The 57,671-nt window shown below is 35.8% G+C and carries 55 protein-coding genes and 1 pseudogene; 37 read left to right on the top strand and 19 right to left on the bottom strand.

Annotated elements, in window-relative coordinates; genetic code table 11:
* Positions 1-166: 166 nt before the first annotated feature.
* The gene (locus CKV71_RS11085) at positions 167-997 is read right to left on the bottom strand and encodes a nuclease-related domain-containing protein (protein ID WP_231917616.1); all 831 of its coding nucleotides are present in this window, start codon (positions 995-997) and stop codon (positions 167-169) included.
* A 307-nt stretch (positions 998-1,304) separates the two neighbouring features.
* Positions 1,305-1,538, bottom strand: a complete 234-nt coding sequence (locus CKV71_RS11080) for a hypothetical protein (protein ID WP_095106774.1) — start codon at positions 1,536-1,538, stop codon at positions 1,305-1,307.
* A 263-nt stretch (positions 1,539-1,801) separates the two neighbouring features.
* Here CKV71_RS11080 and CKV71_RS11075 point away from each other — a divergent pair, with 263 nt between their 5' ends.
* From CKV71_RS11075 to CKV71_RS11055, 4 genes are all read left to right on the top strand, one after another.
* A complete protein-coding gene (locus CKV71_RS11075) occupies positions 1,802-2,368 on the top strand; it encodes a flavodoxin family protein (RefSeq protein WP_095106772.1) in 567 nt (188 codons plus the stop codon).
* Positions 2,369-2,764: 396 nt separating this feature from the next.
* A complete protein-coding gene (locus CKV71_RS11065) occupies positions 2,765-3,241 on the top strand; it encodes a GNAT family N-acetyltransferase (protein WP_095106768.1) in 477 nt (158 codons plus the stop codon).
* Positions 3,242-3,284: 43 nt separating this feature from the next.
* Positions 3,285-4,583 (top strand): HD domain-containing protein, encoded by a 1,299-nt coding sequence (locus CKV71_RS11060; RefSeq protein ID WP_095106766.1) that lies wholly within the window; start codon positions 3,285-3,287, stop codon positions 4,581-4,583.
* Positions 4,584-4,638: 55 nt separating this feature from the next.
* Complete coding sequence (locus CKV71_RS11055; protein ID WP_167376373.1) at positions 4,639-5,166, top strand: YwhD family protein; 528 nt, start codon at positions 4,639-4,641, stop codon at positions 5,164-5,166.
* A gap of 139 nt (positions 5,167-5,305) precedes the next feature.
* On the opposite strand, the gene CKV71_RS11050 is transcribed toward CKV71_RS11055, so the two are convergent.
* Positions 5,306-5,923, bottom strand: coding sequence for a LysE/ArgO family amino acid transporter (locus CKV71_RS11050; protein WP_095106762.1), 618 nt, complete (start codon positions 5,921-5,923; stop codon positions 5,306-5,308).
* Between the two features lie 159 nt (positions 5,924-6,082).
* Positions 6,083-6,343 (bottom strand): annotated as a pseudogene (locus tag CKV71_RS12800) (fatty acid desaturase family protein); the annotation flags it as partial.
* Positions 6,344-6,443: 100 nt separating this feature from the next.
* On the opposite strand from CKV71_RS12800, the gene CKV71_RS11040 reads away from it, so the two are divergent.
* The 10 genes from CKV71_RS11040 to CKV71_RS10995 all read left to right on the top strand — a co-directional run bounded on the left by CKV71_RS11040 (position 6,444) and on the right by CKV71_RS10995 (position 16,773).
* Positions 6,444-7,856 (top strand): aminotransferase-like domain-containing protein, encoded by a 1,413-nt coding sequence (locus CKV71_RS11040; protein WP_095106760.1) that lies wholly within the window; start codon positions 6,444-6,446, stop codon positions 7,854-7,856.
* Between the two features lie 270 nt (positions 7,857-8,126).
* Complete coding sequence (locus CKV71_RS11035; RefSeq protein ID WP_095106758.1) at positions 8,127-9,320, top strand: amidohydrolase; 1,194 nt, start codon at positions 8,127-8,129, stop codon at positions 9,318-9,320.
* 146 nt (positions 9,321-9,466) lie between these two features.
* Positions 9,467-9,880: a YwiB family protein gene (locus CKV71_RS11030; protein WP_095106757.1), complete on the top strand. Its 414-nt coding sequence runs from the start codon at positions 9,467-9,469 to the stop codon at positions 9,878-9,880.
* 3 nt (positions 9,881-9,883) lie between these two features.
* On the top strand, positions 9,884-11,548 hold the full coding sequence (gene argS / locus CKV71_RS11025) for an arginine--tRNA ligase (RefSeq protein WP_095106756.1): 1,665 nt from the start codon (positions 9,884-9,886) through the stop codon (positions 11,546-11,548).
* A gap of 243 nt (positions 11,549-11,791) precedes the next feature.
* Positions 11,792-12,694 carry an ABC transporter substrate-binding protein gene (locus tag CKV71_RS11020; protein ID WP_095106754.1) on the top strand — a complete coding sequence of 301 codons (903 nt, stop codon included), beginning with the start codon at positions 11,792-11,794 and terminating at the stop codon, positions 12,692-12,694.
* Positions 12,695-12,699: 5 nt separating this feature from the next.
* The gene (locus CKV71_RS11015; protein ID WP_095106753.1) at positions 12,700-13,638 is read left to right on the top strand and encodes a FecCD family ABC transporter permease; all 939 of its coding nucleotides are present in this window, start codon (positions 12,700-12,702) and stop codon (positions 13,636-13,638) included.
* A 78-nt stretch (positions 13,639-13,716) separates the two neighbouring features.
* Positions 13,717-14,460, top strand: a complete 744-nt coding sequence (locus CKV71_RS11010; RefSeq protein WP_095106752.1) for an HAD family hydrolase — start codon at positions 13,717-13,719, stop codon at positions 14,458-14,460.
* Complete coding sequence (locus CKV71_RS11005) at positions 14,435-15,265, top strand: alpha/beta fold hydrolase (protein ID WP_095106751.1); 831 nt, start codon at positions 14,435-14,437, stop codon at positions 15,263-15,265. The genes CKV71_RS11010 and CKV71_RS11005 overlap by 26 nt, the downstream gene beginning before the upstream one ends.
* Positions 15,266-15,430: 165 nt before the next feature.
* Positions 15,431-15,937: an SA0570 family protein gene (locus tag CKV71_RS11000; RefSeq protein WP_095106749.1), complete on the top strand. Its 507-nt coding sequence runs from the start codon at positions 15,431-15,433 to the stop codon at positions 15,935-15,937.
* A 122-nt stretch (positions 15,938-16,059) separates the two neighbouring features.
* The gene (locus tag CKV71_RS10995; protein ID WP_095106748.1) at positions 16,060-16,773 is read left to right on the top strand and encodes a hypothetical protein; all 714 of its coding nucleotides are present in this window, start codon (positions 16,060-16,062) and stop codon (positions 16,771-16,773) included.
* A 123-nt stretch (positions 16,774-16,896) separates the two neighbouring features.
* Here CKV71_RS10995 and sarA read toward each other — a convergent pair whose 3' ends face one another.
* The 3 genes from sarA to CKV71_RS10980 all read right to left on the bottom strand — a co-directional run bounded on the left by sarA (position 16,897) and on the right by CKV71_RS10980 (position 19,579).
* Positions 16,897-17,271, bottom strand: a complete 375-nt coding sequence (gene sarA / locus CKV71_RS10990) for a global transcriptional regulator SarA (RefSeq protein ID WP_095106746.1) — start codon at positions 17,269-17,271, stop codon at positions 16,897-16,899.
* A gap of 326 nt (positions 17,272-17,597) precedes the next feature.
* A complete protein-coding gene (locus CKV71_RS10985) occupies positions 17,598-18,395 on the bottom strand; it encodes an efflux RND transporter periplasmic adaptor subunit (protein WP_157738601.1) in 798 nt (265 codons plus the stop codon).
* Positions 18,396-18,646: 251 nt separating this feature from the next.
* Entirely contained in the window at positions 18,647-19,579 is a 933-nt protein-coding gene (locus CKV71_RS10980; protein ID WP_095106743.1) for a DMT family transporter, read from the bottom strand.
* A 247-nt stretch (positions 19,580-19,826) separates the two neighbouring features.
* Here CKV71_RS10980 and CKV71_RS10975 point away from each other — a divergent pair, with 247 nt between their 5' ends.
* A complete protein-coding gene (locus CKV71_RS10975; protein WP_095106741.1) occupies positions 19,827-20,060 on the top strand; it encodes a hypothetical protein in 234 nt (77 codons plus the stop codon).
* Positions 20,061-20,102: 42 nt separating this feature from the next.
* On the opposite strand, the gene CKV71_RS10970 is transcribed toward CKV71_RS10975, so the two are convergent.
* Together CKV71_RS10970 and CKV71_RS10965 are read right to left on the bottom strand one after the other, a co-directional pair.
* A complete protein-coding gene (locus tag CKV71_RS10970) occupies positions 20,103-20,315 on the bottom strand; it encodes a DUF2922 domain-containing protein (RefSeq protein ID WP_095106739.1) in 213 nt (70 codons plus the stop codon).
* Between the two features lie 13 nt (positions 20,316-20,328).
* Positions 20,329-20,532 (bottom strand): DUF1659 domain-containing protein, encoded by a 204-nt coding sequence (locus tag CKV71_RS10965; RefSeq protein WP_095106738.1) that lies wholly within the window; start codon positions 20,530-20,532, stop codon positions 20,329-20,331.
* 373 nt (positions 20,533-20,905) lie between these two features.
* Between CKV71_RS10965 and CKV71_RS10960 the strand changes: the two genes are divergently transcribed.
* Positions 20,906-22,942, top strand: a complete 2,037-nt coding sequence (locus tag CKV71_RS10960; protein ID WP_095106736.1) for a cation:proton antiporter — start codon at positions 20,906-20,908, stop codon at positions 22,940-22,942.
* Positions 22,943-23,195: 253 nt separating this feature from the next.
* Here CKV71_RS10960 and mntC read toward each other — a convergent pair whose 3' ends face one another.
* From mntC to CKV71_RS10945, 3 genes are read right to left on the bottom strand one after another with little or no spacing between them, the layout of a single operon-like run.
* Positions 23,196-24,125: a manganese ABC transporter substrate-binding lipoprotein MntC gene (gene mntC / locus CKV71_RS10955; protein ID WP_095106735.1), complete on the bottom strand. Its 930-nt coding sequence runs from the start codon at positions 24,123-24,125 to the stop codon at positions 23,196-23,198.
* Positions 24,122-24,958, bottom strand: a complete 837-nt coding sequence (locus CKV71_RS10950) for a metal ABC transporter permease (RefSeq protein WP_095106733.1) — start codon at positions 24,956-24,958, stop codon at positions 24,122-24,124. The genes mntC and CKV71_RS10950 overlap by 4 nt, the downstream gene beginning before the upstream one ends.
* Complete coding sequence (locus CKV71_RS10945; protein WP_095106732.1) at positions 24,951-25,706, bottom strand: metal ABC transporter ATP-binding protein; 756 nt, start codon at positions 25,704-25,706, stop codon at positions 24,951-24,953. Before CKV71_RS10945 ends, CKV71_RS10950 begins: the two co-directional genes overlap by 8 nt.
* A gap of 127 nt (positions 25,707-25,833) precedes the next feature.
* Between CKV71_RS10945 and CKV71_RS10940 the strand changes: the two genes are divergently transcribed.
* Positions 25,834-26,490 carry a metal-dependent transcriptional regulator gene (locus CKV71_RS10940; RefSeq protein WP_095106730.1) on the top strand — a complete coding sequence of 219 codons (657 nt, stop codon included), beginning with the start codon at positions 25,834-25,836 and terminating at the stop codon, positions 26,488-26,490.
* Positions 26,491-26,558: 68 nt separating this feature from the next.
* Here CKV71_RS10940 and CKV71_RS10935 read toward each other — a convergent pair whose 3' ends face one another.
* The 3 genes from CKV71_RS10935 to CKV71_RS10925 form a co-directional block, all read right to left on the bottom strand.
* Positions 26,559-27,050 carry a GNAT family N-acetyltransferase gene (locus tag CKV71_RS10935; protein ID WP_095106728.1) on the bottom strand — a complete coding sequence of 164 codons (492 nt, stop codon included), beginning with the start codon at positions 27,048-27,050 and terminating at the stop codon, positions 26,559-26,561.
* A 12-nt stretch (positions 27,051-27,062) separates the two neighbouring features.
* Positions 27,063-27,815, bottom strand: a complete 753-nt coding sequence (locus tag CKV71_RS10930; RefSeq protein ID WP_095106726.1) for a M50 family metallopeptidase — start codon at positions 27,813-27,815, stop codon at positions 27,063-27,065.
* Positions 27,816-27,899: 84 nt separating this feature from the next.
* Positions 27,900-28,457 (bottom strand): sugar O-acetyltransferase, encoded by a 558-nt coding sequence (locus CKV71_RS10925; protein ID WP_095106725.1) that lies wholly within the window; start codon positions 28,455-28,457, stop codon positions 27,900-27,902.
* Positions 28,458-28,599: 142 nt separating this feature from the next.
* On the opposite strand from CKV71_RS10925, the gene tarA reads away from it, so the two are divergent.
* The 5 genes from tarA to CKV71_RS10900 all read left to right on the top strand — a co-directional run bounded on the left by tarA (position 28,600) and on the right by CKV71_RS10900 (position 35,973).
* Positions 28,600-29,352 (top strand): N-acetylglucosaminyldiphosphoundecaprenol N-acetyl-beta-D-mannosaminyltransferase TarA, encoded by a 753-nt coding sequence (gene tarA / locus CKV71_RS10920; RefSeq protein ID WP_095106724.1) that lies wholly within the window; start codon positions 28,600-28,602, stop codon positions 29,350-29,352.
* A 697-nt stretch (positions 29,353-30,049) separates the two neighbouring features.
* Positions 30,050-31,159 (top strand): RNA-guided endonuclease InsQ/TnpB family protein, encoded by a 1,110-nt coding sequence (locus CKV71_RS10915; protein WP_095106722.1) that lies wholly within the window; start codon positions 30,050-30,052, stop codon positions 31,157-31,159.
* 198 nt (positions 31,160-31,357) lie between these two features.
* Positions 31,358-33,265, top strand: coding sequence for a threonine--tRNA ligase (gene thrS / locus CKV71_RS10910; RefSeq protein ID WP_095106721.1), 1,908 nt, complete (start codon positions 31,358-31,360; stop codon positions 33,263-33,265).
* A 263-nt stretch (positions 33,266-33,528) separates the two neighbouring features.
* On the top strand, positions 33,529-34,866 hold the full coding sequence (locus tag CKV71_RS10905) for an aspartate aminotransferase family protein (protein ID WP_095106720.1): 1,338 nt from the start codon (positions 33,529-33,531) through the stop codon (positions 34,864-34,866).
* A gap of 15 nt (positions 34,867-34,881) precedes the next feature.
* Entirely contained in the window at positions 34,882-35,973 is a 1,092-nt protein-coding gene (locus tag CKV71_RS10900) for a YkvI family membrane protein (protein ID WP_095106718.1), read from the top strand.
* Between the two features lie 966 nt (positions 35,974-36,939).
* On the opposite strand, the gene CKV71_RS10890 is transcribed toward CKV71_RS10900, so the two are convergent.
* Together CKV71_RS10890 and tagH are read right to left on the bottom strand one after the other, a co-directional pair.
* Positions 36,940-37,344, bottom strand: coding sequence for a Na-translocating system protein MpsC family protein (locus tag CKV71_RS10890; RefSeq protein ID WP_095106714.1), 405 nt, complete (start codon positions 37,342-37,344; stop codon positions 36,940-36,942).
* Between the two features lie 347 nt (positions 37,345-37,691).
* Complete coding sequence (tagH, locus tag CKV71_RS10885) at positions 37,692-38,489, bottom strand: teichoic acids export ABC transporter ATP-binding subunit TagH (protein WP_095106712.1); 798 nt, start codon at positions 38,487-38,489, stop codon at positions 37,692-37,694.
* A 309-nt stretch (positions 38,490-38,798) separates the two neighbouring features.
* On the opposite strand from tagH, the gene CKV71_RS10880 reads away from it, so the two are divergent.
* The 4 genes from CKV71_RS10880 (at position 38,799) to tagD (ending at position 42,350) form a co-directional block, all read left to right on the top strand.
* The gene (locus CKV71_RS10880; protein ID WP_095106710.1) at positions 38,799-39,602 is read left to right on the top strand and encodes an ABC transporter permease; all 804 of its coding nucleotides are present in this window, start codon (positions 38,799-38,801) and stop codon (positions 39,600-39,602) included.
* Between the two features lie 83 nt (positions 39,603-39,685).
* Positions 39,686-40,780 carry a teichoic acid glycerol-phosphate primase TarB gene (tarB, locus tag CKV71_RS10875; protein ID WP_095106708.1) on the top strand — a complete coding sequence of 365 codons (1,095 nt, stop codon included), beginning with the start codon at positions 39,686-39,688 and terminating at the stop codon, positions 40,778-40,780.
* Positions 40,780-41,838 (top strand): glycosyltransferase family 2 protein, encoded by a 1,059-nt coding sequence (locus CKV71_RS10870; RefSeq protein WP_095106706.1) that lies wholly within the window; start codon positions 40,780-40,782, stop codon positions 41,836-41,838. Before tarB ends, CKV71_RS10870 begins: the two co-directional genes overlap by 1 nt.
* A gap of 113 nt (positions 41,839-41,951) precedes the next feature.
* Positions 41,952-42,350 (top strand): glycerol-3-phosphate cytidylyltransferase, encoded by a 399-nt coding sequence (tagD, locus tag CKV71_RS10865; protein WP_095106704.1) that lies wholly within the window; start codon positions 41,952-41,954, stop codon positions 42,348-42,350.
* Between the two features lie 90 nt (positions 42,351-42,440).
* On the opposite strand, the gene pbp4 is transcribed toward tagD, so the two are convergent.
* Entirely contained in the window at positions 42,441-43,733 is a 1,293-nt protein-coding gene (pbp4, locus tag CKV71_RS10860; RefSeq protein ID WP_095106702.1) for a penicillin-binding protein PBP4, read from the bottom strand.
* Between the two features lie 229 nt (positions 43,734-43,962).
* On the opposite strand from pbp4, the gene CKV71_RS10855 reads away from it, so the two are divergent.
* The 9 genes from CKV71_RS10855 to CKV71_RS10815 all read left to right on the top strand — a co-directional run bounded on the left by CKV71_RS10855 (position 43,963) and on the right by CKV71_RS10815 (position 54,947).
* Positions 43,963-45,693 (top strand): ABC transporter ATP-binding protein, encoded by a 1,731-nt coding sequence (locus CKV71_RS10855; protein ID WP_095106700.1) that lies wholly within the window; start codon positions 43,963-43,965, stop codon positions 45,691-45,693.
* 293 nt (positions 45,694-45,986) lie between these two features.
* Positions 45,987-47,216, top strand: coding sequence for a NupC/NupG family nucleoside CNT transporter (locus CKV71_RS10850; protein ID WP_095106696.1), 1,230 nt, complete (start codon positions 45,987-45,989; stop codon positions 47,214-47,216).
* A 424-nt stretch (positions 47,217-47,640) separates the two neighbouring features.
* Complete coding sequence (locus CKV71_RS10845; RefSeq protein ID WP_095106692.1) at positions 47,641-48,477, top strand: YitT family protein; 837 nt, start codon at positions 47,641-47,643, stop codon at positions 48,475-48,477.
* A 350-nt stretch (positions 48,478-48,827) separates the two neighbouring features.
* Complete coding sequence (locus tag CKV71_RS10840; RefSeq protein WP_095106689.1) at positions 48,828-49,631, top strand: ABC transporter ATP-binding protein; 804 nt, start codon at positions 48,828-48,830, stop codon at positions 49,629-49,631.
* A 10-nt stretch (positions 49,632-49,641) separates the two neighbouring features.
* Complete coding sequence (locus CKV71_RS10835; RefSeq protein ID WP_095106687.1) at positions 49,642-50,649, top strand: FecCD family ABC transporter permease; 1,008 nt, start codon at positions 49,642-49,644, stop codon at positions 50,647-50,649.
* Positions 50,646-51,662: a FecCD family ABC transporter permease gene (locus CKV71_RS10830; protein WP_095106685.1), complete on the top strand. Its 1,017-nt coding sequence runs from the start codon at positions 50,646-50,648 to the stop codon at positions 51,660-51,662. Before CKV71_RS10835 ends, CKV71_RS10830 begins: the two co-directional genes overlap by 4 nt.
* A 117-nt stretch (positions 51,663-51,779) precedes the next feature.
* A complete protein-coding gene (locus tag CKV71_RS10825; RefSeq protein ID WP_095106683.1) occupies positions 51,780-52,280 on the top strand; it encodes a hypothetical protein in 501 nt (166 codons plus the stop codon).
* 353 nt (positions 52,281-52,633) lie between these two features.
* Complete coding sequence (locus CKV71_RS10820) at positions 52,634-53,701, top strand: YkvI family membrane protein (RefSeq protein WP_095106681.1); 1,068 nt, start codon at positions 52,634-52,636, stop codon at positions 53,699-53,701.
* 223 nt (positions 53,702-53,924) lie between these two features.
* Entirely contained in the window at positions 53,925-54,947 is a 1,023-nt protein-coding gene (locus CKV71_RS10815; RefSeq protein ID WP_095106679.1) for an alpha/beta hydrolase, read from the top strand.
* Positions 54,948-55,205: 258 nt separating this feature from the next.
* Here CKV71_RS10815 and CKV71_RS10810 read toward each other — a convergent pair whose 3' ends face one another.
* Positions 55,206-55,712, bottom strand: a complete 507-nt coding sequence (locus CKV71_RS10810; protein WP_095106677.1) for a GNAT family N-acetyltransferase — start codon at positions 55,710-55,712, stop codon at positions 55,206-55,208.
* Between the two features lie 209 nt (positions 55,713-55,921).
* Here CKV71_RS10810 and CKV71_RS10805 point away from each other — a divergent pair, with 209 nt between their 5' ends.
* Positions 55,922-56,602: a response regulator transcription factor gene (locus CKV71_RS10805; protein ID WP_095106675.1), complete on the top strand. Its 681-nt coding sequence runs from the start codon at positions 55,922-55,924 to the stop codon at positions 56,600-56,602.
* Positions 56,589-57,626, top strand: a complete 1,038-nt coding sequence (locus CKV71_RS10800; protein WP_095106673.1) for a sensor histidine kinase — start codon at positions 56,589-56,591, stop codon at positions 57,624-57,626. The genes CKV71_RS10805 and CKV71_RS10800 overlap by 14 nt, the downstream gene beginning before the upstream one ends.
* Positions 57,627-57,671: the final 45 nt, after the last annotated feature.

The raw sequence follows: 57,671 nt of genomic DNA, 5'->3' as shown, positions 1-57,671 counted from the left end.
TGGACACAAGATTTGGAGAAGTGTCTAGAAAAGGGTGTAATCTAGACACAAGATTTGGAGAAGTGTCTAGAAAAGCATGTAATCTAGACACAAGAATTCGAGAAGTGTCTAGAAAACCTCAACCCCCGCCCCCACCTTCCGCATATACTGCCAGCCCATCCCGCAATTACCACAACTCCATTTCTAGATAATAGCGTCTATCCTTTGTGATGCCGACATGTTTAAATGTAGTCATCAAGATTCTATAAAGCATCTTATGTTGATTATTATTTCCCTTTTCACAATTGCACCATTTCATAGCTTCACTCAATGAAAATGGCTCACCTTTACATATAAACAATTCTACTAAATTACATTGAATCAAATCGACTTGCTTTAACTCATGTTCACAGTGAGGGCAACGCCATAAACGCTTTCGTGCAAGTGGGGGTTCGAACGTGAGTTTCTGACATTTAGGACAACGTAATCCGGATTTCATAGTATCGAACGGCAGACGTTCTACTTTGATATATTTATTTTTACATGGAGAAGATTTTTTCACCAGTTCATTCATAATATGAATGTTACGCTTAAAGCAACCGGCTTTCACTGTCTGTTTCAATTGGTTGAGTTCAGAACGAAGAAGAACTGTGCCTTGTTTTTTCAAAGCGAGTGGGTTGAGAAGTGTAAATTCGGGATGTGTAAAAATTAGCGCACTTATTACGGGAAGCTTCACGCCTATTTCTTGCAACATTGATTGCAAAAGAAGTTGGGCCCGATTCAATTGGTTGAAAGGATTCTTATGAATAATTTTCTTATTATGTTGATGCACTAAACTTCCTTCTTCCAAAAGATAAGGACCACGATAATGTTTCACTTCAAAAATGCAAAGTGCTTCGCAAGTAAAGACAATAAAGTCAAACTCTACAAAAGAAAATTCTCCAAATTCAATGCGCTTTAAATACTGGCAACTAGGAAGTGATTGTAAAAAGTTATCAAAAAACCTTTCACCTTCAATGCCACTTCTTGCTGCTAAATAAGCATTTTGATTAACTGAATACTGTGGGGAACGTAATTGTGTGGCTTCATAATAGGGGATAATATTAATATTGAGGTACCTCCGAGGTGAATAAACTTTAACAATATTTTAAGCACAAACCTTAATTCAAGCAACAAAAAAGAGACAGAATCTGTAATTTCGCATTCACTCATTTAAAAGCGACTCATTTCAGATTCTGTCTCGAATGTTTATAAATAAAATAGTGCATAGTCCTTTCTATATCGACAAAATTCATAAGTGAAAAATAAGCATTTTTAATAGCTGCTTAGTATACTTTCACATATGACCGACAAGCGTTCAGAACATCTTTAGTATAGAAATGACGTAGATTATCCTTCGTATAAGAAGGGATGAGTTGTTTTTTGTTGACCCACATGTCAATAACTGAAGACGGAATCCCATCGACTTCCATTTCAGATTCGTCTGTTACTAAAGTGTCCCAATCTAATGTCACAGGTTGGGAGTCAATATAAATGTTACCAAAGCTCGTATCATCCATATTATAATCACCTTTTTTAGTTTTTTAGTACCAGCACCTAATTTATGTGTGATACTTGGGAAATACTTACAAAATTTAAATACCCATCCTAAACGAAAATATTCATTATTTTTACAAAAAATTAATGTAAGATTCATCAAAATGGTATATTTAGATAAAGTGCCTTATAATAATAAAGTAATGTAAACGTTCACAACTAAATATTATTAAAGGATACATAAAAATGTCTTTAAAAGCGTTGAAATAAAGAGAGGAAGCGTCTTATGATTACAGTTTTATTTGGAGGTAGCAGACCAGCAGGAAACTCGGCAGAATTAGCAAAAATGACTTTACAAGATTTAGATTATAATTGGATTGATTTAACTCAATATCGTTTCAATCCAGTCAGAGATGTTAGACACGACGAGCAAATCATCTCTAGTTACAATGATGACTATAAAATTATTATAGACCAGGTACTAAAAAGCGACACTGTTTTATTAGTGTCACCTGTTTATTGGTATAGCGTCTCAGCTTCTATGAAAGCATTTATCGATCATTGGTCTGAAACTTTAAGAGATCCGGATTATCCAGATTTTAAAGAAAAAATGGCACAGATAGATTTTCGTTTGATTTTAGTCGGTGGTGATTGTCCTAAAATTAAAGCGAGACCTTGCATGCATCAAATAGAATATAGTCTTGAGTTTTTAGGAGCAGCTCTTAAAGATTATTTAATCGGCAATGCAAATGCCCCAGGAGAGATTGTGAAAGATACGTATGCAGTAAGGATTGCTGAAAAATGGAACTCAGAATTTAAACGTAAAAGTAAAACACTGCAAGAAACGAAGTAGAATACAAGTCGTTGCAGATGTTCATTAACGGAGGCAGGGCAGAAAAGTTGTCTTGCCTCGTTTTATTTTGAAAAAATTTTAAGTATCACTTTAATTCGCAATCCAAACTGAATGGGGGCATCACAATGAACAAAACGCTTAAAATCGTACAATATACCTTAGTGGTATTAACGCTAATCAGTTTTTTAATCCGTTTGATCAATTCAAACGAACAAGTCAAATTTTGGACAAATATCACGATTTTCGTGTTGATTATTTGTCTATTCATTATCACTTTAATAATAGGGAAAATAAAAGGTAAAGAACATAGGTAATATAGCGTTCCACTCCCGTCTAAACTGGGACCTATGCTATAATAAAAATACTATTTTCGAAATTTATAAGGAGAGATTTGCCATGCGAAAAGTAAGAGAAGCAACACCAGCAGATGTCGTGAGCATTAGAGATGTCGCAACAAAAGCTTGGTACAATACTTATTTGAATATTTATGCTGCGAGAACAGTCAACGAATTGTTAGCAGCTGCATATAATGAACAACATTTAACTAAAAGATTGAAAGACCAGCTATTTTTAGTAGCCGAAGAAGACGGAGAGATTGTAGGGTTTGCCAACTTTATTAATGGCAGCGAGTTATTCTTATCCGCCCACTATGTACGCCCAGAATCTCAACGTAAAGGGTACGGAACTGATTTATTAGAAGCCGGCTTGAAACATTTTAATGGCCAATACGATGCAGTTTATCTAGAAGTAGATAATCAAAATACAGAAGGTGTTGAATATTATAAACAGCACGGCTTTGAACTAGTACGCGCCTACCATCATGAAATGTATGGCGAGGTGATGGACTTAGCTTTAATGAAAAAAGAACTCTGAGTGAATCAATTGCAGAAATATCATCTACAAGGAGGGGAATCGGATGTCAGAGACAGATTACGGCACTAAAAAATTATTTGAAGAGAAAGTATTCAAAGATCCGATTCATCGTTACATTCATGTAAAAGATCAAGTTATTTGGGACTTGATTAAAACAAAAGAATTTCAACGATTGCGCAGAATTAAACAACTTGGAACGCTTTATTTGTCATTTCACACAGCAGAACATAGTCGCTTTGGCCATTCTCTCGGCGTCTATGAAATCGTACGCCGGATTATAGACGAATCTTTCAGAGGAAGAGAAGCTTGGAATGATGCAGACCGTCCGCTTGCCTTATGTGCAGCACTTTTACACGATTTAGGACATGGTCCTTTTTCTCACAGCTTTGAAAAAATCTTTGATACCGACCATGAAGCATTCACTCAAGCCATTATTACTGGCGATACAGAAGTGAACGAAGTACTCAGTCGTGTTTCACCGACGTTTCCGCAAGAAGTGGCAGAGGTGATTAATAAAACACATGAAAATAAACTCGTCATTTCGATGATATCTTCCCAAATCGATGCAGACCGAATGGATTATCTGCAACGTGATGCCTACTTTACAGGTGTGTCTTACGGTAAATTCGATATGGAACGGATTCTGCGTTTAATGCGTCCGACGAAAGATGAAGTGCTGATTAAAGAAAGCGGCATGCATGCAGTGGAGAACTTTATAATGAGCCGTTATCAAATGTATTGGCAGATTTATTTCCATCCTGTCAGCCGTGGCGGAGAAGTATTATTGAATAATACATTGAAACGGGCTAAAGAGTTATACCAAGACGGATATGAATTCGAACGTTTTCCAACTGACTTCATTCCATTTTTTGAAGGCACAATGACGATTGAACAATATGTAGATTTGGATGAAGCGGTAGTCCTTTATTATTTAAAAGAGTGGATTAAAGAACGCGATCCAATTTTAAGTGATTTAGCGCGCCGTTTCATCAACCGTGACCTATTCAAATTCTTGCCATTCGACGGCTCGATTATTACTATGAATGAGTTGCGCGAACTCTTTGAAGAAGCTGGAATCAACCCGAATTACTATTTTGTCAGCGAGTCATTCTCCGACTTGCCTTATGATTATGACCGCCCGGGGTCTAACCGCCAGCCGATTCACTTGCTGCAACGTAATGGAAAGATACGCGAAATCAGCAGCCAATCTATGGTAATACAGAGCATTACGGGCATCAATCGCCAAGATTATAAATTATATTTCCCTAAAGAATTGATTTATAATATTGAAGATGACGCAATACGCGAACGTATTATCAGCATTTTAAACGAACTTAATTGATTAAATTGTGTTAGAAATGCTTCAGATGATACAGTAAAATAGCATTGAAAAACTATTGGAGGTGAGACTTTTGTCAGAGAATAAAGGTTTTAAATTCAACATTATTAAAAATGATCCGCTTGATGGACACAAAGGAACCAATATAGGGTCTATCAGTTTAGATAACGTTGCACCCGTGTTTATAGACTTGCAATCTAAAGAAGCATTTATCGATATCGGTGCGATGCACGCACGTGCTGATGTAGAAAAAGGCGTGAAATGGATTACCGATAAAGAAACGGTAGAAGGCCCGCAAGCTAAAGAATATTGGTTGTGCTGGGTCACTACAGAACGTGGCGAACATGGTGCTTATTACGCAGGTTTGACTGCATGCTATTTAATGGTGAATAAGAAAATTCGCCGCGGTTATAAGAGCATGCCGGAACACGTGAATATGATGGATAAATCAATGAAACATAAAGTAGTTATTAATCATATCGGTGATGAAAATATTGATATTATCCGTGAATTCTTAAAAAATCATGACATTGACATGTGGAATAATTCTAGCGATGAATTAAAGGAAGCATTGCACGATAAATAAAGTGTTAAAGTTAATGATTCCATAAAATTATACTGCACCCCTAAAGTTGGACTCGAAAAAATTCAACTTTAGGGGTGCTTATTGTATTAGAAAAAGTCAATTAACACTCGGCCAACATTAGTGCAAATAAATGGTTATATCAAAAGATTAAACGTAAGATATTTTTCACAATAATTAAACTAACTATAATAACTATAATACTAGATAGTTTATTTAACATTATTATATATTTACCAGTTTTATCTATAGAACCTAGCATTTTACCTAATACAGCTAATAAAATAAACCAGATCCATGAAACCATAATAGTAGAAATACTGAACAATAATTTTTCTGTACCTGAATAAACAGAAGCGCTTGTCCCAATAACACCTATTGTATCCATAATTGCATGAGGATTTAATAGTGATACTGATAAAGCAAAGCCAATTTGCTTTTTAGCACTCATAGAGTCGTAGCTTTCTAAATTATTTGGCTTTTCATTCCATAAGGACCAAGCCATATATAATAAAAATATAAGTCCTATAATATATATAACTAACTGTAAAATAGGTAAAGACATTAAAATCAATGAAACACCTAAAACTGCAATTGTTATTAAAAATGTATCACACAGTCCAGCTGTTATTACGACTGGTAAAGCTTTTACAAATTTCTTTTGATTAGCTCCCTGATTAAATACAAAAACATTTTGTGCTCCTAATGGCAGGATTAGACCTAGTGCTAATAGAATTCCATGTACAATTGGTTGTAGCATAACATTAACTCTCTTTCATTTTACTATTGGGTGTACAAATATCATTTACTACGCTATAAAACCTGGCAGCGTCTTGAAAAAACTGTACAATGATGTGTTCCCCTATACTTCTTATCTCGCATCAAAATAGTGTATGCCTTCTTTAAATTAAAATGAAGGATAGCTGGGAGTAAATAATGAGTGATGACATGCTTCGTGCATTAAATTGTCAAAAGCTCGCATCCGACTCCCAATTAAAATAATACTGAGTAGATAAATAAATATACTTTCCGTATATATACTTAAATAAGCACTTCCAAAAATCACCAACCAATCAAGAGTCAAAGCAAAAATATTATGATAGTTATCCTTTTTCATTAAAGGCTTCAATTCTCCTTTTATTTCCCTAGAAAAAACTGCTTTTTCTAATTTTTGCGCCATTATAAACTTCCCCCTTTGATTTATATGATATAATAGTCTGAAATTTTAAAAACCTACCAGATTAAAAATAAAATTCCAACCAGATTTAAGGAGGGCGGTTATGAATAAATTTCAATATAAAATGATAATGGATGATGTGATTAATAAAATTGATAATGGTGAGTTATCACCTGGAGATAAATTACCTTCTCAAAGAGAAATTTCAAAATATTATAATGTGAACAGGTCTACAGTTGTACAGGCAATAGATATTTTGAAAAGTTATGGCATTTTAGAATCAATCGAAAAAAAGGGAGTTTACGTATCTCGATATAAATGGAATGTCCATATTACAAGTAATATTCAGTGGCAAAATTATATAGAGAACAGTATGTCTAAAAACAACCAATATTATATCCAAAGAATCAATGAACTAGAATTCAACCCTGATATTATACGTCTGGGTACGGGAGAGTTATCTCCAAAATTAATTCCTAATCATTTATTCAAAGAAATAATATCAAACAGTATTGAAGATTCTATACAAACAAACTACGAGGAACCAAAAGGAAAAATAGAGCTCAGATTAGAAATAGTAGAGTATATGAAAAAAAGAGGAGTCACGTGTGACATTGATAATATATGTATCACTTCAGGTGCTATTCAAGGATTAAAACTAATTGCTGATGGGTTATTAATTCCCCAATCTAAAATTATTATTGAAACACCTTCTTATATTAACTCTATACATACGTGGCATAATATCAGATCTCAAATTACACCTTTATCAATTAACTATATAAAGCGAAATATTAATAATATATTCAAAATAAGTAGCGACTATAAAAACAGTATATTTTATTGTATACCAACTCTGCATAATCCTACTCAAAATACTTATACGAAAGAGCAAAAGCAAAAAATTATAAATCAATGTCAAAAAAATGGAATACCTATTGTTGAAGATAGTGTATATTCTGATTTGTGGTTCAATACGAACAAACAGATGCCTATGAAGTCTTTGAAAAATAGTGACAATGTTTTATATTTAGGCAGTTTATCTAAAACAGTAAGTTCTGGTCTTCGTATTGGATGGATAGTAGCAAATAAAAATGTAATTCGTCACTTATCTGATTTGAAGATGCAAAATGACTATGGAGCTAGTTCTATATCACAGCATATTGCTGCAAAATGGCTAAATACTTACCATGAAAAACATATAGATGAATTGAGACTAAAATTAGAAATACGTAAACGTATATTTATAGAAGCTTTAAAAGAACATCTATCTATGTATGGCAGTTGGGATGATCCTAGGGGTTCATTTTACATTTGGTTTAAATTCTCCATATCAATAAATGTGAAAACTTTGTTTAATGAAGCTGTAAAAGAAAATATACTCATACAACCTGGAGAGATATATGACTCGAATTGCAAAAACTACATTCGCTTTTCATATTCATATATTGACGAAAGAGACATTAATCGAAGTTTAAAAAAATTAAGCGGCATTATCAATAGAATTCGTAATTAATTTACACCGAACTTCTTTATTTTATGTTTCTTTATGGACTAATATAAAAAGAGCTTTGCACATTCTATGCACCAATAAGCGTTATCTCGCACCCCTAAAGTTGGACTCGAAAATCCAACTTTAGGGGGCTATATACAATCCGTTCTTTTCATTTTCCCCATATTTCGTCCGAATATGTTACAGTAAGAGTATTAATTATCAGAATAATTTTAATTATTAAACTTTTAAGCAGCCAGAATAGTATTTATTTTTTCTAAAGGAGTGGGTAAGATGAGTTCAGAATTAATTCGCAGACTCAAAGAGAAAGAAGAGAAAATGGTGGAGATGCGCAGATATTTACATGCGCATCCTGAATTATCTTTCAAAGAGGTAGAAACACCGAAATATATTGCGGATTTCTATAAAGGAAAGGATTGTAAGGTAGAAACGAATGTTGGCGATAATGGGGTTAAAGTCACTATCGACAGCGGTAAGCCAGGGAAAACCATCGCGATTCGTGCTGATTTTGATGCATTGCCGATTGAAGAAGCTACCGGATTGCCATTTGCGTCTGAGAATCCAGGCGTCATGCATGCGTGCGGCCACGATGCACATACAGCTTATATGCTGACTTTAGCAGATACATTAATCGATATGAAAGATCAATTTAAAGGAAAAGTAGTAGTAATTCATCAGCCGGCTGAAGAAATGCCTCCAGGCGGTGCACTCGGAATGATTCGTGACGGTGTCTTAGAAGGTGTAGACCATGTCTTAGGCGTTCACGTGATGAGTAATGGCGAACGTGGCACGATTTACTATCGAGAAGGCTACGTACAAACAGGGCGCGCCATTTTCAAATTGACGATTCACGGTCAAGGAGGACACGGCTCTTCACCCCATGCAGCTAATGACGCTATAGTAGCAGGTGCTAATTTTGTAACGACTGTTCAAACTGTGGTTTCTCGTCGTTTAAGTCCCTTCGAAACAGGCGTAGTCTCAATCGGTTCATTTGATGCCAAAGGACAATTCAATGTCATCAAAGACAAAGTAGAAATTGAAGGGGACGTCCGCGGACTCAATGATGAAACTAAACACAAAATCGCTGCTGAATTGGAACGCATTGTAGATGGCCTTGAACATACCTTCGGCGTGACATGCGATTACGAATTTATAGACGACTATCCAGCGCTTTATAACGACCCAGACTTCACAGAATACGTGGCAGATACATTGAAACATGCTGAACACGACGCCATTCAAAAGGTAGAACGTTGTGCACCATGGCCGCCATCCGAAGACTTCGCTTATTATGCTAAAGAACTGCCAAGCGCTTTTATTTTTGCTGGGGCAGAGCCAGAAGAAGGAGAAGCCTACCCGCATCATCATCCGAAATTCAACATCAGCGAAACGTCCATGATGAGTGCTGCCGAAGCGGTCGGAACGGTAGTTTTAGATTACTTGAATCAAGATACTGAGGGAAAATAAAATCTGGGAGAGCAGCTAGTTGAAAGAGAGTGCCTCCCCACTTAATAACAAGGCATGCAGTGTGAATTTCATCACTGTATGCCTTGTATTTGTATGATATAATGATGTGTATTAATTCAAAATGAAGAATAGGGTGAGTGCATCAATTGGACCAGAATATCCAGATCCAAACATTGCAATTAATCAAACGTGATGGAGAAACCGATGAGTTTGAATACGAAACAAATGGCACTTGGCAAGAAAAGCGTCAAGTTGAATACATTCGTTACGATGAACAAATTGAAGATATTTCGATTCATGTCACATTGAAAATACAAGATAGCGAAGTTAAATTGATGCGTAGTGGAGAGATTAAACAAAATCTGCATTTTGTGGAAGGCAAAGATACCGTTTCTTTGTATGAAATACCCGCAGGCAAAATTCCATTAACCGTGCGTACTTTAAGTATCAATCATTTTATACAGCCAGAAGCATCAAAGCTTAAAATTCGTTATGAACTTTTTCAAGAAGAAGAAAAAATGGGCACCTACCTTTATCAAATTACCTATAAGGAGCTGTAATGAGTGAATATTATAGATCAAGTCAAACAAACATTAATTGAAGAAATCACAGCAAGTGTTAAAGCCGCTGAACTTGCAGAAGAAGTTCCTGAAGTCAAAGTGGAAATTCCGAAAGACCCTAAGAATGGGGATTACTCAACTAACATTGCGATGGTACTTACTAAAATTGCAAAACGCAACCCACGCGAAATTGCACAAGCTATCGTAGACCATTTAGATAAATCTAAAGCAAATGTAGAGAAAATTGAAATTGCAGGCCCTGGCTTCATCAATTTCTATCTTAATAATCAATATTTAACTGCGATTATTCCTGAAGCTTTAGAAAAAGATAAAGATTTCGGACGCAATGAAGATCCAAAACATCAAAAAGTATTAGTGGAATATGTTTCAGCCAACCCAACTGGCGACTTGCATATTGGTCATGCGCGTAATGCAGCTGTCGGTGATACATTAAGCAATATTTTAGATGCTGCAGGTTATGATGTGACACGTGAGTATTACATTAATGATGCAGGTAATCAAATCACAAATTTAGCACATTCAATTGAAGCACGTTACGACCAAGCAATGGGTAAAGAGGCAGAACTTCCAGCTGACGGTTACCACGGTAAAGACATTGTGAATATCGGTAAAGACTTAGCTGAAAAACGTCCTGAATTGAAAGACTTACCTGAAGATGAACGTTTGAAAGTCTTCCGTCAACTAGGTGTCGATTACGAAATGGAAAAATTGAAAAAAGACCTTGCTGATTTCAATACGCACTTTGACGGCTGGTTCAGTGAAACTACTTTATACGATAAAGGTGAAATTAAAAAAGTCTTAAAATTGATGGAAGAAAACGGCTACACTTATGAAGCAGACGGTGCCACTTGGTTGCGTACATCTGACTTTAATGATGACAAAGACCGTGTCATTATTAAAAAAGACGGTTCATACACATACTTCTTGCCAGATGTGGCTTATCATTATGACAAATTCCATCGTGACGGCGGACAAGATATCTTAATCAACTTATTTGGTGCGGATCATCATGGATATATCAATCGTTTGAAAGCATCTGTTGAAACTTACGGTATTGATGCAGACCGTTTAGAAATTCAAATTATGCAAATGGTTCGTTTAATGCAAGATGGCGAAGAAGTGAAAATGAGTAAACGTACAGGTAACGCCATTACTTTACGTGAAATCATGGATGAAGTCGGCATTGATGCAGCACGTTACTTCTTAACAATGCGCAGTCCAGATACACACTTTGATTTCGATATGGAATTAGCTAAAGAAAATTCAGCTGAAAACCCAGTGTATTATGCACAATATGCACATGCGCGTATTTCTTCAATTTTAAAACAAGCAGGCGAACGTGGTATTACACCATCTGAAAATGCAGATTTCAGTGTAATTACAAATGATAAAGCTATTGATTTATTGAAAAAAGTAGCTGAGTTCGAACCGATGATTGAAAGCGCGGCAGAACATCGTGCACCGCATCGTGTGACAAACTATATTCAAGAATTAGCTGCTGCCTTCCATAAATTCTATAATGCTGACAAAGTATTAACAGATGACGATAAGAAAACACAAGCGTATGTTTCTATGGTTGCAGCTGTACAAATTACTTTACGCAACGCATTAGCTTTAGTCGGAGTATCTGCGCCGCATACAATGTAAGATAATTTTAAACAATATACTAAGATTAGCTATGAGGGAATCTATGATGATAGATTTCTTTGTAGCTTTTTTTATTTTTCGGTTGAATAGCAGTTGTTTGAATTAATGTTGGATAAGAGGAGGAGCAGAACATTAATTTGCCTTCCACTCTCCAAGGTTTTCTTTTCCCAAAGTTCCTATTTCAACTTCCTCCAAATATGCTAAAATGAGATTTACAAAACAATTAAATAGTAGGAGAAATCAATGAAACAAAAATTATGGGTTTTCTTAATCGTCATTATCTTAATTGCTGCAGGATGTTCCTCGCCAACGAAAACGGATAAGAAGGACAATCAAGACAAAGCTGAGAATGCTCAAAAGTCTAAGGCTAAGTATCATCGTATTATCTCACTGATGCCGAGTAATACAGAAATTTTGTATCAGCTTGGGCTCGGAGATGATATTGTGGGTGTTTCTACGGTGGATGATTATCCGAAAGATGTGAAGCATAAGCAGAAGTTTGACGCGATGAAATTGAATAAAGAACAACTTTTGAAAGCGAAACCGGATTTGATTGTCGCACATGAATCGCAAAAGGGTATGGATGGAAAAGTGCTGCAATCTTTGAAAGATAAAGGTGTAAAAGTCATCTATGTCAAAGATGCTAAGAATTTAAATGAAATTTATGATACCTTTAAGCAGATTGGAAAGGTGACAGGACGCGAATCTCAAGCGGACACATTAGTTTATGATACGAAACATCGTGTAGAAGCTGTGTTGAAAGAAGTACCGAAGCATGAGAAGAAACCATCTGTCTTTTTAGAAGTCTCTCATGAACCGGAAATTTATACAGCAGGTAAAAATACGTTCTTCAACTATATGTTAGAGGAATTGCATGCTGAAAATAGTTTCAAAGATGTAGAGGGATGGAAGAAGGTCAGCAAAGAAAGTATTATTAAACATCATCCGGATATCTTGGTTACTACAGAGGGGATTTCACGTTCAGATTATTTGAAAGTTATTCGTAAACGCGGTGGTTTTGAAAATTTAGAGGCAGTGAAGAAAGGAAGAATTGAAGCGGTAGATGGTGATAAAATTTCTCGTCCTGGTCCGCGTATTGATCAAGGACTAGCAGAGTTGCGAGATGCGATTTACCGTAATGAATAAATGATATGAAACAGACAAAAATCATTGTAAGTTGGTCTATTGTACTAATTGCGAGTATCGCGCTAAGTCTATTCTGGCATCTTGGCAGTTGGTCGAACCCTTTAAATAATAGTATTTTATTTGAAGTGCGGATGCCTAGAATGTCAGAAGCTTTATTGGCAGGCATCGGGCTTTCGATTGCAGGACAAATGTTTCAGACCGTATTGAATAATCCGCTTGCAGACAGCTTAACGCTTGGCCTTGCGAGCGGTTCTGTCTTAGGTGCGGGGGTAGCTGTATTTATAGGATTATCTAGTCTATTCATTCCGCTTGCTTCTATGGTAGCAAGTATTGTCACTTTAGTAATTGTGTTGGTATTGACTTCCGTCATGTCTAAAGGTTATCCGATGCGTGCATTGATTTTATCAGGAATTATGATTGGGGCGCTTTTCAATGCTTTTCTTTATTTATTAATCTTATTAGACGAACGGCGATTAAAGAATATCGTAATGTATATGTTCGGAGGATTTTCTGCGGCGGAAATGCGTGAAGTCGCAGTCATTACTCCTGTACTGGCAGTCTGTCTTGTTTTGCTGATACTTTTGCTGCCTCAAATTAAATTATTGCAAGTGGGAACTTTAAAAGCACAATCGCTAAGTATTAATGTTCCAGTATTAATGTATAGTGTGTTAGCGATTGCTTCCATCATGACAGCAGTCATCATCTCTTATACGGGAATCATAGGATTTATAGGAATGATTGTACCGCAATTAATACGGCGGACATATGCGGTGAAACTTGGTGGTCAGATGTTGTTAAATGGTATGATTGGAGGCACAGTAATGGTGCTGGCGGATAGTTTAGGAGCGCAACTCATTGCACCGACTGAAATCCCTGCCAGTATTATTCTCGCATTGTTAGGCATACCTGTATTAGGGTATTTAATAGCGACACAACCGCGTTAGACGGTTTAATCTTTTGAAAAAGAGAGAAATGAAAAGATTAAAGCATGCTCATGCACGCATTTATAGGAGAGAGAAGCTATGAGTTTAGAAGGAATAAAAGCAGTTGTATTTGATTTAGAAGGTACCTTGCTAGATCGTAAAAAGTCGAGAGATAAATTTATTGAAGAACAATATGAGCGTTTTCATGATTATCTTGTGCATGTTCAAGCGCAAGATTATAAGAAACAATTTATTGAACTGGATGATGATGAAGATCATGATAAACCTGAACTATATAAAGCAATTATTAAACGTTTCCATATCGATCGTTTAACTTGGAAAGACTTATTTGCGGATTTTGAAATGCATTTTTATCGCTATGTATTTCCGTATCATGACACGCAGTATACACTTGAACGGTTAGTGAAGCGGGGCTACTTGATCGGCGTGATTGCGAACGGCAAATCACGTATTAAACAATATCGTTTAGACAGCCTAGGCATCTTGTCCTATATTAACTTTTTATCTACATCAGAGATGGTGGGTTTCAGAAAGCCGCATCCGAAAATATTTGAAGATATTATTGATCAATTGGGTGTGAAAGCTGAAGAAGTCATGTATGTCGGTGATGATGCTTTGAATGATGTTGCACCTGCCAGAGCAATGGGAATGGTAAGTGTATGGTTCAATCATGAAGATGAAGAAGTAGAACTTGCACCTGAAGAACATGAAATGGATTACGAAATAGCGACACTTGAAGAATTGTTAGAATTACTGCCAGATGAAGCACCAAATCCTGAGGAGAGTGAAGAAGCAGATGGAACTATTTACGACGAAAGATAATACAGCTATTAATTATGAGACAAAGGGAAGCGGTCAACCGCTTGTTATGATACATTCCGCATTTGAGAATTATTCAATTTTCGACCAGATTGCAGACAAATTAGCGCATTCTTATCAAATTGTGTTGATTGATTTACGCGGCCACGGTTTTTCTGATAAACCAATGGAAATCAATTTCGAAACGTATGCATCAGATATTAAAGAATTATTAGATTACTTATACATTCGTCATGCGTTCTTTATTGGTCAAGAACTAGGAGCTTCTATCGCAGTCGATTTAGCAGTGAAACACTCAGGCTATACAGATGCTTTAGTATTAATTAATCCTACGACTGTGCAAAAAGAATTGCCGTCAGAACGCCTTTTCAAAAAATATGCTGATAAAATCAGAACGTGGGAAGATGATGAACAAGAGAAATTCTTAGACAAACATACTTATGCTTCTATGAAAAAAATTAAAAAGTTCTCTAAAAATGTTTCGGATACGACAGGTCTGATGACGGAATACGAAAAAAGAGCAGTTACGAAATCATTCACTAGAGATGATATCGCTATGGAATTGAATGAAGTAAAAGCCCCGGCATTAATTATTGCAGGCAAGTATGACGAACGTTCTACTTCAGAAGATATTGAAACATTTTTACATGATATTCCAGACGCGCAATTAGAAACCTTTAAACACTCCGGCTTATATCCGATGGTGGAAGAAAAGAGAGAATTCTTAGAAGTTGTGACTGCCTTTTTCAATGTCCAATCAGTGTTAGATGATGAACAAAAACGCTTACAGACGTCTCATAAAGCATAATATTCATTTGCCTTACTATTTAAATATTAAAGAAATGACACAAAATTGAAAAATATTACAAAAAGTTACAACTCCAGACTGATTACTGTAATACGATTTCAGGGTATAGTAAAATTAAGTAAAGCACAAGATACAGAAATATAGATGACAAAGGAGTTAGTGCTTATGAAAAAAATATTATCAGCAGCGATTGTTTCTGCAACAGTTCTAACAGGGCTAGGTATTAACCAAGCAGACGCGGCATCTGGCAATACGATTCAAAGCGTTCAACAAATCCACCAAGGTGATCAATCACTAGAAGGCGTTAAATTAGGTGAGAATATTCAAGATGTCTTAAAAACACAAAAACCTTCTGGATATTCTTATAAACCCGATAATACTGAACATTATTACGAGTTCAAGACTGCTAATGGTTTGATGATTGTAACTGCTCAAGGTAAAAAAGACCAAGGTACAGTGAAACGTATTTCTATGGAATACAATAAACCTAATGGTCCAACACTTAACGAAGTACGGCACCAATTAGGTAATACGGTTAAATGGCGTTACCATAATGACGATAGAACAGGTAACTTCGGTTATGTAAAAGACGGAAAAACAACTTATCAATTCGGCACTGAATCTCCTAAAGATAAAAACTTGAAACTTTACCGTATTGATATTGAAAAATAAGAAATAGAGTTTTAAAAGCTGTTGACTAGAGTAAAGTCGGCAGCTTTTTCGATTTTCAAAGTAGAAATATTGTTCGCGAAATGATAAATTGATAGAGATAGCAAATTAAAAGGAGAGTCCTCATGCGACCGAATGATAAAATTTTATTGGAAAACATAGGTGATTATTTTAATTATAAAGGCCTTTCTCCTAATATGATTGATGATATTAAAGAAAGTTTAAGAGAAGATTTGCATAAGTCAGAAGCACAAGATGAAGATTATATCGAATACCGCCGCAAAGCGCCAGCAGAAGTAATTTTAACGATACAACGAAATTTGTTCGGCCTGCAGCTGAACCCGATTTTATTTTTCATCGTGAACTTTCTCTTGATTTCCTATTTATATGATAAACAGTTTGTGCCATTTCAAGCGGCGACTGGATTATCTCTGATTTATTGTCTTTTAGTATTGCCAGCGACCGTCTTGCTTTACTTCCGAATTGTGAAAAAGAATTATTTGTACAGTAACCGAATCGATGTCTTGATGGGGTTTGTGATTATTATCATTGCAGCAATACTTGTCGGGTTGCATGCCTTTAACATAGATCTTGGTGTGTTTGTAGTTACTAAATATGCGCATATGTTTGTCTTTTTTGCAGGCATAGCGATTAGTATCGCAGGATTATACTTTAAACGCTTGGAATTTACAGGGATAGGATTATTGCTGACGCAAAAAACTATTGATGCAGTGGTTGTGAATCCAAATGCTGCACAATTCGGTACAGTCATTATTTGGATATTAATTTTAGCTGTGATTATTTATTATTCTATCCGATTATCAACCCGGGAGAAATAAAAGAAGAAAAAAGGAGCCGAAGTCCATACGTAAAATGGATTTCGGCTCCTTTTCTCTGAAATTGCAGAAATAAATAAAGGAATTGAAACACTATTCCTGCCTCAATTCCTTTGCTTAATATAATCAGAATTTAATTTCTTTATTAGCTTTTACAATACGTTCGTCAATTCTACCTAATAATTCGTTGATTTTTTCGCGTTGTTTACTATTAACTAAAATTAATACTGTTCTTTCATCTTGTTCGTTACGTTTTTTATCAAAGTAATCTTCTTGTGAAAGATTTTTAACAGCTTTAACCACTTGAGGTTGTTTGTAGTTTAAGTGATTGATAATATCCTTAAGGTAATATTCGCTATCATCAGATTGACTGATAAAAGTTAACACAGCGAATTCCTCGAAGCTGATTGAAAACTCTTTCTTGATGATACTTTTCATTTTATCTGCATAAGTGACCATAGCTAGCAAGTCAGATGAATTTTTAATTTTAGAAACGGCCATTTGTAGTCCTCCCTTATAACATTCCCAAATTTATTAATAACGCTCGTAAATAAGCACTTATTAACACTAATAACTATAATCGAGGCTTGAACAGACTATTAAAATATTCAAGTCTCTATTATTTATTTAATTATAACTAAATAAAAATGAAATGTAAACAAAAAAACATTATAAATGTGTAGTTCTTTCATAAAGATGATACTTTTAAAAAGTTACCATTTTACTCGATTAACTTATTGAACATCATTTGAATTACGAGAAATTAAATAAATAGATATTGATTTTTACTTGTAAACGTATTTACATAGAGTAATTATATAAAATACTTAGTTAAACGTGAAGTTTTTTGGTTGGGCAATAACTTTTTCCCCTGGCAATAATCCCTCACTAATAATAACCATACCCGATTTTTCATAGTATTTAATAATTCTTTTAACAATTTTCTCATCTTTTTTAATTAATACTGAGTTTTTATCATATAACACTTCTTTTGGTAAAGTAATTAAGTGGGTAGGAAGAGAAATATTAAAATGAGTACCTATGGGATAGGTAGAATCGGTAGAAATAGCAACTGTATATTCCGCCGGTTTGCTTATCGTTGAAGCTGAGGTCGGGAATTGATCCAGTTTAATTATTCTTCCCTTAAAAGGTTTTCCGAATTGAGGTTGGATTTCTATTTCTTGGTTATTTTTTAATTGCCGACGTTGATTTTCATCGACGATGGATTTGATAATTCTTTTAGTACTATAAATTTTAGCAAAAGCTTCTTTATCTTTTGAAGGATAAGGTACTAAGATATGCAAAGTACCTTCGAGAATACTGTGTTCTTGGGTTCGAAGCAAGGATTGATTAAGATAAAATTGTTCTTCTAAAAAGGTGTGAAGTACAGTGCGGTTTGATTTCTTATCAAGCGCTGTGAGTTGCTTACGAAAAGCAGTCATTTGGTGCTCCGCTTTCGAATTATAATATTCCAGTACGGGTGTGTCTTTCTTAACTTTCTTGCCAGATTGAATAAACCAATCATGAATCTTTCCGTATTCTGAATGATAAAGAAAAGTTTGCGTATATTCTGCTTCTTGTACGCCTTTAAAAGTGAATGGACGATTATAAGCAGCAGTGTACATTTTAAGATGTTGTTTTGCCTGGAGATGTTGATGTCGGAAGACGGCATATATTCCGACGGCTATAAGTGTTAATAAGAGGATAGATATTACCACTATCAGCCAGAGGGGGCGTTTCAATTATATATCACCTCATAATATTTTATTTGAATATTATTATACGATAATGATATGGGGTGTGCAACTTTTAAAAGACACTTTTCTCTCTAATAGGTTTCTTTTTCCAAAAAATGAAAAAAGAAAGGAATTGCATCCTAGAATAATCGTAGGATAACAATTCCGATAATAATACAAATCACGCCGACACATTTGCGGACTGAGATGCGATTTCTGGGTGCGCCTAACAGAGCGAAATGATCGATGAGTATGCCCATCAGCATTTGACCGAGCATCGCAATGATAGTAGTGAGTGCCGCGCCTAAATGGGGCATTAAAATGATATTTGCGGTTACGAAGACCACTCCTAATATACCGCCGATAAAATAAAACCACTTTATTTTGCCAATTTCAGGAGAATGTGCACGCATTTTCAATGAACGATTCATAATCAAAGTGATAATAAATAATGTGAGTGTTCCTACAAAGAATGAAATGAAGGAAGCAAGAAATGGACTTTGCACAATTTGCCCTAATTGACTGTTAATAGCAGTTTGGATAGGGGGTGCGAATCCAAAGGCAAATCCGATGGCTAGCCATAATATTAGTGCTAGAGGATTATTTTGCGTTTCAGTGGCACCACTTTGCTTAGAGTAGTTCATAATAAAGATTCCGAAGAACAATAGCAGAATGCCACACAGTTTTAAGAAAGTAAAAGGTTGCGCTTCTGCGCCGAACCAACCGAAAGTATCGATTAAGACCCCCATGACGATCTGGCCAGCAATAGTGATAATGACTGTTAAGGAAGCACCGAGTCTTGGGAATAAAATTAAATTTCCTGTTAAGAAAATAACTCCTAAAATCCCGCCTGTAATCCAAGTATAATTAAAATCAAAGTGATAGTAATTAGCGTTAAAAACGCCAGGGTTAACGATCAAATTAACGATAATTAAAAACAGAGAACCTACGGCGAAGGAAATAGTAGACGCATAAAATGATGATTTGGTATATTCGATTAATCGAGAATTAATAGAGGTTTGGATGGGTACCATTGTTCCAGCTATTAATCCCAAAAGTAATAAAAAGACCATCTCAACCCTCCTCGTAGATGATTAAATAGTATCACAACTTTAACACAATTGAGAGGATTCTACAATAACAAGATGACATGTGTTAACAATAATGTTGAATAGATTTTATTAATTTTTACCATCTCTTCTACATTTTTTATTTGATAATTGTAAAAAATGTAGATTTTTACAATACATCAATATATAATTTAGTAAAATAAGAGTAATAAGATAGGACTGATAATAAAGAGGGAAAAGTGGTGGTTAAATGGATAATATTTCAATTATTCGTGTGCTTGATGAGGATACATTTTTTATCGATGCAGGATTAAATGCTCAAATTCAGAGCCAGCAATTTATTGAAGTACTCAATCCCAAACATGCCTATAAAAATTTAGCGCAAGTGATAGATGTGTATGAAGATTATGCGATTTGCAGAAAGCTCGGAGATAAACGTATTTTCTTCGGAGATATTGTTAAACCGAGATTGATAGAAAAATAAAACCGAGCATATTCAAAATTTGAATATACTCGGAAAGTAGTTTTAGAAAATAACGTGTGTGTCTTTTTCAACAATTTGTGCGCTTTTAACTGCAACAGGTTTACCAGCTGTCGGATTTAACGCGTCAGTTTCTAACAACGTGTTCATGGCATTACGCGCATTTTCCTCAGTAACTCCTGCTTTTAAATCAGGAATAAGCAATTTTACAGGTTTGTTAGCTGCATTCAGAAAAATGAGTTCTAAAGTTTTAGACATATTTTCTTCCTCCTTATAAAGTTTCTACTGTCGTAACTTCGACATTGATGTACGTTTCACCAGTCAATTTTTCAATGACATTTTTAAAAGTTTGTAATCCTTGAGTAGAGATTTCTGGGTTTAAACGTGAAAACTTACGACGTTTTTGTACAACTTTGTCATTCTCGCCAATTTCTTCGTGAATCAATGTGATGGCAACATCTTTAATTTTTTTCATCTGCTTCACCTCCTTGCTCACTCTATATATCGTTTTCTCTGAGAAAAAAGCACACCCTTTGTTAAAAAAATCTTAATAATTTTTTTCTGCTGTAATAATTAACAGATAGAACGGGTAAAAATGTAATAGCATAACTCTATTTATATAGCCTCAGATAGAGTACTCAACTTTCGGCTTCCTACTTTTCAAGCTGTATTTTTTACATTTCAGATCACATTTGAAGCATCAACACGTAGTTCTTTATCATCTGAAGTTATATAAATAGATTTTGTGCAATTCAATATTGTATGATTGTAAATAGACGTTAGAAATTGAGTACGGTTCAATTTTTAACCTCCACTTCATATGAATGAACATAGAAAGAGGTGACAATTTGGAGATAGTTGAAAGCATGCTGATATTTTTAGCAGCAGTAATCATAAGTTCATTAATTCATTCACTATTTCTCCCTAAAGTGCCTTTAGCATTTATCCAAATTATTTTAGGGGCTTTATTATTTTTAACACCTATCCCTGTCAGTTTTGATTTTGATACAGAAGTGTTTATGGTCGCTTTAATCGCGCCATTATTATTTGTAGAAGGTGTACAAGTTTCGCGTGTCAGTTTGCGGCGTTATATTAAGCCGGTCATGCTGATGGCGCTCGGTTTAGTATTTACTACGGTCATCGGTGTAGGTTTCTTCATTCACTGGGTTTGGCCTAATTTACCTATGCCGGCAGGATTTGCACTCGCAGCTATCCTTTGTCCGACCGATGCGGTAGCCGTTTCTGCGATTACCAAAGGAAAAGTATTACCGAAAGGTTCTATGACAATTTTGGAAGGGGAATCTTTACTGAATGATGCAGCGGGTATCATTTCCTTCAAAATTGCTGTAACTGCATTGATTACAGGTACTTTCTCAGTTACACATGCTGTAGGAGAGTTCTTGATTGCCGCAATTGGCGGTTTGATTGTAGGTATGATTATAGGTGTAGTATTGGTAAGATTGCGCGTTACACTTTCTAGACGTGGTGTAGAGAGCAATAATATGTTTATCTTTATTCAATTGCTGACACCGTTTGTAACCTATCTGATTGCAGAGGTATTTCATGCTTCGGGAATTATTGCAGCCGTTGTGGCTGGGCTGGTACACGGTTTTGAACGGGATCGTATTACCCATGTCAGTACACAACTGCAATTAAGTTATACACAAACATGGAACGTTTTGAGTTATGCATTAAACGGATTTGTGTTTGTTATTTTAGGTTATATGGTTCCTGAAGTAGTCGTCAATATTATTAAGACTGAACCGCAAAATCTTGTATTCTTATTGACAACGACTGGCATTGTAGCACTTGCGGTATATGTATTCCGCTTTGTATGGGTCTATGTTCTCTATCCTTATTTTTACTTGCCGGTCAGTCCCTTTGAAAGAGCGATGAATGAAGAAGGCTCACCGCCCACTAAGAAACCAAAACGCAGCAAGTATGCTTTGATTATGACCTTATGCGGTGTGCACGGTACCATTTCACTGGCCATCGCCTTAACCTTGCCATTCGTTCTCGGAGAAAATAAATCATTCATTTATCGCAATGATTTATTATTTATTTCTTCAGGAATGGTCATTTTAAGTTTAGTAGTGGCCCAAGTATTCTTGCCGCTTGTTACACCAGCTATGAAAAAGGTAAAACTAGAAGGCATGTCCTTTAAACAAACACGTGTGTATATATTAGAGCATGTGATTGAATACTTAAGACAACATGCTACACCAGAAACATCGTTTAAATATGGTAATGTCATTAAGGATTATCATGATCGTATTGCTTTCTTGAAAGTATTAGACGATGATGATGAAGACTCCAAAGAATTAGAACGCTTACAAGGTATTGCTTTTGATACAGAGACGAAAACCTTAGATAATCTAGCAAAAGAAGGACGTATCTCTCAAAGTGATTTCGATAACTACATGCGTTACGCTGAACGTACACAAGTTTATCGTCAAGCTTCCTTATTGAGACGTATTTGGATGCGTATCAAAACAGGTTTATTAAGACGTCGTGTACGTGTGCAGACGAATGCAGCTTCTTCACTGGATATTAGAGAAAACTTAAAAGAAATCTCTAAAATCATGCGTATTGTGCATTATAATGTCGTGAAAAGATTGTCGAAAGAAGCGACACCAGACAATCGTTTAGAAATTGGCACTATTTGCGATAGTTATCTGTTGCGTACGGATAATCTTACACCTGCTAATTTCTTTGGATCTAAACATCACGATTCTCTATCTAAAATTAAATTGAATGCTTTACGCGAACAACGTCATATCTTAAATGAATTAGTTGAAGAAGGAGAAGTCAGTGAAAAGACAGCCTTGAAAGTAAGAGAAGCAATCAACTATGATGAAATGGCTTTAGTAGATCGTTTAACATAAAAATATAACTGCGGATTTTGTTCAAACAGCAGAATTCCGCAGTTTTTTTATGCAAAAAAAGAGCCAGACTTGGAGGAGACTGGCTCTTCGAAAAGCGATGTCATCGCAGCACCGCTTTTCTATAGAAGTAATGTGGTCTCTAGGGAGGATTGTGACCACGGCTTAGTTATTTATGTTTAGGATAGATTATTTATGGATGGCGGAATTCGTAAACGAATTAGGAGGTAATCCGCCAATACAAAGGATAATGTGCTTATTTCATGCTGTTATGGACAGTTTCAATATTAGATTCCATCATTTTATAATAGGAATCACCCTTACTGCCTTTTTTGCCAATAGAATCTGTAAATACTTCGCCTGAAATCGGTACATCTGTTTCTTCACTCAAGCTTTCCATACTTTTATGATCGACACTTGTTTCGACTAATAGATTTTTTAAATGATGGTCTTTCACAAATTTGATTGCTTGTTTCATTTGTTCAGGTGTACCTTGTTTTTCAGTGTTAATTTCCCAAATATAGCCGGGTGTAATGCCATATTGTTTGGAGAAGTATTTAAAAGCGCCTTCGCTTGTAATCATTGCACGTTGATTTTTAGGAATGTCATCGAATTTGTCGTGACTATCTTTATTTAATTTTTCAAGTTGTTTGAGATAGTCATCACCTCGTTTTTGGAAATCATCTTTATGTGCTTTGTCATGTTGAATCACAGCTTGCTGGATCGTTTTGACGTATTTAATTCCGTTTTCCAAACTTAGCCAGGCGTGCGGATCTTGTTTAGAATCATCTCCTTCGGCACCATTCAAGTAAATCGGTTTGACATCTTTAGAAACGCGTACGACACTCTTATCTTTTGTGTTTTTGCCAGCTTGTTCTAAAGCTTTGTCGAACCAGCCATTGCCGGTTTCGAGATTCAATCCGTTATATAAAATAATGTCAGCGTCTGTTAAAGCTTTGATATCTTTCGGTTTGACTTCATATTCATGCGGATCCTGACCGACTGGTACAATACTGTGAATTTCAGCTTGTTTGCCAGTCACATGTTGCGTCATATCTGCAAGAATAGAGTTCGTTGTGACAATTTTTAATTTTTCATCGGAAGAATGCGAATTTGAACCGCTTCCTCCGCCACACGCAGCTAAAAATAGTAAAACTGCAATTAATAAAGGTACTAACTTTTTCATGATGCAACTCCTTTTCTAGTTTGTTGAGTGATTTTTGAATAGATAAATGTACCTATATAAATCGCGAATGCACACAAGACAATCGTTGCACCGCTCGGGATGTTATAAATATAACTGAAATACATGCCGACGATTGCACTGACGACACTGATCAGACTGGCAACTACCATCATCGACCAGAGTTTCTTAGTGATTAAGAAAGCAGCTGAAGCCGGTGTAATCAGCAATGCAACGACTAAGATGATACCAACAGTTTGAATGCTTGCTACAGTTACGAGTGAAAGCAGCAGCATTACAAAGTAATGTATAAATGTTGTATTTAAACCGCTCATTCTACTAAAGGTCGGATCAAAAGTAGAAATCATTAAAGGGCGGTAGAAAATGATGATAAGCAAGAGCACAATCGAGCTGACAATAATAGTTGACCAATATGCAGTTTTCGTAATCGCTAGCAAATTACCAAAAAGAATATGATACAAATCTGTCGTACTATTAATTAAGCTGATAATAATGACTCCGACTGCTAAAAATGCTGTAAAACTAATACCTATGGCGGCATCTTGCTTGGTTTTGCTTCTATCAGAAATAAATCCGATAAACAGACTTGCAAGCATTCCTGTGACAAGGGCTCCGACAAACATCGGAATTTTGAAAAGAAATGATAATGCAACGCCTGGCAATACAGCATGGCTCATCGCATCACCCATGAGCGACAATCCTCTTAAAACAATCAGACTGCCGACCGTCCCGCAAACAATTCCTACGAAAATAGAGATAATGAGTGCGCGGCTTAAAAATTGGTATTCAAATATGTGTTGTAAAAAATCAAGCATTCTTTATTCTCACTTTCTCATTATGTGAATTTATCGTACTGGGTGTACTGTGATTCATATAAGTTTCATTTAAACGTTCTGCTGTAATTGCTTCTTTACTAGGTCCGAAATAACGTAAGGTCCGATTGAGCAAGAGGATGCGATCAAAATATTCTGCAGCTTTCGATAAATCATGATGTACAATCAAAATTAATTTACCTTGTGCTTTTAACTGCTGTAATTTATCCATGATCAGCTGTTCGCTTGTGAAATCAATTCCTACAAAAGGCTCATCCAGCAAATAAAGGACGCTCTCAGTCATCAATGCACGTGCTACGAGGACACGTTGCAGTTGACCGCCGCTGAGTTCTGCAATCTGACGTTTCCGCAATGCAGTTAACTGCATATCATCGAGCAAATCGTTCAGTCGCATTTTAATGCGGTGGCTCGGCTTCTTAAACCAACCGATTTCTTTAAATGCACCAGAAAGTACAACTGATTCCACACTAATGGGAAAGTCTAAATCTAAATGCGTTTTTTGAGGTATGTATGTAATCTTATTTAATTGCGATAGAATCGGCCTGTCATTCAGTTGTTTTATACCTTCTGCTTTGAATTCTCCGATGAGTGACTTAATTAAAGAAGATTTACCAGCACCATTAGGTCCCATTATTCCAATTAATTCTCCTTGAATCTGCAACTGTAAATTTATGTCTTGTAAAACGTGTTTATGTCCTAAAAATAAATTCAAGTTTTCCACTTTCAACATACTATAACACCTCCTAACTAAATTTTTAGGTTAACCTAATTTATTTCATCATAAGACATGAAATTTAGCGTGTCAAGTATTTTCGTGATACAATAAAGTGAATCTGGATGGAAGGATCGGTGACAGGATGTTAACGGAAGAAAAGGAAGATTATCTGAAAGCGATTTTGAATAATGGCGGCGCAACTTCATTCGTTACAAATAAAAAACTCTCTCAATATTTGAATATTAAACCACCATCCGTAAGTGAAATGGTTAACCGTTTGGAAAAAGCGGGTTATGTTACAACGAAGCCTTATAAAGGTGTGAAATTATCAGAGGAAGGTTTTAATCATACGCTGGAAATAATTAAACGCCATCGTTTATTAGAACTTTTTTTAATAGAGATTTTAAAATATACATGGGAAGAAGTGCATCAAGAAGCGGAAGTATTGGAACATCGTGTTTCTGATTTGTTTGTAGAACGCCTGGATGAATTGTTAAATTATCCAACTACATGTCCGCATGGCGGCGTGATTCCACGCGATGGAAAGTTTGAAGAAATTTATAATGACTCATTGAAAGATTTTAAAGAAGGAGATCATCTGATAATCCGCAGAGTAAGAGATCGCACTAAATTGCTGGTTTATTTATCTAGCAAAGCGATTTCTATCGGCGACGAGATTACAGTTGAATCACAAGATGATACCAATAGAGTAATTGCGATTCGCAAAGGAGAAGACCCTTTAATTATTTTGAGTTATGAAAATGCAGCTCATATTTTTGGTGAAAAAATGGATGCTTAAATAAAAATATAGTAGGAGCGGGTCAGAAATAATTTTTGATTAAATTATTTCTGACCCGCTCCTTTCAATCAAATTTGTTTACCCCATATATTTAAATCGAGACGCTTTTCATCAATATGCGCAATTTGCGGTAAATTCCCCCATAGGGAATAGCCTTGTTTTTCAAAAAGTTTATTGCAAGGGATATTTTGGGCAAATACATAGCCGGTAAGATAGTGGATATTGAGTGAGGCAGCTTCTTGTTCTAAAAGCTGCATTACTTTTGTGCCATAGCCTTGGCCGCGTGTTTGTTCATCTAAATAAATACTGAGTTCTGCAGTTTCATCATAAGCAGGACGCCCATAAAAATGATTTAAACTTGCATAACCGATAGCTTGCTCTTGGTCATTCAAAATAGTATATAACGGTCTCGAAGTATCATGCTGAGAGAAAATAGAAGCCATTTGTGCTTCAGTAACCTCTTCAATATCTGCAGTAACATTGCGCATGTGGATAGCCTGATTATAGACCTTCGTAAAGAGTGGCAAATCTTCTTTTTCAGCAATTTTTAATAGAACCATAACGGTCATCTCCTAACCTTGGAAGAGTAAGTATTTTACGACAGCATAAACAATATAAAAGTTGAAAGCAATCCACAGTGTTGAAAAGACGACGACTGGAATGTGCGTTAAATTCCGTAAAGCGGTACCGTCCCATTCAATCGGATATTTTGTAAAAGTCAGACGTACTATAGTCCAAGTAGACTGCAAGAGCTCACCCAATAAGACGCCTAGAATAAAATGATACACAATAGAGAGAATAAGTATCATAGTGTCAGGTTGATTATTTTGGATAAGCAAATAAATCATGATTCCGAGTAAAACCGCGATTAAAATCGGAATACCTTTGCGTGATGTAATACAAACGAAATAAATAAAAATTACTAAATAACTTAACACGAAAAGTGCAGGGTAGTGGTAATAGGCACTGAAAATACCGATTGCCAGCATCAACGGTGGCATCACATAGCCGCCTAAAGTTGTGATTATCATAGTAGAACGGCGCGAAGCACGTGTAATCGCAAATCCTTGTTGAGAAGTTGCAACACGCTCTCTTGGAGAAGTCACGATAACTAAATCTTCCGTACGTCCCCCACTGATTTTATTGAATACAATATGCCCGAACTCGTGCGTCAGTACTGGAATATAGTTTAGAAATATATCCAGAAAGGCAAGAGTAGGACGATTGCGATAGTGATGTACTGCTAAATAGAGAACGGCGATGATGACTACTAGATAAAGGTGCAGTGTCATCGAAGTACTGATGATTTCTGAGAATAATTGCATAACAGATACCTCTGATTAGGATTAAGGATTAGTATTCATTATAACGGAAAATGATAGAGGTATGCTTACGTCTAGAGACCTATTCTAATCCAAAGGCACTTCTCTGATCATGCGTGCAGGATTACCGGCAACAACTTGATTATCGGGAACATCTTTAGTTACCACGCTGCCTGCTCCTACGACCACATTGTCGCCGATAGTTACACCAGGCAATACGATGGCTCCAGCGCCTATCCATACATGGTTGCCTATTGTAATCGGAAAAGCCAATTCTAAGCCTGAAGCACGTTCAACTGGATTGAGTGGATGTGTAGCGGTAACTAATTGTACATTAGGTCCGAGCAGCACATTATCGCCGATAGTAATAGGAGCGACATCTAACATGACTGGGTTGAAGTTGGCATAAAAATGATTGCCGATTGAGATGTTGTAACCATAGTCGAAATGAATATCCGGTTCGATAAATACATTGTCACCGCAATGACCGATACTTTGTCTTAAGAGAAAATGGCGTTCTTTGATTGAAAATGCATTATTAATCGCTTTTGTAGCGTGCCGTGCTTTGTGTCTTTCTTTTACAAGTTGCGGATCTCTGGAATTATATAATTGTCCGCTCAGCATTTTTTCTTTTTCAGTTGTCATAATTAAAAACCTCTTTAAATGAAATAATATTAAATTCAGATTACCACTTATTGAAAGAAATGCAATCCATCAATCAGGTAGTGTATAATGGTATAAATGATAGGTTGATTCAACCAGATGCGCAAGTTAGGAGACTTAAAATATGGAAAATCACCGAACAGTTAAGCGCGATAAAGTAGATATCTTGTCTGTTCAATTTGATAATGTGACGATGGATGAGATGAGACACTATGTGACTGAATTTGTAGAAGCCGATACAACGGATAATATGTTTGTAGTTACAGCGAATCCCGAAATTGTCGACTATGCACTTGAAGAAAGAAGTTATTATGACTTGATTGGAGAAGCGGATTTTATTATTCCTGATGGCACAGGTATCATTCAAGCAGGCCGCATCTTAGGAACACCGTTGAAAGAAAGAGTGCCTGGCATTGAATTTATGGCCGCATGTTTGGCGATTGCAGAACGCCATCGCCAGAAGGTATTCTTGCTAGGAGCTTCTGAAAAAGTAGTGAATGAAGCAGTGAAATATTTACAAGCAGATTATCCTCATATTGAATTTGCTTCACATCATGGTTATATCGATGTCGGCGATGAAAAAGTAGCACGTCAAGTGAGTACTTTTAATCCTGATTATGTCTTTGTCGGTATGGGATATCCGAAACAAGAAGAATGGATCAAACGACATCGTCACCGTTTGCAACATACGTTATTAATGGGCGTAGGAGGCTCGATTGAAGTCTATAGCGGAACTAAAAAACGTGCCCCATGGGTTTTTCGTAAATTGAATTTAGAATGGTTCTATCGTTTGATTACAGATTGGAAACGTATGACTCGGATGCAGCGTTTGCCGCGATTTGTCTCTAAAGTATTTCAAACGAGACGTAAAAAATGAAAACGCTTTTAAGTTTTACGGAAATATGAACATCATAAAAGAATATTGATAAATCGAAATCGTTGCGATATACTATAAACAATTTAAAAATAGATTCGGCGATAAAGACAATAAATACACGAATAAAACAGAGAATAGAAGTCACCGGCTGTAAGCTTCTATATAAACTTAGACGTGTGTTTTACTACTTTAGAGAAGTATATGAAAATATACCGTTTAATGACATGTTACGTCATACCAATGAGGAAACAAATATTGAAATGATACGAAAGAGAAGCGCAACTTCTTTCAACGTCCTTTCATTTGTTTTGAATCTGGGTGGTACCACGAGCAGAAACTGCACTCGTCCCTTTATATCTAAAGGGATAAGTGCAGTTTTTTATTTTATGAGGATTTTAAGGAGGAGTAGGACTGTTACTAAAAATATAATCGAACGTTTATAAACATACCCAAACCTATTTATAATTGAATTGAGGCGACAATCATGTATAAGACTAAAGAAATAAACGGAAAATTAGGGAGTGCAATTTCCTACCCATCTAATCGTAAATATACAGCATACAGTCGGGTTGCGAACCCGTCGCAACCCGATGTATTACAAAATCAATTGGAAGATTTAACACATCACTGCAACTATCCTTGCTTTTAGCGGTTGTATCTATGGTTTTGGTCAATTTAAAAAAGAGGGTGGCAGAATATGCTGAGAGCGTATAAAACCGAAATCAATCCTTCCTTTGAACAACGTCAGACCATCAATCAAACCATTGGCACATGCCGTTGGGTATACAACAAATTTATCGAGACGAATCAAAATTTCCATAAAACGGGGCAATCGTACATGAACGGTTTTGCCTTCAGCAAATGGATGAACAATGTATATCTTCCAAGCCATCCGGATGAACATTGGGTTAAACAAAGTGCCAGCAAAGCTGTCAAACAATCTATTATGAATGCGCATCGTGCTTATCGGACATTTTTCAAAAATAAGCAAGGTTATCCGAAGTTCAAAAAGAAATCAGGTATCGGAAGCTATTATTTGATTGGTACCATTCATGTACAACGACATCGCATCCAATTGCCAAAGCTGGGATGGATTAAATTAAAAGAAAGAGGTTACATTCCCACAAATAATATAAAATCTGCCACTATCGTTAAAGAATATGACAGATATTATGTGTCGGTATTAGTTGATCAACCACCTCCCCCGATTTTCAAACCGAAACAGACAGAGGGCATCGGTATTGATTTGGGATTAAAAGAAGCTGTATTCACACCCTCCGGTGTAAAAATCAGCAGCTTCAAAACGAATCAAACTATTGTTAAACTTGATAAATCTTTGAAAAGACAGCAGCGAAAATTATCCAGAAAGAAAAAAGGTTCTCATAATTGGTATAAACAGTTGTTGAAAGTACAAAGATTATATAAACGTATTAAAAATATTAAAAAAGATATCAAACGCAAAGGCATACTCTCTATTCTCCGCACCAATCCGCTATTTATTACGATTGAAAATTTGAACATCAAAGGCATGATGAGAAACAAAAGGTTGGCCAACAGTTTTCAACAAATCGGACTCGGTTACATTGTTGAATGGTTGAAAATCAAGTGTCAAGATTATGGCATCGAATTACGCCAAGTCGACAGATTTTATCCATCCAGCCAAATATGTTCCGATTGCGGACATACACAACCCGTGCCTTTGAATCAAAGAACGTATCATTGTAACCATTGCGGAATGATGAAAGACAGAGATATCAATGCCAGTATTAATTTGAAACAAGCAACAGATTACACCGTGATAGTGTAATAAAATAAAGAAAGGAAAACTGCTAAAAGGTTATCACACAATTTAAATGTATAGATAAAGTTTCAAACTACGGTGGGCTACATCGGAAGTAACGCTCTGGGAGAGGTTCATAAACCTGATTTCAAATGAAATCAACCTCATTGAAAAGAGAAATCCTCTAATGACATTTGAGTATGTTTTTAGTAGCAGGCAATAAATATGGAACAACAAGTCATCGTAACTTTACCAGATCAACGCAAATTGGAGGTGGAACCCAATACAACACTTTACCAAGTTGCACAGAAAATCGGCAGTTCTTTTGCGAAAAAAGCAGCCATGGCATCTGTAAATGGAGAATTACACGGTTTGAATACTCAAATCGAGAAAGATTGCCAAGTTGAATTCTTTACTTACGAAGATAAAGAAGGCTTAGAAGCGATTCGTTATACTTTAGGATTTTTAGTAGGAGAAGCAGCATCAAAACATGAAGTAGAAGTAGCAGATTTTGGTGTTAATAAGGAACAATTTTATTGCGACTTTAAAGCAGCAAATAATTTGAAAGCTGCAGATTTAGAAGTAATCACTAAATCGTTGAATAAAATGATCAGCGCCAATCATCCTATTGAAGTACGCGAGTATCCTAAACTAGAAGCATTAGATTTATTTAAAGATAATCCATTTATGCAACATCATATCGAACAAGCTGAAAGTTCTGTGTCAGTAGCTGTACATGGAGATTACAAAGCAGTGATTGACCAACCGCTTGTAACCAACTTATCTAAAGTTAAAAACTTTAAATTACAATCTATTTCAGCAACAAACTGGTTGCGAGATGTTAATAATGAGTCATTACAACGTATAGCTGGATTTGCTTTTGCAGATGCGAAAGCTTTAGAAGACCATCTTGCATTTATTGAAAAATATGAACAAGTCAACCACCGTCGACTGGGCAAAGAATTAGATATCTTCTCTTTCTCAGAATATGCGCCTGGTATGCCGTTCTACGCTCATAATGGCCAAGTCATTCGTTTAGAATTACAAAATATGCTGCGTCAATTACAATTCGAAAGTGATTACGAAGAAGTTTATACTCCGTTTATTATGGATGAAACTTTATGGAAAAATAGTGGACATTGGGATCACTATAAAGAGAACATGTATTTCACTGAAGTAGATGAACAAACTTATGCTTTGAAACCTATGAACTGTCCAGGACACATGTTGATTTATAAAAATCATTTACATTCTTATCGTGATTTGCCGATTCGTATGGCAGAATTCGGTCAAGTGCATCGTCACGAATTGAGCGGTTCATTAAACGGGTTGTTCCGTGTCCGTACTTTTAATCAAGATGACGCACATATCTTTGTTCGTCGCGATCAAATCGAATCTGAAATTTTAGAAGTACTAGGTTTAATTCATAAAGTTTATAGTGTATTCGGATTTGATTACAGCATCGAATTGTCTACTCGTCCAGATGATTTTATGGGTGAAATCGAACTATGGGATTTTGCAGAACAATCTCTAGAAAACGTATTGAACCAACATGGATTTGATTATACTGTAAATGAAAAGGACGGCGCTTTCTATGGTCCGAAAATTGATATTCATATCAAAGATGCTTTAGGACGCAGTCACCAATGCGGTACTGTACAACTTGATTTCCAAATGCCAGAAAAATTTGATTTAACATTTGTTAACCAAGAAGGAGAGAAAGAACGTCCAGTGGTTATCCATCGTGCTATTTATGGCTCAAGCGACCGCTTCATCGGTATTTTACTTGAACACTTCGGAGGCAACTTGCCATTATGGCTTGCACCTGTTCAATTAGAAGTCATTCCAGTAAACGCAGACTTGCATTTAGATGCTGTCAAAGATTTGAAACGCCGCTTGAAAAAAGAAGGCTTCAGAGTAGAGCTTGATTTATCTGATGAAAAAATGGGTTATAAAATCCGTCAAGCGCATTTGAAAAAAGTACCCTACACTCTTGTAGTAGGAGATAATGAAGTTGAAAATGGCACAGTAGCAGTGCGTAAACGTGGAGAATCAGAAGAGCATAGCGTGAATGTGGAAGACTTCGTGAAACAATTGAAAGAAGAAGCGGATGTCTTAAGTAAAGTAGAGTAAATTTAGATTGAATTTCGAGATTTTAATTTTATCTTTTTGATACACTCAACCCCTTACTATTGTTGTAGTAGGGGGTTTTTAACGTATATATTATTTTACTTTTTACAATATTTTTTTCAAAAGGGTAACAAACTGTTTAAAATATCTGAAAATTTGAAATAATCTGTTTACAAAGCGTCTGATTAACTGTATATTACATATATTCATTGTTTTTAAGATAAAAAGGACTAAAGAAAGAGGATTAAACAGGGAGATGTGATGATATGACAAGAGCTGAGGAGATATTTCAACGAGATGAAAAATATTTTGCGAAAGCGGGACGTATACCGTATTATCCGTTAATTATTGATCATGCACATGGTGCTACTCTAACGGATGTAGATGGCAAAAAATATATTGACTTGTTATCAAGTGCCAGTTCTCAAAATGTAGGGCATACACCAAAACAAGTAGTAAAAGCTATCCAAGAACAAACTGAAAAAATGATTCACTATACTCCAGCGTATATGTATCATGAACCATTAGCAGAATTAGCCGAAAAGATTTGCAATATTTCACCTGGAGATTTTGAAAAGCGAGTTATCTTCGGTTTGACAGGGTCAGATGCATGCGACGGTATTATTAAATTTGCACGTGCTTATACAGGAAGACCTAATATTATCAGTTTCACAAATGCCTATCATGGTTCGACTTATGGCTCAATTTCGTTATCTGCAATTAGTTTGAATATGCGACGTAAAATAGGACCATTATTGCCAGGCGTCCCTCATATTCCATTCCCAGACAGTTATCGCGGCATGTTTAATAGTACGGAACCTAATACTGTAGAAGAGTATTTAGCACCTTTAAAAGAAATGTTCGAAAAATATCTGCCGCCAGAAGAAGTGGCTTGTATCATGTTAGAAACTATTCAAGGAGACGGAGGCTTACTAGAGCCTGTGCCAGGATATTTTGAGGCATTAGAAGCTTTATGTCGTGAGCATGGCATCTTAATAGCAGTAGACGATATTCAACAAGGAATGGGACGAACTGGAAAATGGAGCTCGATTGAACACTTTAACTTCGAACCTGATTTAGTCGCTTATGGTAAATCCTTAGCAGGCGGTATGCCGATGTCTGCAATTGTCGGACGGGAAGAAATTATGAGCAGTTTAGATGCTCCTGCTCATCTATTTACTATGGGTGCCAATCCAGTAAGTTGTGCAGCAGCAGTAGCAACTCTCGAAATGATGGAAGATGAAAATTTAGTAGATGAAGCAGCAAGAAAAGGGGCATATGCTAAAGCACGAATGAAAGATTGGGAAGAACAATATGAGTTTATCGGCAATGTAAGAGGTTTAGGTTTATCAATCGGAGTAGATATTGTAACAGACAAGAAGTCGAAAACGCGAGATAACGATGCTGCGTTGAAAATTTGCAATCGCTGCTATGAACGTGGCGTTGTCATCATAGCAGTTGCAGGAAACGTCTTAAGATTCCAACCGCCACTTGTTATTACAGATGAAGAACTCGATCAAGCATTGACTATCTTAGAAGAAACTTTCGAAGAGCTCGAACAAGGGAGACTAGAAGCATATCAAGTAACAGGACAAGGATGGTAAGAGGAGGTTAAGACGATGGGACAACAAATAGATTGGAAAAATGTATTGAAATTAAGTGGAGCATACATGGCTTACTTAATTGGTTCAGGATTTGCGACAGGTCAAGAAGTGATGCAATTCTTCGCTTCTTATGGAAAAGCGGGTATTGCTGGTATTGTATTAAGTGCTATTCTCTTTTGTTCATTAGGTGTCACACTGATGACCCGCGGATATGAATTGCAATTAGAACATCCCGGAGATATTTTCAGAGTGTATTGCGGAAAAATTATTGGAAGATTAATTGAATATTTTACATTGTTATTCCTGTTCAGTATTGTAGTAATTATGATTTCAGGTACTGGTGCAATTGCGCATGAACACTTCGGTGTACCTACAATAGTAGGGTTGCTAGGCATGGGGCTAATAACAATGATAACCGTTATCTTTGGTTTGAAGAAGTTGGTAGATATTATTGGAGCGGTCGGCCCAGTTATTGTAGTGTTAACTATCGCTATTTGTTTAGTAGTATTTTTAAAAAATATCGGGTCATTACCTTCATTGGATACATTGCCGCAAGCAGCTAAGGATTTACAGCCAGCAGGACATTGGTGGCAATCAAGTGTATTGTTCTTCTGTTATAACATTTTAGCAGGGACAATTTTCTTCACACAGTTAGGTCAGCAATCTGGAAGTAAGAAAGAAGCGGCTGCAGCTGGAATATTAGGTGGAGCTGGCTTGATGCTTGCAGTGTTAGCAATGGTTGTTGCTATGTTCGCACATTATCCGAAAGTATTGAAACTAGAAGTACCTGTACTGTACTTAGGCGATACTATTAGTCCATGGGTAGCGATAGTCTTTTCAATTTGTATCTTATTAGGGATTTATTCTACAACAGCACCGATGTATTGGTTGATTAAAAATGAATTCATGCGAATAATACCCGCTAAATTTGGAATAGCAGTTACAATTGTTTTAGGCATTATCTTTATGCTTGGCGGATCGCTGCCATTTGGGAAATTGGTTGCAATGATTTATCCATTTGTAGGTTATGTTGGTTTAGCAGTGGTAATTATTATCTTTGTACGTACAATATGGGCAAAAATCAACCCTCAAAAGTCTAAAGCTTAAGAGAATAGAAATAAACTAGAAAAATGAGATTTTAAAAATTATATAAAAAATACGCGTTGCAGTAGAAAGGGTAGCTGCAACGCGTTTTTCGTTTAAGGGTTATAGTTTTATAGTGAATGTGTCTCAATTAAGTAGTTGAGGGAACTTAATTGAACACAGGTTATTTGACATTTTTATTACTTATTTATTAAGGGTATGTGCTCAGATTGAAGGGCTATGACAATCTGAGCAGTCGTGTGATTTATGGGATGAAGGGCTATCATCCCTTTTCCATATACAATTCTGCATTTATTATCGATGGTTATAGGACAGAGCTGATTTGTGACTCTGTTTCGTTTAAGGGTTTGTGGGCTGGTACGGTAATAGTGTTGTATATCCAGCTTGAGTTGAGGGGGTCTGCTGGTGGTGATGAATTGTGGGAATTCAGTTCAGCAGACTACTGTGATAATAACACCTTATTACAGTACCTTGAGCGTTTTATTATTTTTAACGCATTTTTAGAACCATCAATTAATTTATAGATGTTATAAGTCTATTTTATGCTAATGTTGAAACTTATCAGGTTTTATTATTTGTTAGGGTTGTTTAGGGTCAGATGAATTACTTACGCTTAGGAATTATTATTTCAATCACATTATTATTCGGAAAGGAGGTCGCAAGTAATAGATATTCGACGCTGATTTCAATCAATAAGAAGTCATCTGAATGGGCTGAATCAAGACTTCTTATTGTTGTTTTGTTTTGGGCTTGCTATGCAATTTGTTATATTGTGGTGAGCGCAAATTGCATAGTATATTGTTTTATTTTTATAGAAATGAATGGGTTTTATAATGATAAGTTCCAACTCAATTGTATATGGAAAATAAAAAACTCGATCCTGTTTACATATATCACCTCCTTGAAAAGTTAGTACGAGTTTCAAAGCGGGTTAGTAAACAGCACCGAGTACCTTACACCAATCCTGATTTATTCGATTGAACGGTCAAATACAAAGATTGAAATGACCTCGTCATCTTCTAGATTAACATCTGTAAATAATTTTACAAATTTTGCGCCTACCAATTCTTCCATTTCAGTTGGAGGATGTTGGTTATAAAGCTGCTTAATTTCTTCTGTACGACCAAATTTGAGCATTCTTTCAAATTCTTTACTTTCGGTGTTGCGTAAGTAAAAATTTTCAACTTTACTCAAACTGCCTGTCATATGTGCAATGGCCCAGTTATCTTTAAAGAAAACTTTGATTTGTTCCGGACCTTTACCGATATGTGCCTTCCGATATGCACGTACGAGATTAGCAAATTCTTGAGTTTTATTTTTAGTATTCTTGCTAGCTATATCAATCACCTGCTTACTTAAGAAATGATATGACATAATGACTTACAGGCTGTATGTTTGTCTATGCTTGCCCATACTCTTCTTCTTTATTTTAGAAAAAGGAAGCAGGGGAAAGCTGCTGATTGAGTTAGCTCTTGTACAAAATGCCATTTGCTGACGTATCACGACATTCTTGAAAATGAGCGGATTTTCAATGCCTGTTATTAATACACTTGTATTTAATAATAATACTTTTAGAAAAGATTTTAAAGGCTTTTGCTTAAAAAATTAAAAAAGTAAGCAATACGCTTCTTCGTTTAAGTTTAATCATGAATATATCTACCCGAGTTGATGTGTATTTCAAACTCAATTTACATTTAAATTATATGTAAATAAATGTAGTCTTATTTCATGACAAAGCGGGATTTGTCTAATTCTTGTTTAAATTCTTTTTGTTGGGCCTTAGATTTCTTTTTAAAATCTTTTAAGAATTTTTCATAGTGAGGTAAAACATCGTCTACATCACCGAATTCTTTCAAACGGCCGCCTTCAATCCAAGCAATCTTTGTACAGAATTCACGTACTTGACCAATATTATGGCTGACAAAGAAGATGGTTTTATCTGCTTCTTTAAACTCGTGTATTTTATCTAAAGATTTTTGAGTGAAAGTTTGGTCACCTACAGATAGGGCTTCATCGATAACTAAAATATCCGGATCAATGGTTACGTTAATAGAGAAACCTAACTTCGCACGCATCCCGCTTGAATACTTTTTGACAGGTTGATAAATAAACTCTCCTAATTCACTAAATTCAATAATTTTAGGAGTGAGTTCTTTAATTTCTTTAGGCTTGAATCCCATACACAACATTTTGAATTCGATATTTTCTAATCCGGTCAATTGTGCATTTAAGCCCGCATTAATTGCGATAACACTCACTTCGCCATGTTTTTCAATATTGCCGCTGGTATTAGAGAGGGACCCGCCGATGATATTGCTTAATGTGGATTTGCCAGATCCATTAATGCCTACCAAGCCGATAATATCACCTTTATGAGCGGTCATAGAAACATCATTCAAGGCGTAAAACGTTTTATTTTTATGGTTAGGAATCAAAGCATCTTTGACTCTCTCTTTATTGTTGCGATAAATGCGATATTCTTTTGTTATATTCTCCATTTTTACAGATATATCTTTCATAAAAAACCGTCCTCATTTTACGTTGCTTAATTATGCTGCACTGCATGTCATCATTTACATTATATTATAATATGTACGTGAAAGTGAGAGAAACGCAATACATGTTTATCAATGTTCTAAATTTTACCATTAAATGATAGAAAGGTCATTATTTTAATATAGCAGATGTTTTCAACTTGAAACTGATGAAATTTGTTTCAATCTATACTATAATTACGTATAATATTAAGATGGATATATTAGGCATACAAAAATATTACATATGACTTGTAGTGAAATGCGCAAATCGTTTGAAAGCGTGGTTTAATCATGGGAGCACTAATAACTGTTCTTAAAGAACATATTAAAGGTTTTTACTTAATTAATAGATTGGCTCAGTTTGAACTGAAAATAGCTAATCACAATAACTATTTAGGAATGGCTTGGGAATTAATCAATCCGCTCATTCAAATTTTAGTTTATTGGTTTGTATTTGGATTTGGAATTCGTACGAATGCCCCTGTAGACGGTATTCCGTTTATTTATTGGATGCTTGTCGGTATCAGTATGTGGTTCTTTATCAACCAAGGTATTTTAGATGGAACACGTTCAATTGTTTCGAAATATAATCAGGTTGCAAAAATGAATTTTCCATTATCTATTATTCCAACATATACAGTAACAGCGAAATTATACGGACATCTTGTTTTATTATTAATTGTTTTCATATTCTGTATAGCGTCTGGAATCTATCCAACCATTCATATTATTCAATTATTACTTTATGTACCATTTGCATACTTGTTTACGTGTGCAGTTGCACTTGTTACTTCGACTTTAGGAGTGCTGATCCGTGATACACAAATGTTGATGCAAGCATTAATGCGCGTGCTCTTTTATGCATCACCTATTTTATGGGTTGCTAAACCAGGATCAATTGTGCAAAAGATTTTAATGTTAAATCCAATTTATTTTATTGCTGAGTCCTATCGTGCAGCGTTGTTATTCCATAAATGGTATTTCATCGAGCATTGGGAACTCGCTTTATACAATGTATTTATTGTCTTATTCTTGTTCTTTGTAGGTTCAATTTTACACATGCGTTACAGAGACCAATTTGCAGACTTTATGTAAGCATTGTGAGCTTAAGATAACTCCAAGCATGTTAAGACGTGTTTGGAGTTTTTTTAGAATGAAGACAGAGGGAGTAATATGAAATGAGACAAATAATAAAAAAAGTTTATTTGCTGATTATCAGTATATTAAACCGTGTTTTTAAAAAGAGAAAATTAGATACCAACCACATTGTTATATTTATGACCTTTAAGGAAGACGTAATGCCGATTATTAAAAGACTGAACGCAGAAGGTTATGACATTACAGTTATCGGAAAGTCGATGGATAAAATCAGCGTGAAGCATTTACCGGGTGTTCGCTTCATTGATAATAGTAATAAATATATTTTTGCACAGATTAATGCGCTTTCTACAGCGAAAGTTATTTTTATCGATAATTATTATTTGCTAATGGGAGGTTTCTATAAGAAAAAAGGCCAAACTGTCATTCAAACGTGGCATGCGACGGGTGCATTAAAATATTTCGGTTTGAAAGATCATGCTGTGGACTTAACTAATAAAAAAATGGTGGACCAATATACGCGGGTTTATCAGGCTACAGATCGCTATTTAGTCGGTGGGAAACCTATGGAAATTTGCTTTACAAATGCCTACAATGCCAAACCCTATCAAATGCTCCAATTAGGTTTGCCTCGTATGGTGCAGTATTTTTCAAAAGATTTAGATGCACAAAAAGCTGCTTTAAAACAGCAATATGGAATCGAAGGGAAGCTCGCTGTTTATGTACCGACTTACCGAGAACATTTTCAAGCGAATCGCATGATTGATAAAGAGAAATTTGAAAATGCACTACCGGAGTACACTTTGATTAATAAATTGCATCCTGCAGCACTTAAATTAGGAGAATCTTCTAAAATTGACACGCAACGATTGTTCTTGATGGCGGATGTTATTATTACCGATTACAGCTCGCTCGCAATTGAAGCAAGCTTCTTAAATAAACCCGTGTTATTCTATGTATATGACCAAGCAGAGTATGAAGTAGAACGTGGCTTAAATCATTTTTATTGGGAAATCCCTGAAGCCTATAAAGCTTATAATGAAGATGACCTATTGCATAAGTTGCAAGAAGGGCCAGAACATTACCCACCATTATTTAAAGAATGGCATAGTTTCAGCACTCCTGATACACTAGACAAAATATCAAACTATATTAGAGAATTGGTGAAAAAGTAATGAAAATTTCTATAATTATTCCCGTTTATAATTCTGAAGAGGTTGTAAAACGTGCAGTAAGATCAATTGATACGAAATATGACCATGAGATTATTTGTATTAATGATGGTTCAACGGATAATACTTTACAAACATTAGAAGCGTTGCAAAAAGAAAATAAACACGTGAAGATTATCAGCCAAGAAAATAAAGGGGCAGCCGCAAGTCGAAATGTAGGACTATCTCAAATGACTGGTGATGTATATATGTTTTTAGATGCAGATGACGAATTTCTTCCGAGTCGTATAGATTTAATGGCACGCAGATATGAAGCTAATGAGGATGTAGAAATTGTAATCGGTCAAACAGGACGTGATTTTCATGGAGAATGGCGAACTTTCCCTACACATGAAGCGATTAAAAAAGACGAAGTTGTCAACTTGACGCAATGTCCAGAGATGCTGCAATCTATCGGACCTCGTGACAAAATGTTCAGTTCACGCTTTAAAGATTTACGTTTTGATGAAGATATCGTATTTTGCGAAGAACACACTTATATGGCGCATGCATTTAACCAAGCGCGTGATATTCAACTGCTCCCAGATATTATTGCAGGCTATAATATGAGAGAAAATTCAATTACAGCTCAAAGTGTTGAACGTTTCTTCCCTTATATGAGAGATGCCTTTAAAGTGCGTCAACGTGTCATGGACTATTTAAGAATGCCGAATGTTCAAGAATATTATAGTTATCGCATGGATGAATTAATTGTCAGTTATATGTTGCAAGCATATATTACTGCAAAGCCAAAGGTGACTCAAGCGCTCTTAGATACAGTCATTCAATATATTGAAGGTATGCAAAAAACTCATTACGACGGAAATGCACTTTTTAGAATTATTAAAGTAGTAGAAGGAGGCGGCATCGGCTGGTCGCCTAAACTATATAGCCAGTGGCGTGATGCATTGAATAAAGTAGGAATTGGACGACCGAACTTTATCGCGTTTCACTTGCAACTCGTATCTAAGATTGGAATGTTCAGAGGTCGTCATGCATTGAAAAAAGCATTAAAAAAATAAAAGACGAGCTATTGTATATGGCTGGTTTAATATATTGTTGGAATAAATAATGATTTTAAAATGAAAGTATGTTATTTTTTAAACAGTGAAGTAATAATGGAGGAATTAATATTATGAAGCGTGTCATCACATATGGAACATACGATTTGTTGCATTATGGCCATATTGAACTGTTAAGAAGAGCCAGAGAAATGGGAGATTATCTTATTGTTGCTCTTTCTACTGACGAATTCAACCGTATTAAAAATAAAAAATCATATTATAATTATGAACAGCGTAAGATGATGTTAGAATCTATCCGCTATGTTGACCTTGTTATTCCAGAAGAAGGATGGGGACAAAAAGAGCGCGACGTAGAACGCTATGATGTAGATACTTTTGTTATGGGGCATGATTGGGAAGGTGAATTCGATTTCCTAAAAGATAAATGTGAAGTCGTTTACTTGAAACGTACAGAAGGTATTTCTACAACTCAAATTAAAAAAGAACTTTATGGAAAAGATGCAAAATAAAAAGCTCACTTTGCAGTAAATGAGAAAAAGTTGAACCTGAAAATTCAACTTTTTCAATACTGCAAGCGAGCTTCTTTTTATAATAGCGGTTTATTTTTTGCGACGTCTTATACCATCAATAATTAAGAAAATAATAATGGCAAGTGCAGCGATAATAAAGACGAATCCTAGCACGGTCAACACAGGATGTTCAGAAAATGAAGATTGTGCGAAAGTAGTTGCTTCATGTATTAAAGGTCTTTTTACTTCTACAGAAGGTGGACCATATTGATTAGAAATAAATTGTCTTGGATAATCAATATGCACTTGCCCATCTTTGATTACAAATTTATAATCTTTTTTCGTGTAATCTTTTGGCAACACATCATATAAATCTTTTTTGACAAAATACTTTTTACCGTTAATTTTTTGTTCACCTTTAGAAAGGACTTTTACATATTTATATTGATCGAAAGAACGATTCATAATACTGTTCCCCATTTTATTACGTTCTTTCTCACCACCAAGATGTTTGTAATCGCCGGCGCCCATAATGGCTTGATCAATACGGAAGCCATTACGTTTAGTTGTAATCGTATGGTTATAATCTGCAATATCGCTTGAGCCTGTTTTTAAGCCATCCGTTCCTTTCAAACTCAATTCTGAGCCTTCGAGAGACCAATTGAAGGTATAGTATGTAACGCCATGTTGGGTCGGTGCTAATTGCTTAGTGAAATAAAGTATTTTAGGCGTGTCTTGGATAACTCTTTGAGACAAAATTGCAAAGTCTTTAGCAGATGCTCTACTAGACATTTCATTTTTATACTTTTTAGGAGCGTAATTTTGCAAAAGGTTATTTTCAGCCCCTGTTGGATTAACAAAATGTGTTTGAGTCATACCGAGTTTTTTAGCTTTTTTATTCATTTGATCGGTAAAATCTGAAGTATTGCCTCCTACTTTCTTAGCTAAAATTAAAGCTGCCGCATTACTAGATGCCGATACGGTAATTTGTAAAAGTTCTTTGATAGTATAAGTTTCTCCCGGGTAAAGTTTCGTATTGCTAAGTTCAGGTAATGTAGACATTCTATAATCATCATTAGTAATTTTCACTTTATCATCAAGAGATAATTTATGTTCTTTAACTGCTTCTAGCGTAAGATACATCGTCATTAATTTTGTCATGGAGGCTGGATACCATTTTTTGTTCATATGATAGTCATATAAGACTTGTCCTGTCTGACTTATATTGACAGCGCCCTCTGGATTGAAGTCATCTGATATATTATAACCATATTCATTTGCGACTTCAGCAGGGGAGGGGGTATTGGTGGCTGCTTCTGAAAATGGTGTTATAATTGTACTTGCGAAGAATATCAGCAGAGTTATTAATATTATTTTTTTCATAACGTAACTTTCATTCCTTCAATATTAGTTTATTAACAGAACTAGTTTATCACAAAAGATGTTGGAAACAAGGTATGTGCACTTCTGCAAAGGCAATCGAGATAGGTCGGTCAGTCTGAGGGTTGTCTGACGGAAGAGTGCCAGACCTCTTACATTCCTTGTTCTGTAAATATTTTGCAAAGCATAAAGTTAAAGTAAAGATATTTTATAATTCAGTTGAGGTAAGTATATGGAACAGACAAAAACGAAGAGCAATCCTTTATTATTTCTTTTGAAAAAATTAAAGTGGCCGCTTGGACTTATTATAGTGGCAGTTTCTATTTCTTCATTAGGTAGTATAAGTGGACTGCTGGTCCCTTTATTTACAGGAAGAATGGTAGATAAATTCACTGGCAGCCAATTTAACATGCAATTTATTCTTATATTTGTTGCTGTTTTTGCGTTGAACGCTGTATTAAGCGGTATCGGCTTGTATTTATTGAGTAAAATTGGTGAAAAAATAATTTATGCAATCCGATCAGTAGTATGGGCTCATATTATACGTTTGCGCATGCGCTTTTTTGATGTGAACGAAAGCGGACAGTTGATGAGCCGTTTAACGGATGATACAAAAGTTATCAATGAATTTGTATCTCAAAAGTTGCCGAATGTATTGCCATCGGTTATTACACTCATCGGTTCGTTAATCATGCTTTTTATTATGGATTGGCAGATGACACTTTTAACGTTTATTACCATTCCTCTATTTGTAGCGATAATGATACCTTTAGGAAGAGTAATGCAACGAATTTCAACTCGTACTCAAGCTGAAATCGCAAACTTCAGTGGTTTGCTGGGACGTGTCCTAACAGAGATGCGCTTAGTTAAAGTGGCAAATACAGAGCAAATTGAATTAGATAAAGCTCATTTGAATTTGAAAGAAATCTATAATTTAGGTTTAAAACAAGCTAAAATTGCTGCAGTGATTCAACCTATTTCTGGCTTGATTATGCTATTGACTATCGGGATTATTCTTGGATTCGGTGGCATAAGAATTTCTTCAGGTGCTATTACAGCCGGAACATTGGTTGCCATGATTTTCTATGTCATCCAATTGTCTATGCCGTTAGTTAATCTTTCTACATTAATGACGGATTATAAAAAGGCGGTAGGAGCTAGCAGCAGAATTTATGAGATTATGCAAGAACCATTAGAAAAAGTTGAAGCGCCGACAAATCAAGATTTATCTAACGGCAGTCTTACTTTTGATAATGTAGATTTCGGCTATGATGTCAAAGAAGTATTGCATGATTTAAATTTTGAAATTCCAAAAGGAAAGGTAACTGCTTTTGTGGGGCCATCTGGGTCAGGTAAAAGTACAATCTTTAATTTGATTGAAAGAATGTACGATGTTACTCACGGCGATATTCTTTATGCGGGAGTATCTATTTACCAATTACCTTTGTCTGATTGGAGAAATAAAATCGGTTATGTTATGCAATCTAATGCCATGATGAGCGGTACGATCCGCGATAACATATTATATGGTATTAACCGAGAAGTTACTGATGCAGAGCTTGAAAAGTATACAAAACTCGCAAATTGTCATGATTTTATTATGGAGTTCGATGAAGGTTACGATACTTTGGTTGGAGAACGCGGTTTGAAATTATCAGGCGGTCAAAGACAACGTATTGATATCGCACGCAGTTTCGTGAAGAATCCAGATATTCTCTTGCTAGACGAAGCTACAGCCAATCTGGATAGTGAAAGTGAAAAGAAAATACAAGAATCTTTAGAAACCTTAATGGAGGAACGTACGACTGTTGTAATCGCACACCGTCTTTCTACCATTATGAAAGCAGACCAAATTATTTTCTTAGATGGCGGCCATGTAACTGGAATCGGCAAACATAAAGAACTCATGGAAACACATAAGAAATATAAAGAATTTGTGATGACACAAAAATTAACAGATTAATTAACTCAAGGAAGGGGCAAGACAAACTAAAGTTCCCCTTCCTTTTTAATTTAAGTAAAAAATATGACAGTTCAACTTTCGTGGTAAGTATTTTTATTTGACTTTTAAAAATGTAATTCAAAGGTACGTTTCAACATGATATACTAAAAAAGCATTTAAATTATCTTTGTAAATACGATCAACCATAATGATGTGAATCCTATTGCTTAAAGAAAAGAGCGCTTAAACAAGCAGTCATTTTTGAGTGATAATCTATTCATACATACTTCAGAAAAATAAAAGGCGGGTGTCATATGTACTTACTTATCAATATTATTGGGCTGGCGGTATTTTTAGGAATTGCAGTGCTCTTTTCCAGAAACCGTAAAGCAATTCAATGGAAGTCAGTTGTAATCTTAGTCGTTGTTAACTTAATTCTTGCATGGTTCTTTGTGTTCTTCCCATGGGGAAACTGGTTCGTATCTAAAATGGCGGATGGTATTTCCTGGGTAATAGAATCTGCCAATGCAGGTACTGGTTTTGCATTTGCAAGCTTCGTAAACCAAAAACAAATGGATATGGCAATTTCAGCATTATTCCCGATTTTACTTGTCGTTCCATTATTTGATATCTTAATGTATTTAAATATTTTACCGAAATTTATCGGAGCAGTGGGTTGGTTATTAGCGAAAGTCACGCGCCAGCCTAAATTCGAGTCATTCTTCGGTATTGAAATGATGTTCTTAGGAAACACTGAAGCATTAGCTGTTTCAAGTGAACAATTAAAAAGAATGAACGAAGTCCGTGTGTTAACCATTGCAATGATGTCGATGAGTTCAGTGTCGGGTGCCATCGTCGGGGCATACGTTACTATGATTCCAGGCGAATTAGTATTAACTGCTATTCCTTTAAATATTATTAACGCCATTATTGTGACATCAATTTTAAATCCAGTCAGTGTAGAAGAACGAGAAGATATTATTTATAACCTTAAAGAAGAAGGCGCACAACGCCAACCGTTCTTCTCATTCTTAGGTGACTCAGTTATTAATGCTGGGAAATTAGTATTGATTATTATTGCATTTGTAATCAGTTTCGTAGCATTAGCTGACTTGTTAGATCGTTTCATCAATTTAATAACAGGCATTATCGGCGGTTGGATTCATGTAAAAGGCAGTTTCGGACTCAACCAAATTCTAGGCGTATTTATGTATCCATTTGCATTACTTCTTGGATTGCCATGGGATACAGCATGGATTGTAGCGCAACAAATGGCGAAGAAAATTGTTACCAATGAGTTCGTAGTTATGGGACAAATTTCAGATGTGGTTAAATCATATGACCCACATAGACGTGCCGTTATTTCTACCTTCCTTGTATCATTCGCAAACTTCTCCACAATTGGTATGATTGTCGGAACACTAAAAGGAATCGTCAACCAGAAAACATCCGATTTTGTATCGAAATATGTACCGATGATGTTATTATCAGGTATACTCGTTTCCCTGCTTACAGCTGCATTTGTCGGATTGTTTGCATGGTAAGTCGATATTTTCATGAAGCAATGTTCAACTTTTGGTTGAGCATTGTTTTTTTCTTTTTGAAGAAAGAGGGATTAATAATATGAAAAGACCAAATAAATGAATGTGGGGAGACACAAACATTACTTGGTCTTTTACGGGAAATGAATTTGATACACGTAATCAGTAAGGACTAGGTACTGTTCGTGCATTCGAGCGAAAATTTTGTTTGTTTATTGTAAACAACACAAAGGAGATAACTCCCTTAATCTATTGATTAAAGAAGTTGAAATTTATTATAGCAAACCGCTAATCGAAAGTAAACAAAATTTTCAGAATTATTTACAAACTATTGTGGTTGCTAAAATGTAAATCGCTATATTGTAGCCTCGACAAGACTTATGCTAACATTTAAGTGTCTATACAATTTTATAAGGGGGCGGTCATTTTGAATAAAAAAACAGTGCGCGACCTGGCGTTAGTAGTATTTGGATCGTTTGTTTTTTCAGCTGGGGTAAATACTTTCATCATTTCAGGTAAACTAGGCGAAGGTGGCGTGACCGGACTTGCCATCGTTTTATATTACGCATTTCATTTGTCACCAGGTATTACTAACTTTGTGTTGAATGCTATTTTAATTGTCATCGGTTATAAATTTTTAAGTAAGCGGAGCATGTTCTTAACCATCATTGCAACTGTTTTAATTTCTGTTTTCTTGGGATTGACAGAATCATGGCATATTGAGACAGGCAACGTTGTGGTAAATGCAGTTTTTGGGGGTTCTTGTGTTGGTTTAGGTATCGGAGTGATCGTCCTAGCCGGCGGAACAACTGCTGGAACAACAATTTTAGCTCGCTTAGCTCATAAGTACTTAGATGTCAGTACATCGTATGCTTTATTATTCTTCGATTTGATTGTAGTAGCCATCTCCATTACGGTTATTCCGCTGGATAAAATTTTGGTGACTATCATTTCCTTATACATCGGAACTAAAGTTATGGAATTTGTAATTGAAGGTTTAAACACTAAGAAAGCTATGACTATCATTTCCAGCCGCCCTGATGAGGTAGCTAAAGTTATAGATGAAAAAGTAGGTCGTGGTGTCACAATTATCGATGGTCGCGGCTATTATTCTAAAGAAGATAAAGAAATCTTATATGTAGTCATTAGTAAGACTCAAGTTTCCAAAGCTAAACGACTGATTCGCAGTTTAGATGAAAATGCCTTTTTAGTTATTCATGACGTGCGTGATGTTTATGGCAACGGATTTTTAGCTGATGAGTAACTTTGAGAACGAGACAGATTTAATTTTTATTAATTATAAAGCAAGCTGAGACATTCATTTCTTGTCTCAGTTTTTTCATATCTAAAGTAAAGATTTGTTAGGAAAATAAGCACTGAGGTGTTATAATATATCCTATGATAATGATTATCAATTACATTAAGGTGATTGATAAAGAACTTAAGATAAACATTATTAGATTGAATCTAAAGTTAATTCAATCTTACGAGATAAATATTTTTAAGAGATGAAAGAAAACTGAGTAAAGTCTTGGAATGGGGAAGAACAGAAAAACTATCTGAGTTCAAGGCTTGATTAATTGTTTTCAAAAAATGGAAGGATGAAAGAAATTGATGAATCGTTTAAACGGTCAACAAGTAACAATCGGATATGGGGAACATGTTATTGTTAGTGATTTAGACGTTGAAATTCCTGATGGTAAAGTGACGTCCATTATCGGACCGAACGGTTGCGGTAAATCAACATTGTTAAAGGCATTGTCACGCTTACTTTCTGTGAAAAACGGCGAAATTTTATTAGATGGTAAAAATATACACACGCAATCTACAAAAGAAATCGCTAAAAAAATTGCAATTTTACCGCAATCTCCGGATGTTGCTGACGGGCTTACAGCTGGTGAATTAGTATCTTATGGACGCTTCCCGCATCAAAAGGGATTCGGACGTTTAAGTGCTGAAGATAAAGAAGAAATTGATTGGGCTTTAAAAGTAACTGGAACATACGACTTTAAACACCGCGCAATTAATGACCTCAGTGGTGGTCAAAGACAACGTGTTTGGATTGCTATGGCTTTAGCCCAAAAAACTGACATCATTTTTTTAGATGAACCGACAACTTACTTGGATATCAGTCACCAACTAGAAATTTTGGAACTTGTTCAGGAATTAAACCGTGAACATGGCACTACAATTGTGATGGTATTGCATGATATTAACCAAGCAATCCGCTTCTCCGACCACCTTATCGCTATGAAAGGCGGAGACATTGTCTCTTCAGGTGAAACTCACGAAGTATTAACGAAAGATATTTTAGAACAAGTATTTAATATTGATGCTGAATTAAGTACAGATCCACGGACAGGAAAACCGATGCTCGTCACATATGATTTATTATGTAAGCATTATTCAAAAGTGTGAGGAAAGTTAGATGACTCAAAAGCAGAAAAAACAAAAACAAATTAATTTCACATCTGCATTTATTTTATCTTGCCTCTTACTATTCATTATGTTGTTGATATCTATTTTATATGGTGATGCAAGAATTCACTTATCAACAATCTATCAAGCTGTCTTCCATTATAATCCAGCAATTGAACAACATAATATTATAAGTGAAATCCGAATACCGCGCGATTTAGGCGCGGTATTAGTCGGTATGGCGCTAGCAGTTGCAGGTGCTGTGGTGCAAGGTGTAACAAAAAACGGTTTAGCCGACCCTAGTTTAATTGGGTTGAATGCAGGAGCAAGCTTTATGTTGGCTGTCACTTATGCTTTCTACCCAAGTGCAAGTTTTGGTGTCTTAATGATCGCTGGTTTCGTCGGTTCTATTTTAGGTGGAACTATTGTACTGATGATGGGACGTTCACGCCAAGATGGTTTCAATCCGATTCGTATCATTTTAGCAGGCGCCGCAGTGAGTGCCTTCTTAACCGCCCTGAGCCAAGGAATCGCATTGTTGTTCAAACTTAATCAAGATATTAACTTTTGGAGTATGGGTGGTGTTTCTGGTACAACTTGGGTTCAGTTGAAATGGAGCGCCCCTATTATTATTGTGACAGTAATTCTAATCGTTCTTTTAAGTAAACAGCTGACTATTCTTAATTTAGGAGAAAGCTTAGCTACAGGTTTAGGACAGAATGTCACATGGATTCGTACCATCAGCTTAATATTGACGATGCTCTTAGCTGGTATTGCTGTTGCTATGGTGGGTCAAATTGCCTTTGTCGGACTCATTGTACCGCATATTGTACGATTCTTGATTGGAACAGACTATGCAAAAGTCATTCCTTTAACAGCAGTACTCGGCGGTTTCTTGGTATTGCTAGCTGATACAGTTGCTCGCATGTTGGGTGATGCTCCAGTCGGTGCAATTGTATCGTTTATCGGTGTGCCTTACTTTATCTATTTAATTAGAAAAGGAGGTCGTACGATATGATTGAACCGAAATTACGAATGAAACAACTCATTGCATTAGTTATCACTATTGTCATGTTGTTTGCTGCATGTGTATGGAGTGTGACTTCCGGTGAATATCATATGTCAGTCAATACTTTTTTCAAAACATTATTTGGACAATGTGAATATACAGATAGTCTGATTTTATTAGATTTCAGATTACCGCGGATGCTGATAACTATTTTAGCAGGAGCCGCACTAAGTATGAGTGGAGCAATGATGCAAAGTGTGACGAATAACCCGCTTGCTGAACCTGGGATACTAGGGATTAATGCGGGAAGCGGTTTTTTAATTGCATTATTTTTAGTAATTGGCCATGTCAACGCAGATAACTTTATTTATGTATTGCCGATATTAAGTATTATTGGCGGTATCTTGACGGCTACTATTATTTTTTACTTCAGTTATACCAAAGAAAAAGGAATTACACCTGCAAGTATGGTATTAGTGGGGGTCGGACTTTCTGCCGCGCTCTCTGGCGGTTCATTGACAGCAATGTCTAAGTTTGACCGTGATCAGTCAGAGTTCATGGCTACTTGGCTTGCCGGAAATATTTGGGGAGACGATTGGAGCTTTGTGAGTGCTCTGATACCATGGTTGATTGTGATTATCCCATTTTTATTTACTAAAGCGAACATATTGAATATCTTAAATACTAACGCGCAAATTGCTCAAGGTTTAGGAATTAATGTGCGACGTGAACGTATGGTTATACTGTTTACCGCTGTAGCATTATCTTCGGCAGCTGTGGCAGTAAGCGGCGCTATAAGTTTTATTGGTTTAATGGGACCGCATATTGCTAAAACAATTGTCGGACCTAGACATCAATTATTTATGCCACTTGCCATTTTCATCGGCGCTTTTCTATTGGTATTTTCAGATTCTTTAGGACAAGTCATCCTGCAGCCGTCCGGAATTCCGGCAGGGATAGTCGTAGCCTTGATTGGTGCACCGTATTTCTTATACTTGATGTATCGTACAAAAAGTTTTTAATTTAAATAGGTAAAAATATATTGGGGCCTTTAAGGTTATTAATGTTAATTGGGAAAGATTGTGGTAGAATAACAGTAATTGCAAATAAAATCTGTTCAAATATAGGAGGACATTGCCATGCAAGATTTAATAAAGCGACATGTCTTAAACGGCGAATTTGAATCAGTCAAACAATTAATGTCCGAATCAGATTTTATGGAATTTGAAGAAGCTTATATTTCAAGTGCACATGATGTCGAAAGTGTCATGTTTTATACATGCATTTTAGACATGATGAAAGAAGGCGAAACTTCTGAATTGCATGATTTAGCTTTCCTGCTGTTGGTTTATCCACTCAGTGAAGTTGAAGGCGCACTTGATTCTGCTTATTACCATGCTGAATCTTCCATAAAACTCACTGAGGGCAAAGAAGTGAAGAGCTTATTGCAAATGTTATTACTCCACGCTATTCCTGAACCTGTTATTTCAGATAAGAAAGCTTTCGATATTTCTAAACAAATTCTTAAATTAGATCCAAATAACAACGTAGCACGTAATATTCTTAAACAAACAGCGAAACGCATGGATAATGTAGTAGTCAGCATTGATGAATTAAATCAAAATCGTGATGCAAAATAATAAGTATCTTAAATGAATAATTTTACAAAAACAACAGGGGCTGGGACATTATTTTGTCCGAGCCCTTGTTTTGCGGGAGGGGGCAGGGTAGATACAGCATTAATTTATCCTTCAGTTTTACTAATGGATGACCTCGGTATTTTTTATGAGTAGTGTTATTATATTGAGGGTAACTTAATGATGTATTGAGTCGTTTATACAAAGCGCATGTTGCGCAACAAGGTAGTTTCTTGTTACTATATACTTTTCATGGAAAAATTCATGACCTTTAAAAAGACAGAAAACGCTATGGATAGTAAGTATAATCGTTGGCAAGCATTGTTTAATTACACGAGGAGGTATTATACGTTATCATGACGTTTAATAAAGAAACTGTAAAAATTGGCTTTGCCTATGTCGGTGTAGTCGTCGGCGCAGGTTTCTCAACAGGCCAAGAAGTTATGCAATTTTTCACAGATTATGGATTATATGCATACATTGGTGTATTAATAGCAGGTTTAATTTTAGGATTCATCGGAAGACAGGTAGCAAAAATTGGGACAGCTTTCGATGCAGAAAACCACGAATCGACACTTTCGTATATATTCGGGAAGCAATTTGGACGCATCATCGACTATATACTCGTCTTTTTCTTATTTGGAATTTCTGTCACAATGATTGCAGGGGCTGGATCTGCATTCCATGAAAGTTATGGTATTCCAACCTGGTTAGGTTCATTAATCATGGTAATTGCAATCTACATTACATTATTAATGGACTTTAACAAAATTGTACGCGCACTTGGTGTGGTTACACCATTCTTAATTGTTTTAGTGATTATAATTGCTGGCGTGTACTTAGTAAAAGGTCAAGTGCCAATCTCACAAATTAACTCAGTAGTACCGGACGCTAATCCGGTTAAAGGGATTTGGAGAGGTACAATTTACGGCGGTTTAGCATTTGCAGTCGGTTTCAGTACGATTGTGGCTATTGGCGGTGATGCCAGCCGACGTAAAGTATCAGGTGCAGGCGCGTTATTCGGCGGCGTGGTTTATACCATCTTGCTCGCTTTAATTACATTCGCACTGCAAACAGAATATCCAGCAATCAAAGATGCGGCAATTCCGACGCTTACATTAGCACACGGTATTCACCCAATTGTTACTATCTTATTATCAATTGTAATGTTAGCTGTAATGTATAACACAATTTTAGGATTGCTCTATTCTTTCGCAGCACGATTTACAACACCTTACAGCAAAAAGTATCATATCTTAATTATCATTATGATGCTGGTTGCATACGGACTCAGCTTTGTTGGATTCTCAAGCTTAATTAACTTCTTATATCCAGCAATGGGTTATGTAGGATTGTTAATCGTAGTTGCAGTATTGGTTAAATACTTTAAACGTAAGAAAGCAAACAAAGAGCACATTGCGTAATAAGTCAATTGTGTTAAGTTACTAGATATAGCAAATTATTTATAAAAAAGGTCAAGCAACTGTCAGATACAGTTGAATGAAATTCTAAAAGCAAGCGTAGCGCATTAAGTGCTGCGCTTTTTCTGTATATGGTGAGTGCACACTTTGAGAAATAAAGTCATATACAGTACAATAAAGGCAAATTATAATAATGCGACAAACGACAGAGAGAGGACTTGGTGGCATGAGCAAGCGCAAAAAACGCTGGCTTGTATGGAGTACAATCATAGTTATCGTTCTTTGTATTGCAGCGGGCATCAGTATAAAAAAATACTTTGATTATCGTCATACACAAGATATGAAAGAAAAAGTACAATTGAATAACCGAAATGTAAAAATCTTTAATAATATTACATACGGTAAGACTTTTCCTAAGAGTCAATTAGATATTATTACACCTGCAGAGTTAGATAAAGATGTTAAATTACCTGTCATTTTTTGGATGCATGGTGGCGGATTCATAGCTGGAGATAAGCAATATAAGAATCCATTGTTATCTAAAATTGCGGAACAAGGTTATATTGTAGTGAACGTCAATTATGCACTCGCACCAGAGTATAAATATCCGACACCCTTAATACAAATGGACCAAGCTGTTTCTTTTATTAAAAAGAACAGACATGAATTACCGATTGATTTTAATCAAGTTGTATTTGGCGGCGATTCAGCTGGAGCTCAGCTTTCCAGTCAATATACAGCAATACAGACAGATAAGTCATTGCGTAGTTCAATGGACTTTAAACAACAGTTTAAACCAAAAGATATTCGGGCTGCTATTTTCTTCGGAGGCTTTTACAATATGAATACGGTTAAAAAAACTGAGTTTCCACGTATTCAATTATTTATGCGCAGTTATACAGGCACGTCACATTGGGAATCAGAATTTAAGAACTTATCTGAGATGTCTACAGTTGAGCATGTTACCAGTCAATATCCGCCAACATTCTTATCTGTAGGGGATGCTGATCCGTTTGCTAGTCAAAATGTTGAATTTGCAGATGTTTTAAAACAACATGATATACCGACAGATACTTTCTTCTTCGATGGGACACATCATCTGCATCACCAATATCAATTCCATTTGGACAAACCGGAATCTAAAGAGAATTTAGCAGCTGTGCAACATTTCCTAAGTCGTAATACGAGCTCAACAAATATTAAGAAACAAAATGAGCAATTTGAACCGATTCAATTAAATCCATTCTAATTACAATAAGGGCCGGGACATAGATGAATGTCTTAGGCCCTTCATTTATGGAGTGTGGCTGTCAGAATAAGAATCGTGCAAGAGGGAATATGGGTATCAGAAAAACTGATGTACAGATTATCGATTGAAACGGTCGATTCGGAGTGAAACAATGAAATAATTCAAACTTATGTCATCCGTTCTTAATTTTAAAAAAATAGAAAAAGATCCTCGTACCATTCACCACAAATGGACCAGGACCTTGAAAATTCAATAGATTTAACGTAATAACTTTGCCATTACATATTCGTTATAATATTGATTGTCGATTTTAAGTTTATCGCGCATTTCGCCTTCAACTTGATAGTTCGCTGATTTGAACAGTTCTACTGCATGGTCGTTCTGAGGAACCACCAATGCTTCTAGTCGTCGGATACCGTGATTTAAAGCCCATGCATCAACGGCATTCAGCAATGAGTGTCCGACACCTTTATTGCGGTAATGTTCACGGATGCCGATACGCACGCGTGTTTCGTGCTGTGTGCGTTCATATTTGCGTGAAGAAACGATTGCGAACCCAATTAGCATACCATCAATTTCTGCGACGTAAATAGTATTAGATGGAGAAGTGATAAAATGCTCAAGATTTTTTAAGACACTTGAAAGTGATGGGACATATTCACCAGGACTATACAACATATAATCAGATTCATCATAGATATCTTTTATCAATTTGATATAGTCATCTGCATCGTTAATACTTATTTCTCGAATCGAATGTTCCATAGACACCCTCCAATTTATAAGATAGTATTACACTGAGTGTACACTATCTCGGTATATTTAGCATTATTTTAGTTTAATTCTACTCTATTTTTTTACAAAAACAAAAAATTGATGAAAAGCACAATTTCTAGTTTAGAAGAAAAACATTGAAATGTAAATGAAATCATTCTGAAATATTCTTGAAACATTAATCAGAAAGGTGATAAAAAATGAAAATACTGCTTGTAGAAGATGATAAAACTTTATTTAAACAACTAAAGAAAGAATTAGAACATTGGGATTTGCATGTTGAAGGAGTAGAGGACTTTGGCAATGTTTCATCAGAAGCTGAACAAAAAAATCCTGAGATTATTATTATGGATGTCGAATTGCCGAAATATGATGGTTTTTATTGGTGCCGACAAATTCGTCGTGAATCGAATGTACCGATTTTATTCTTATCTGCACGGGACAATCCAATGGATCAAGTAATGAGTATGGAATTAGGGGCTGATGACTTTATTCAGAAACCTTTTTATACCAATGTACTAATCGCTAAGTTAAAAGCAGTTTACCGAAGAGTTTACCAATTCAACTTAGAAGAACAGCGCAATATGACCTGGGGCAGCATTCAAGTTGATTTAGCAAAAGGTGTTTTAGAACGCGAAGGTGCAGAAATTCATTTATCTAAAACAGAAATGCTGATACTCGAAATTTTATTAAAGCATCGAAATGAAACGGTCAGTCGTGATGAGCTTATTACTGCTTTGTGGGATGACGAGGCCTTTGTGAGCGACAATACTTTAACAGTTAATATTAACCGCTTACGTAAAAAACTTGCAGATTTCGGCTTGGATAAAGCAATTGAAACACGCGTAGGTAAAGGATATATAGCCAATGATATGGTTTAAATGTACAAGGGATTTCCTCGTCTCCCGTATTAACTGGATATTACTGCTCTTAGGACTACAAGTGGTCTTGTTGATTTTCAGCTATTTAGATCCAGATTTGTCTGTTGGTGCCGTCAGTTACGTAGCTTTATTTAATTTGATGATTATTGTGGTCTTTCTCTTTTTTGCTTATTTACGAGAAACTGCTTTTTTGAAAAAGTTATCGGAAATGCGCGAAGTCGAAGAGCTGAAGCATAAAGAAGCGGCAAATACTCCAATGGAAAGAGAAGTCTTAAAGTATTTGTATGCACAAATAACGCGCCAAAAGAAAATCGTCTCGAAGCAAGCTGTTACTTTAAAGGAACAAGAACAGAGCTTGACCCACTTTGTACATGAAATGAAAACGCCTTTAACGGCAATGAAGTTGCTTGTAGAAAAAGAACCAGATAAAGAAAAAAGAAGTGAATTATTATTTGAATGGTCACGTTTGAATTCTATGCTTGATAATCAACTTTATTTAGTGAGATTAGATTCAAAAGGGCAAGATGCTTATTTTGAAAGAATTTCTTTAAAACGGATGGTTATAGAAGAAGTTCAACTTACCCGACACATTAGTCAACAAAAGGGTATTGGTTTTGATATGGAATTTGGGGAGGATTATGAAGTTCTATCTGACAAGAAGTGGTGCAAAATGTTGTTGCGTCAACTTATCACTAACGCAGTAAAATATAGTCCTGAAGGCGAAGATATTACGATCAGAGCCTTTTCTCGCGACAACCATATCCATCTTGAGATTAGTGACAAAGGTAGAGGAATACCTGCTAAAGACTTGCCTCGGATTTTCGATCGCGGCTTTACGTCTACAGGCCATCGAAGTGAGACTACTTCTTCAGGCATTGGACTTTATTTAGTGGACCAAATTAAACGCAATCTAGGGATAACAGTAGAAATTGAATCTGTAGTCGATGAGGGCACTAAAGTGCATTTAACTTTTCCTAAACAAAATGAAATCGTGGCCCGGAAAGCTGAAGTGACAAATTTGTAATTTTAAAAGTCTGATTTGTTAGTTCAAACAAACGACCTTGCTGAA

This window comes from Staphylococcus piscifermentans (genome assembly GCF_900186985.1).
Lineage (GTDB): Bacteria > Bacillota > Bacilli > Staphylococcales > Staphylococcaceae > Staphylococcus > Staphylococcus piscifermentans.
Note: the sequence above shows the minus strand (reverse complement) of the source record. Positions and strands in the feature narration are given on the sequence as shown.

Bases quoted from the DNA above. Each gene is read 5' to 3' on its own strand.
- pbp4 (WP_095106702.1), bottom strand. From the start codon at position 43,733: ATGAAAAAAATAATATTAATAACTCTGCTGATATTCTTCGCAAGTACA.
- CKV71_RS10890 (WP_095106714.1), bottom strand. From the start codon at position 37,344: ATGTCATATCATTTCTTAAGTAAGCAGGTGATTGATATAGCTAGCAAG.
- CKV71_RS11010 (WP_095106752.1), top strand. From the start codon at position 13,717: ATGAGTTTAGAAGGAATAAAAGCAGTTGTATTTGATTTAGAAGGTACC.
- CKV71_RS10810 (WP_095106677.1), bottom strand. From the start codon at position 55,712: ATGGAACATTCGATTCGAGAAATAAGTATTAACGATGCAGATGACTAT.
- CKV71_RS10945 (WP_095106732.1), bottom strand. From the start codon at position 25,706: ATGTTGAAAGTGGAAAACTTGAATTTATTTTTAGGACATAAACACGTT.
- CKV71_RS11065 (WP_095106768.1), top strand. From the start codon at position 2,765: ATGCGAAAAGTAAGAGAAGCAACACCAGCAGATGTCGTGAGCATTAGA.
- tagH (WP_095106712.1), bottom strand. From the start codon at position 38,489: ATGAAAGATATATCTGTAAAAATGGAGAATATAACAAAAGAATATCGC.
- CKV71_RS10915 (WP_095106722.1), top strand. From the start codon at position 30,050: ATGCTGAGAGCGTATAAAACCGAAATCAATCCTTCCTTTGAACAACGT.
- CKV71_RS11050 (WP_095106762.1), bottom strand. From the start codon at position 5,923: ATGCTACAACCAATTGTACATGGAATTCTATTAGCACTAGGTCTAATC.
- CKV71_RS11040 (WP_095106760.1), top strand. From the start codon at position 6,444: ATGAATAAATTTCAATATAAAATGATAATGGATGATGTGATTAATAAA.
- CKV71_RS10950 (WP_095106733.1), bottom strand. From the start codon at position 24,958: ATGCTTGATTTTTTACAACACATATTTGAATACCAATTTTTAAGCCGC.
- mntC (WP_095106735.1), bottom strand. From the start codon at position 24,125: ATGAAAAAGTTAGTACCTTTATTAATTGCAGTTTTACTATTTTTAGCT.
- CKV71_RS10820 (WP_095106681.1), top strand. From the start codon at position 52,634: ATGACGTTTAATAAAGAAACTGTAAAAATTGGCTTTGCCTATGTCGGT.
- CKV71_RS10825 (WP_095106683.1), top strand. From the start codon at position 51,780: ATGCAAGATTTAATAAAGCGACATGTCTTAAACGGCGAATTTGAATCA.
- CKV71_RS10830 (WP_095106685.1), top strand. From the start codon at position 50,646: ATGATTGAACCGAAATTACGAATGAAACAACTCATTGCATTAGTTATC.
- CKV71_RS10870 (WP_095106706.1), top strand. From the start codon at position 40,780: ATGAAAATTTCTATAATTATTCCCGTTTATAATTCTGAAGAGGTTGTA.
- CKV71_RS10940 (WP_095106730.1), top strand. From the start codon at position 25,834: ATGTTAACGGAAGAAAAGGAAGATTATCTGAAAGCGATTTTGAATAAT.
- CKV71_RS10975 (WP_095106741.1), top strand. From the start codon at position 19,827: ATGGATAATATTTCAATTATTCGTGTGCTTGATGAGGATACATTTTTT.
- CKV71_RS10985 (WP_157738601.1), bottom strand. From the start codon at position 18,395: ATGTACACTGCTGCTTATAATCGTCCATTCACTTTTAAAGGCGTACAA.
- CKV71_RS10935 (WP_095106728.1), bottom strand. From the start codon at position 27,050: ATGGTTCTATTAAAAATTGCTGAAAAAGAAGATTTGCCACTCTTTACG.
- CKV71_RS11005 (WP_095106751.1), top strand. From the start codon at position 14,435: ATGGAACTATTTACGACGAAAGATAATACAGCTATTAATTATGAGACA.
- tarA (WP_095106724.1), top strand. From the start codon at position 28,600: ATGGAAAATCACCGAACAGTTAAGCGCGATAAAGTAGATATCTTGTCT.
- CKV71_RS11035 (WP_095106758.1), top strand. From the start codon at position 8,127: ATGAGTTCAGAATTAATTCGCAGACTCAAAGAGAAAGAAGAGAAAATG.
- thrS (WP_095106721.1), top strand. From the start codon at position 31,358: ATGGAACAACAAGTCATCGTAACTTTACCAGATCAACGCAAATTGGAG.
- CKV71_RS10800 (WP_095106673.1), top strand. From the start codon at position 56,589: ATGATATGGTTTAAATGTACAAGGGATTTCCTCGTCTCCCGTATTAAC.
- CKV71_RS11080 (WP_095106774.1), bottom strand. From the start codon at position 1,538: ATGGATGATACGAGCTTTGGTAACATTTATATTGACTCCCAACCTGTG.
- CKV71_RS10840 (WP_095106689.1), top strand. From the start codon at position 48,828: ATGAATCGTTTAAACGGTCAACAAGTAACAATCGGATATGGGGAACAT.
- CKV71_RS10970 (WP_095106739.1), bottom strand. From the start codon at position 20,315: ATGTCTAAAACTTTAGAACTCATTTTTCTGAATGCAGCTAACAAACCT.
- CKV71_RS10995 (WP_095106748.1), top strand. From the start codon at position 16,060: ATGCGACCGAATGATAAAATTTTATTGGAAAACATAGGTGATTATTTT.
- CKV71_RS10850 (WP_095106696.1), top strand. From the start codon at position 45,987: ATGTACTTACTTATCAATATTATTGGGCTGGCGGTATTTTTAGGAATT.
- CKV71_RS10925 (WP_095106725.1), bottom strand. From the start codon at position 28,457: ATGACAACTGAAAAAGAAAAAATGCTGAGCGGACAATTATATAATTCC.
- CKV71_RS10855 (WP_095106700.1), top strand. From the start codon at position 43,963: ATGGAACAGACAAAAACGAAGAGCAATCCTTTATTATTTCTTTTGAAA.
- CKV71_RS10815 (WP_095106679.1), top strand. From the start codon at position 53,925: ATGAGCAAGCGCAAAAAACGCTGGCTTGTATGGAGTACAATCATAGTT.
- CKV71_RS10905 (WP_095106720.1), top strand. From the start codon at position 33,529: ATGACAAGAGCTGAGGAGATATTTCAACGAGATGAAAAATATTTTGCG.
- tarB (WP_095106708.1), top strand. From the start codon at position 39,686: ATGAGACAAATAATAAAAAAAGTTTATTTGCTGATTATCAGTATATTA.
- CKV71_RS10965 (WP_095106738.1), bottom strand. From the start codon at position 20,532: ATGAAAAAAATTAAAGATGTTGCCATCACATTGATTCACGAAGAAATT.
- CKV71_RS11060 (WP_095106766.1), top strand. From the start codon at position 3,285: ATGTCAGAGACAGATTACGGCACTAAAAAATTATTTGAAGAGAAAGTA.
- CKV71_RS10805 (WP_095106675.1), top strand. From the start codon at position 55,922: ATGAAAATACTGCTTGTAGAAGATGATAAAACTTTATTTAAACAACTA.
- CKV71_RS10980 (WP_095106743.1), bottom strand. From the start codon at position 19,579: ATGGTCTTTTTATTACTTTTGGGATTAATAGCTGGAACAATGGTACCC.
- CKV71_RS11000 (WP_095106749.1), top strand. From the start codon at position 15,431: ATGAAAAAAATATTATCAGCAGCGATTGTTTCTGCAACAGTTCTAACA.
- CKV71_RS11015 (WP_095106753.1), top strand. From the start codon at position 12,700: ATGAAACAGACAAAAATCATTGTAAGTTGGTCTATTGTACTAATTGCG.
- CKV71_RS10835 (WP_095106687.1), top strand. From the start codon at position 49,642: ATGACTCAAAAGCAGAAAAAACAAAAACAAATTAATTTCACATCTGCA.
- CKV71_RS10880 (WP_095106710.1), top strand. From the start codon at position 38,799: ATGGGAGCACTAATAACTGTTCTTAAAGAACATATTAAAGGTTTTTAC.
- CKV71_RS11075 (WP_095106772.1), top strand. From the start codon at position 1,802: ATGATTACAGTTTTATTTGGAGGTAGCAGACCAGCAGGAAACTCGGCA.
- CKV71_RS10930 (WP_095106726.1), bottom strand. From the start codon at position 27,815: ATGCAATTATTCTCAGAAATCATCAGTACTTCGATGACACTGCACCTT.
- CKV71_RS11020 (WP_095106754.1), top strand. From the start codon at position 11,792: ATGAAACAAAAATTATGGGTTTTCTTAATCGTCATTATCTTAATTGCT.
- CKV71_RS10900 (WP_095106718.1), top strand. From the start codon at position 34,882: ATGGGACAACAAATAGATTGGAAAAATGTATTGAAATTAAGTGGAGCA.
- sarA (WP_095106746.1), bottom strand. From the start codon at position 17,271: ATGGCCGTTTCTAAAATTAAAAATTCATCTGACTTGCTAGCTATGGTC.
- tagD (WP_095106704.1), top strand. From the start codon at position 41,952: ATGAAGCGTGTCATCACATATGGAACATACGATTTGTTGCATTATGGC.